This window comes from Stenotrophomonas sp. RIT-551 (assembly GCF_026241915.1).
Lineage (GTDB): Bacteria > Pseudomonadota > Gammaproteobacteria > Xanthomonadales > Xanthomonadaceae > Stenotrophomonas > Stenotrophomonas bentonitica_A.
Map to the genome: position 1 here is coordinate 171460 of NZ_JAPJIU010000007.1, position 56295 is coordinate 227754.

The 56295-nt window shown below is 66.9% G+C and carries 56 protein-coding genes (2 of these 56 cut by a window edge); 29 read left to right on the plus strand and 27 right to left on the minus strand.

Annotated elements, in window-relative coordinates; translation table 11 throughout:
• Window positions 1–244 carry the 3' portion of an acyl-CoA thioesterase gene (locus ORK51_RS10855; protein WP_019184520.1) on the plus strand. Its footprint begins 164 nt before the window's first position, so 244 of the gene's 408 nt are visible here — the last part of the coding sequence; the start codon falls outside the window, past its left edge; its stop codon occupies window positions 242–244.
• 74 nt (window positions 245–318) lie between these two features.
• Here the strand turns inward: ORK51_RS10855 and ORK51_RS10860 are convergent, their stop codons facing one another.
• Window positions 319–768 carry a copper chaperone PCu(A)C gene (locus ORK51_RS10860; RefSeq protein WP_070426860.1) on the minus strand — a complete coding sequence of 150 codons (450 nt, stop codon included), beginning with the start codon at window positions 766–768 and terminating at the stop codon, window positions 319–321.
• Between the two features lie 34 nt (window positions 769–802).
• Between ORK51_RS10860 and ORK51_RS10865 the strand changes: the two genes are divergently transcribed.
• The 4 genes from ORK51_RS10865 (at window position 803) to ORK51_RS10880 (ending at window position 4442) form a co-directional block, all read left to right on the plus strand.
• Entirely contained in the window at window positions 803–1582 is a 780-nt protein-coding gene (locus ORK51_RS10865) for an enoyl-CoA hydratase/isomerase family protein (RefSeq protein WP_070426859.1), read from the plus strand.
• 147 nt (window positions 1583–1729) lie between these two features.
• Complete coding sequence (gene tesB / locus ORK51_RS10870) at window positions 1730–2638, plus strand: acyl-CoA thioesterase II (RefSeq protein ID WP_026069994.1); 909 nt, start codon at window positions 1730–1732, stop codon at window positions 2636–2638.
• 1 nt (window position 2639) lies between these two features.
• Window positions 2640–3149, plus strand: a complete 510-nt coding sequence (locus ORK51_RS10875) for a putative signal transducing protein (RefSeq protein ID WP_070473420.1) — start codon at window positions 2640–2642, stop codon at window positions 3147–3149.
• Between the two features lie 84 nt (window positions 3150–3233).
• Window positions 3234–4442 carry an RNA polymerase sigma factor gene (locus tag ORK51_RS10880; protein WP_070473422.1) on the plus strand — a complete coding sequence of 403 codons (1209 nt, stop codon included), beginning with the start codon at window positions 3234–3236 and terminating at the stop codon, window positions 4440–4442.
• 57 nt (window positions 4443–4499) lie between these two features.
• Here the strand turns inward: ORK51_RS10880 and ORK51_RS10885 are convergent, their stop codons facing one another.
• A complete protein-coding gene (locus ORK51_RS10885; RefSeq protein ID WP_070426856.1) occupies window positions 4500–5105 on the minus strand; it encodes an EF-hand domain-containing protein in 606 nt (201 codons plus the stop codon).
• Window positions 5106–5259: 154 nt separating this feature from the next.
• On the opposite strand from ORK51_RS10885, the gene ORK51_RS10890 reads away from it, so the two are divergent.
• Together ORK51_RS10890 and ORK51_RS10895 are read left to right on the plus strand one after the other, a co-directional pair.
• Window positions 5260–6015, plus strand: a complete 756-nt coding sequence (locus ORK51_RS10890) for an arginyltransferase (RefSeq protein ID WP_266084914.1) — start codon at window positions 5260–5262, stop codon at window positions 6013–6015.
• Entirely contained in the window at window positions 5993–7258 is a 1266-nt protein-coding gene (locus tag ORK51_RS10895; RefSeq protein ID WP_429000654.1) for an endonuclease/exonuclease/phosphatase family protein, read from the plus strand. Before ORK51_RS10890 ends, ORK51_RS10895 begins: the two co-directional genes overlap by 23 nt.
• A gap of 149 nt (window positions 7259–7407) precedes the next feature.
• On the opposite strand, the gene purT is transcribed toward ORK51_RS10895, so the two are convergent.
• Window positions 7408–8595: a formate-dependent phosphoribosylglycinamide formyltransferase gene (purT, locus tag ORK51_RS10900; protein WP_046272202.1), complete on the minus strand. Its 1188-nt coding sequence runs from the start codon at window positions 8593–8595 to the stop codon at window positions 7408–7410.
• A gap of 131 nt (window positions 8596–8726) precedes the next feature.
• On the opposite strand from purT, the gene ORK51_RS10905 reads away from it, so the two are divergent.
• The 5 genes from ORK51_RS10905 (at window position 8727) to ORK51_RS10925 (ending at window position 11412) form a co-directional block, all read left to right on the plus strand.
• Window positions 8727–9596 carry an SPFH domain-containing protein gene (locus ORK51_RS10905; protein WP_070426852.1) on the plus strand — a complete coding sequence of 290 codons (870 nt, stop codon included), beginning with the start codon at window positions 8727–8729 and terminating at the stop codon, window positions 9594–9596.
• Window positions 9597–9684: 88 nt separating this feature from the next.
• Window positions 9685–9864 (plus strand): type II toxin-antitoxin system antitoxin, encoded by a 180-nt coding sequence (locus tag ORK51_RS10910; RefSeq protein ID WP_266084918.1) that lies wholly within the window; start codon window positions 9685–9687, stop codon window positions 9862–9864.
• Window positions 9861–10049, plus strand: a complete 189-nt coding sequence (locus ORK51_RS10915) for a DUF4177 domain-containing protein (RefSeq protein WP_070426851.1) — start codon at window positions 9861–9863, stop codon at window positions 10047–10049. Before ORK51_RS10910 ends, ORK51_RS10915 begins: the two co-directional genes overlap by 4 nt.
• A 1-nt stretch (window position 10050) precedes the next feature.
• The gene (locus tag ORK51_RS10920) at window positions 10051–10593 is read left to right on the plus strand and encodes a PH domain-containing protein (protein WP_266084919.1); all 543 of its coding nucleotides are present in this window, start codon (window positions 10051–10053) and stop codon (window positions 10591–10593) included.
• A 9-nt stretch (window positions 10594–10602) separates the two neighbouring features.
• Window positions 10603–11412, plus strand: coding sequence for a M15 family metallopeptidase (locus tag ORK51_RS10925; protein ID WP_070426849.1), 810 nt, complete (start codon window positions 10603–10605; stop codon window positions 11410–11412).
• A gap of 31 nt (window positions 11413–11443) precedes the next feature.
• Here the strand turns inward: ORK51_RS10925 and ORK51_RS10930 are convergent, their stop codons facing one another.
• The 5 genes from ORK51_RS10930 to ORK51_RS10950 all read right to left on the minus strand — a co-directional run bounded on the left by ORK51_RS10930 (window position 11444) and on the right by ORK51_RS10950 (window position 15825).
• Entirely contained in the window at window positions 11444–12118 is a 675-nt protein-coding gene (locus ORK51_RS10930; protein ID WP_266084920.1) for a DNA-3-methyladenine glycosylase family protein, read from the minus strand.
• Between the two features lies 1 nt (window position 12119).
• Window positions 12120–12491, minus strand: a complete 372-nt coding sequence (locus ORK51_RS10935) for a DUF423 domain-containing protein (RefSeq protein ID WP_019184537.1) — start codon at window positions 12489–12491, stop codon at window positions 12120–12122.
• A gap of 103 nt (window positions 12492–12594) precedes the next feature.
• Window positions 12595–13674, minus strand: a complete 1080-nt coding sequence (locus ORK51_RS10940) for a polyketide cyclase (RefSeq protein ID WP_019184538.1) — start codon at window positions 13672–13674, stop codon at window positions 12595–12597.
• Window positions 13675–13987: 313 nt separating this feature from the next.
• A complete protein-coding gene (locus ORK51_RS10945; protein WP_019184539.1) occupies window positions 13988–14629 on the minus strand; it encodes a response regulator in 642 nt (213 codons plus the stop codon).
• Window positions 14629–15825 carry a sensor histidine kinase gene (locus ORK51_RS10950; RefSeq protein ID WP_019184540.1) on the minus strand — a complete coding sequence of 399 codons (1197 nt, stop codon included), beginning with the start codon at window positions 15823–15825 and terminating at the stop codon, window positions 14629–14631. The genes ORK51_RS10945 and ORK51_RS10950 overlap by 1 nt, the downstream gene beginning before the upstream one ends.
• Before the next feature lie 138 nt (window positions 15826–15963).
• On the opposite strand from ORK51_RS10950, the gene ORK51_RS10955 reads away from it, so the two are divergent.
• The 5 genes from ORK51_RS10955 to ORK51_RS10975 are packed head-to-tail and all read left to right on the plus strand — an operon-like array spanning window position 15964 to window position 18990.
• The gene (locus tag ORK51_RS10955; RefSeq protein ID WP_019184541.1) at window positions 15964–16560 is read left to right on the plus strand and encodes a GNAT family N-acetyltransferase; all 597 of its coding nucleotides are present in this window, start codon (window positions 15964–15966) and stop codon (window positions 16558–16560) included.
• Between the two features lie 15 nt (window positions 16561–16575).
• The gene (gene minC / locus ORK51_RS10960; RefSeq protein WP_266084923.1) at window positions 16576–17349 is read left to right on the plus strand and encodes a septum site-determining protein MinC; all 774 of its coding nucleotides are present in this window, start codon (window positions 16576–16578) and stop codon (window positions 17347–17349) included.
• 35 nt (window positions 17350–17384) lie between these two features.
• Window positions 17385–18194 (plus strand): septum site-determining protein MinD, encoded by an 810-nt coding sequence (gene minD / locus ORK51_RS10965; protein ID WP_019184543.1) that lies wholly within the window; start codon window positions 17385–17387, stop codon window positions 18192–18194.
• A 2-nt stretch (window positions 18195–18196) separates the two neighbouring features.
• Complete coding sequence (gene minE, locus ORK51_RS10970) at window positions 18197–18457, plus strand: cell division topological specificity factor MinE (RefSeq protein ID WP_017355894.1); 261 nt, start codon at window positions 18197–18199, stop codon at window positions 18455–18457.
• A 47-nt stretch (window positions 18458–18504) separates the two neighbouring features.
• Window positions 18505–18990, plus strand: coding sequence for a hypothetical protein (locus tag ORK51_RS10975; RefSeq protein ID WP_266084924.1), 486 nt, complete (start codon window positions 18505–18507; stop codon window positions 18988–18990).
• A gap of 205 nt (window positions 18991–19195) precedes the next feature.
• Here ORK51_RS10975 and ORK51_RS10980 read toward each other — a convergent pair whose 3' ends face one another.
• The 3 genes from ORK51_RS10980 to ORK51_RS10990 all read right to left on the minus strand — a co-directional run bounded on the left by ORK51_RS10980 (window position 19196) and on the right by ORK51_RS10990 (window position 24903).
• On the minus strand, window positions 19196–20434 hold the full coding sequence (locus tag ORK51_RS10980; RefSeq protein WP_172838052.1) for a DUF819 family protein: 1239 nt from the start codon (window positions 20432–20434) through the stop codon (window positions 19196–19198).
• Between the two features lie 280 nt (window positions 20435–20714).
• Complete coding sequence (locus tag ORK51_RS10985; protein WP_019184546.1) at window positions 20715–22778, minus strand: S9 family peptidase; 2064 nt, start codon at window positions 22776–22778, stop codon at window positions 20715–20717.
• A gap of 154 nt (window positions 22779–22932) precedes the next feature.
• Entirely contained in the window at window positions 22933–24903 is a 1971-nt protein-coding gene (locus ORK51_RS10990; RefSeq protein ID WP_019184547.1) for an OPT family oligopeptide transporter, read from the minus strand.
• A 223-nt stretch (window positions 24904–25126) separates the two neighbouring features.
• Here ORK51_RS10990 and ORK51_RS10995 point away from each other — a divergent pair, with 223 nt between their 5' ends.
• Window positions 25127–26278 carry an acetyltransferase domain-containing protein gene (locus tag ORK51_RS10995; RefSeq protein ID WP_266084925.1) on the plus strand — a complete coding sequence of 384 codons (1152 nt, stop codon included), beginning with the start codon at window positions 25127–25129 and terminating at the stop codon, window positions 26276–26278.
• Between the two features lie 105 nt (window positions 26279–26383).
• A complete protein-coding gene (locus tag ORK51_RS11000; RefSeq protein WP_266084926.1) occupies window positions 26384–28159 on the plus strand; it encodes a peptide MFS transporter in 1776 nt (591 codons plus the stop codon).
• Between the two features lie 37 nt (window positions 28160–28196).
• Here the strand turns inward: ORK51_RS11000 and ORK51_RS11005 are convergent, their stop codons facing one another.
• From ORK51_RS11005 to ORK51_RS11015, 3 genes are all read right to left on the minus strand, one after another.
• Window positions 28197–29639, minus strand: coding sequence for a hypothetical protein (locus tag ORK51_RS11005; RefSeq protein WP_266084927.1), 1443 nt, complete (start codon window positions 29637–29639; stop codon window positions 28197–28199).
• Between the two features lie 154 nt (window positions 29640–29793).
• Entirely contained in the window at window positions 29794–31761 is a 1968-nt protein-coding gene (locus ORK51_RS11010; protein ID WP_266084928.1) for an alpha/beta hydrolase family protein, read from the minus strand.
• Window positions 31762–31910: 149 nt separating this feature from the next.
• Complete coding sequence (locus ORK51_RS11015) at window positions 31911–32546, minus strand: LysE/ArgO family amino acid transporter (RefSeq protein WP_019184554.1); 636 nt, start codon at window positions 32544–32546, stop codon at window positions 31911–31913.
• A 134-nt stretch (window positions 32547–32680) separates the two neighbouring features.
• Here ORK51_RS11015 and ORK51_RS11020 point away from each other — a divergent pair, with 134 nt between their 5' ends.
• The 4 genes from ORK51_RS11020 (at window position 32681) to ORK51_RS11035 (ending at window position 38663) form a co-directional block, all read left to right on the plus strand.
• Complete coding sequence (locus tag ORK51_RS11020; protein WP_046272993.1) at window positions 32681–33586, plus strand: LysR family transcriptional regulator ArgP; 906 nt, start codon at window positions 32681–32683, stop codon at window positions 33584–33586.
• Between the two features lie 118 nt (window positions 33587–33704).
• Window positions 33705–34289: a hypothetical protein gene (locus ORK51_RS11025; RefSeq protein WP_070427553.1), complete on the plus strand. Its 585-nt coding sequence runs from the start codon at window positions 33705–33707 to the stop codon at window positions 34287–34289.
• A gap of 152 nt (window positions 34290–34441) precedes the next feature.
• Window positions 34442–36133 carry a malate dehydrogenase (quinone) gene (mqo, locus tag ORK51_RS11030; RefSeq protein ID WP_266084929.1) on the plus strand — a complete coding sequence of 564 codons (1692 nt, stop codon included), beginning with the start codon at window positions 34442–34444 and terminating at the stop codon, window positions 36131–36133.
• A 331-nt stretch (window positions 36134–36464) separates the two neighbouring features.
• Entirely contained in the window at window positions 36465–38663 is a 2199-nt protein-coding gene (locus tag ORK51_RS11035; protein ID WP_266084930.1) for a TonB-dependent siderophore receptor, read from the plus strand.
• A gap of 189 nt (window positions 38664–38852) precedes the next feature.
• Here ORK51_RS11035 and ORK51_RS11040 read toward each other — a convergent pair whose 3' ends face one another.
• The 8 genes from ORK51_RS11040 to ORK51_RS11075 form a co-directional block, all read right to left on the minus strand.
• Entirely contained in the window at window positions 38853–40079 is a 1227-nt protein-coding gene (locus ORK51_RS11040) for an MFS transporter (RefSeq protein WP_266084947.1), read from the minus strand.
• Window positions 40080–40294: 215 nt separating this feature from the next.
• Window positions 40295–40972, minus strand: a complete 678-nt coding sequence (locus ORK51_RS11045) for a class I SAM-dependent methyltransferase (protein ID WP_070426838.1) — start codon at window positions 40970–40972, stop codon at window positions 40295–40297.
• Window positions 40973–41093: 121 nt separating this feature from the next.
• Window positions 41094–41930 carry a DNA-formamidopyrimidine glycosylase family protein gene (locus ORK51_RS11050; protein ID WP_266084932.1) on the minus strand — a complete coding sequence of 279 codons (837 nt, stop codon included), beginning with the start codon at window positions 41928–41930 and terminating at the stop codon, window positions 41094–41096.
• The gene (locus tag ORK51_RS11055) at window positions 41923–42678 is read right to left on the minus strand and encodes a DUF72 domain-containing protein (protein ID WP_070426836.1); all 756 of its coding nucleotides are present in this window, start codon (window positions 42676–42678) and stop codon (window positions 41923–41925) included. Before ORK51_RS11055 ends, ORK51_RS11050 begins: the two co-directional genes overlap by 8 nt.
• Window positions 42679–42681: 3 nt before the next feature.
• On the minus strand, window positions 42682–43116 hold the full coding sequence (locus tag ORK51_RS11060; protein WP_019186208.1) for a pyridoxamine 5'-phosphate oxidase family protein: 435 nt from the start codon (window positions 43114–43116) through the stop codon (window positions 42682–42684).
• Between the two features lie 83 nt (window positions 43117–43199).
• The gene (locus ORK51_RS11065; protein WP_237393515.1) at window positions 43200–44051 is read right to left on the minus strand and encodes an alpha/beta hydrolase; all 852 of its coding nucleotides are present in this window, start codon (window positions 44049–44051) and stop codon (window positions 43200–43202) included.
• Complete coding sequence (locus ORK51_RS11070; protein ID WP_261997815.1) at window positions 44051–45175, minus strand: metallophosphoesterase; 1125 nt, start codon at window positions 45173–45175, stop codon at window positions 44051–44053. Before ORK51_RS11070 ends, ORK51_RS11065 begins: the two co-directional genes overlap by 1 nt.
• A gap of 88 nt (window positions 45176–45263) precedes the next feature.
• Window positions 45264–45725 carry a DUF1801 domain-containing protein gene (locus ORK51_RS11075; protein ID WP_261997814.1) on the minus strand — a complete coding sequence of 154 codons (462 nt, stop codon included), beginning with the start codon at window positions 45723–45725 and terminating at the stop codon, window positions 45264–45266.
• A 216-nt stretch (window positions 45726–45941) separates the two neighbouring features.
• On the opposite strand from ORK51_RS11075, the gene ORK51_RS11080 reads away from it, so the two are divergent.
• A complete protein-coding gene (locus ORK51_RS11080; protein WP_261997813.1) occupies window positions 45942–47987 on the plus strand; it encodes a TonB-dependent receptor in 2046 nt (681 codons plus the stop codon).
• Window positions 47988–48000: 13 nt separating this feature from the next.
• Here the strand turns inward: ORK51_RS11080 and ORK51_RS11085 are convergent, their stop codons facing one another.
• Together ORK51_RS11085 and ORK51_RS11090 are read right to left on the minus strand one after the other, a co-directional pair.
• On the minus strand, window positions 48001–49026 hold the full coding sequence (locus tag ORK51_RS11085; RefSeq protein WP_070426832.1) for an AI-2E family transporter: 1026 nt from the start codon (window positions 49024–49026) through the stop codon (window positions 48001–48003).
• Window positions 49014–50066 (minus strand): LacI family DNA-binding transcriptional regulator, encoded by a 1053-nt coding sequence (locus ORK51_RS11090; RefSeq protein ID WP_070426831.1) that lies wholly within the window; start codon window positions 50064–50066, stop codon window positions 49014–49016. The genes ORK51_RS11085 and ORK51_RS11090 overlap by 13 nt, the downstream gene beginning before the upstream one ends.
• Before the next feature lie 95 nt (window positions 50067–50161).
• Here ORK51_RS11090 and ORK51_RS11095 point away from each other — a divergent pair, with 95 nt between their 5' ends.
• From ORK51_RS11095 to ORK51_RS11115, 5 genes are read left to right on the plus strand one after another with little or no spacing between them, the layout of a single operon-like run.
• Window positions 50162–51214 carry a sugar phosphate isomerase/epimerase family protein gene (locus ORK51_RS11095; RefSeq protein WP_266084933.1) on the plus strand — a complete coding sequence of 351 codons (1053 nt, stop codon included), beginning with the start codon at window positions 50162–50164 and terminating at the stop codon, window positions 51212–51214.
• A 26-nt stretch (window positions 51215–51240) separates the two neighbouring features.
• Window positions 51241–52458, plus strand: coding sequence for a nucleoside permease (locus ORK51_RS11100; protein WP_266084934.1), 1218 nt, complete (start codon window positions 51241–51243; stop codon window positions 52456–52458).
• Between the two features lie 12 nt (window positions 52459–52470).
• Complete coding sequence (locus tag ORK51_RS11105) at window positions 52471–53595, plus strand: Gfo/Idh/MocA family protein (RefSeq protein ID WP_266084935.1); 1125 nt, start codon at window positions 52471–52473, stop codon at window positions 53593–53595.
• 19 nt (window positions 53596–53614) lie between these two features.
• Window positions 53615–54481 carry a sugar phosphate isomerase/epimerase family protein gene (locus ORK51_RS11110; RefSeq protein WP_266084936.1) on the plus strand — a complete coding sequence of 289 codons (867 nt, stop codon included), beginning with the start codon at window positions 53615–53617 and terminating at the stop codon, window positions 54479–54481.
• 19 nt (window positions 54482–54500) lie between these two features.
• Window positions 54501–54797 (plus strand): c-type cytochrome, encoded by a 297-nt coding sequence (locus ORK51_RS11115; RefSeq protein WP_266084937.1) that lies wholly within the window; start codon window positions 54501–54503, stop codon window positions 54795–54797.
• A gap of 30 nt (window positions 54798–54827) precedes the next feature.
• Here ORK51_RS11115 and ORK51_RS11120 read toward each other — a convergent pair whose 3' ends face one another.
• The 3 genes from ORK51_RS11120 to ORK51_RS11130 form a co-directional block, all read right to left on the minus strand.
• The gene (locus ORK51_RS11120; RefSeq protein ID WP_266084939.1) at window positions 54828–55601 is read right to left on the minus strand and encodes a 3-keto-disaccharide hydrolase; all 774 of its coding nucleotides are present in this window, start codon (window positions 55599–55601) and stop codon (window positions 54828–54830) included.
• Entirely contained in the window at window positions 55586–56161 is a 576-nt protein-coding gene (locus ORK51_RS11125; RefSeq protein ID WP_266084941.1) for a gluconate 2-dehydrogenase subunit 3 family protein, read from the minus strand. Before ORK51_RS11125 ends, ORK51_RS11120 begins: the two co-directional genes overlap by 16 nt.
• On the minus strand, window positions 56161–56295 hold part of the coding region annotated (locus ORK51_RS11130) for a GMC family oxidoreductase (protein ID WP_266084942.1) (this coding region is incomplete at its 5' end). 536 nt of the annotated region lie beyond the right edge of the window; 135 of 671 annotated nt are visible. The genes ORK51_RS11125 and ORK51_RS11130, both read right to left, overlap by 1 nt.

Consider the following 56295-nt stretch of genomic DNA (forward strand, 5'->3'; position numbering starts at 1 on the left):
CGCACCGGTAGTGGCGGCGACCAACGTCAACTACCGCCTGCCGATCGTGTGGCCCAACGACATCGTGGTGGAGCTTTTCGTCGAGCGCCTCGGCAACAGCAGCGTGACCATCGGCCACCGCATCGTGGACGAGAAGAACGACAGCACGCTGTATTCGGACGGCAACGTGGTGGTGGTCTGGATGGACACGCAGACCGGCAAGAGCGCGCCGTTGCCCGAGGCGATCCGTACCGCGTCGAGCTGACAGGTTTCGCCGCGCCGAACTGAAAGGTAGTGCCGGCCATCGGCCGGCACTACCCTTCTACGCCCCATGAAGGTTTACGGTAGCGCGCTGCGCACCTGCAACGTTCCATCCACCTTGCGCCCGTCTTCCAGGCTCAGCCGCAACGGCAGCTGCGCCCCCGCTTTCAGCGCCACCTCCGGCTGCATCAACATCAGGTGAAGGCCACCGGGTTTCAGCTCGACCGTTGCGCCCGCCGCGATGGGCAGGCGCTCCACCGCGCGCATGCGGCTGACCCCGTCCACCAGCGTGGTTTCGTGCAGCGACACATCGCCGAACGCTTTGCTGCCGGCAGCGACCACCACCACCGGGGCGCGACAGTCATTGCGGATCTGGCCGTAGCCGGCCGCCATCGGCATCGCGCCCGGAGGCAGGCGAAGCCAACCATCGCGCAGCGACACGCAGGCGGGCTCCGCCGCCATGGCCACCGCCGATGCTGCGAACGCACACACCCCCAACAATACGCACACGAATGGTTTGGTTATCATCGGCTTCGTTCCCTGTCCGCAACGAGACTGCAGCATGACGACGCTCATCGAGGTGATCAACCATGGCCCCATCCGCGAACTGCGGCTGGCGCGCCCCCCGGTCAATGCGTTGGACACCGAGCTGTGCCGGCACCTGATCCAGGCGATCAACCAGGCCATGGCCGATGACGTGCACGGCATCGTGCTCTCGGGCAGCGAGCGCATCTTCAGCGCTGGCATGGACGTGCCGCACCTGCTCAGCCACGGCGAGGACAAGCACAAGCTTCTGGACAGCTGGCAGGCCTTCTTCGGCGCAGTGCGCACGCTGGCCGAATGCCGCGTGCCGGTAGTGGCCGCCCTGACCGGGCACGCCCCGGCCGGTGGCTGCGTGCTCGCCCTGTGCTGCGACTACCGGATCATCGCGCGCAGCCCCGATGCCGCCCATCCCACCGTGATCGGCCTGAACGAGGTCCAGGTCGGGCTGGTTGCGCCGGAAGGGATCCAGCGCCTGATGCGCCGCGTCGTCGGGCATCACCGGGCCACTACCCTGCTGGTCGGCGGCGAGATGGTGCCGGCCGAGCGTGCGCTGGAGATCGGGCTGGTCGATGAGGTGGTCGATGCCGACCTGGTCGTCGCCCGCGCCGTGGTCTGGCTGCAGGCCCTGCTCAAGCTGCCGCGGCAGCCGATGCTGCTGACCCGCACCATCGCCCGCGCCGACCTGCACGAGGCCCTGCACGCCGATCTGATCCAGCTCGACCGCTTCGTCGAGGCCTGGTACGCCCCGGACGCCCAGCAGGCGCTGCAGGGGCTGGTGGCCCGGCTGGGCAAGGGATGACCCACCACGGCTGACGCACCCGCGCACACCGGTAGTGCCGGCCGCTGGCCGGCAACCAGGCAATGAATGGTCGAAGTGGCGCGTGGTTGCCGGCCATGGGCCGGCACTACCCTATAATTTGCGTTCGCCCACCCCAGGTTGCTTCCCTTGTCCGCCACGCACGAACCCGTCGTTTCCGAGCTGATCGACCTGCTCTCGCTCGAACGCCTGGAAGACAATCTGTTCCGCGGCCAGAGCCGCGATATCGGCACCAAGTACGTCTTTGGCGGCCAGGTGCTGGGCCAGGCGCTGTCGGCCGCCCAGAAGACCGTCGAGAACGGCCGCCACGTGCATTCGCTGCACGCCTACTTCCTGCGCGCGGGCAACATCGACCATCCCATCGTCTATGACGTGGACCGCACCCGCGATGGCGGCAGCTTTTCCGTGCGCCGGGTCACCGCGATCCAGCACGGCAAGGTGATCTTCTTCTGCGCGGCCTCGTTCCAGCAGGCCGAGACCGGCGCCGAGCACCAGCACAAGATGCCGGAAGTGCCGCAGCCCGAAGACATCGAGCCGAACCAGCCGCTGCCGCAGGCGGTCCTGGATCGCCTGCCGATCAAGGTGCAGCGCTGGCTCTCGCGCGGCGGCCCGTTCGAGTTCCGCCACGTGTACCCGCGCGATGAACTCAATCCGCCCAAGCGTCCGCCGTACCACCAGGTGTGGCTGCGCCTGAACGAGACCGTTGGCGATGCCCCTGAGCTGCACCAGGCACTGCTCGCCTACGCCTCGGATTTCCATCTGCTGGGCACCGCGACCTTCCCGCACGGCATCAGCTACTACCAGCCGCACGTGCAGATGGCCTCGCTGGACCACGCGATCTGGTTCCACCGCCCGTTCCGCGCCGACGATTGGCTGCTGTACTCGCTCGACAGCCCCAGCGCGCAGGATTCGCGCGGACTGGCGCGTGGCCAGTTCTTCACCCGCAACGGCATCCTGGTCGCCAGCACCGCGCAGGAAGGCCTGATCCGGGTGGTCGAGGACAGTGCCGCGGCCGCCGCCGTACCGGCCAAGGACTGACATGAGACAGATCTTCAACAGCCAGCGCGTGGAAACCGTCGAAGGCGTGGCCCAGCTGCTGCGCGACGCCGGCATCGAAGTGCGCATCACCAACGGGCGCTCGTACCACAGCAAGCGCGGCAGCCAGTTCAGCTATCTGGACAAGGAAAAGGCCACCACCCACCCGACTTTGTGGGTGGTGCATGCCGACGACCAGCCGCGCGCGCGCGAGATTCTGCGCGATGCACGCCTGCTGGAAACCACCCGCCGCGACCACCCGACCGCGCAGTTCGCGTTCCGCGACGAGGTCGCCCAGGCCGACGCCCCGCGCAACTGGGCCTGGCGCATCCGCATCGGCCTGCTGCTGGTGATCGCTGCCGTGGCGATGGTGGTGGTCATGCGCCACCGCGGCGCGCCGGTGGTGGCGCCCGCCCCGGCACCGGTGACCCAGCCGGCCTCGACGCCAACCGCACCGGCCGCCACGCCGCCGGAAGAAGAGGAAGTGCGGGTCCGGATCCAGCCCACCGAATAACAGGTCGTGCCGGCCGCTGGCACGACCCGGTCACATCCGGGCCCGGCACGCGTCATGATGGGACCATCCCCGGGGGAGGACACCATGACGCCGCATCCGCTGACCACCACGCTCGAACGCGAGCTGCCCGCCGCCGCCGGTGGCTGCCAGCAGTCCTACGGCCGCATCGTGCTGGCCTGCCAGAACACGGTCACCGCGATCGCGCTGGCGATCACCCGCGACGTGCACGCCAGTGAGGACATCGCGCAGGAGGCCTTCATCAAGGCCTGGCAGCAGCTCAACCAGTTGCACAGCCATGCCAGCTTCCTGCCATGGCTGCGCCAGATCACCCGCAACCTGGCCCGCGACTGGCTGCGCGCCAACCGCGGCCGTCCGCTCTCCGGCGAAGCCGCCGAAATCGCCATCAACATGGCTGCCGACCCCAGCCCGAGCGCTCCGGAGCACCTGCAGCGGGTGGAAGAGGAACTGGCGGCCGAAGAGATCATCTCGGCGCTGCCCGAAGACAGCCGCGAGACCCTGCTGCTGTATTACCGCGAAGGCCAGAGCTCGCAGCAGGTCGCCGATCTGCTCGGCCTCAGCGACGCCGCCGTGCGCAAGCGCCTCTCGCGCGCACGTGCCACCGTGCGCGACGAGATGATGCGCCGCTTCAGCGAGTTCGCACGCAGCAGCGCGCCGAGTGCCGCGTTCGCCACGACGGTGGTCTCGATGGTGCTGGTCGCCGCGCCCGGTACGGCCAGTGCCGCGATCCTGCTCGGTACCGGGCTGGGTACCAGCAAGCTCGGGCTGGGCGGTGCCAGCGTTTCCGGCGGTGCCGCCCTGGGTTCACTGAGTGCGGCGGCCAGCCAGAGCCACGTGCTGCCGCCGGATTTCGCCTGGGGCGCGATCGCCGGCAGCGTGGTCGGGGGCGTACTGGGCAGCTACCTGGGGGGCCGTTACCTGCTCTCGTACGCCGAGAACGAGAGTGAGCGAGCCGCCATCCGCGGGTTCGTGCACTACAGCACGTTCACTGCCATGCTGACGTGCGTCGCCGTCTTCGCCCTGAGCTTCCTGCCGCTGGCCTGGTACTGGCCCGTGGTGGCGTTGGCGATCGGGCTTGGCCTGATCAACTATCAGTGTCTCGTTCCGCTGCAGCGGATCATGGCCCCGATGATCGCGCGCGATGCGGCGCGCCATGGACGCACCGGCCCGAACTGGAAATACGAGTCGCTGTACGGCCGCAAGGCGCTGTGGGTGATGAACCTGTTCGTGGTCGGCACCATCGTCTGGGCGATGTACAGGAACGGCCGGATCTGACACAGAAAAGCGCCGGTCGATGACCGGCGCTTTCGTCCTGCAGCTCCAGCGGGATGCTTACTTCGCCGCCGGTGCCTTCGGCGCCATCGGCGGCTTGCCGTCGCGGTGCTTGCCATCGCGATGATCGCCACGCGGGCCAGCGAACGGGCCCTTGGCTGCATCGAACTCGGCCTTGCTCAGCTGGCCGTCCTTGTTGGTGTCGGCCGCGGCGAACCAGGCGTCACGATGCTGCTTCATGCGCAGCTCGCGGTCGGCCTTGTCCAGGTAGCCATCCTTGTTGACGTCCATCTCATCGAAGCGCGCGGCCAGGCGCGGATCGGCCTTGGCTTCCTCACGGCTGATGCGGCCATCCTTGTTGGTGTCCAGCTTGGCCATCCAGTCGCCATGGCCACCCGGGCCACGCCCGTGGCGCTTGCCGTGCCCGCGCGGCAGTTCCTCGCGGGAGAGCTTGCCGTCCTTGTTGGTGTCCAGGGTGTCGAACTGCGCGGCCAGGCGCGGGGCCTTCGCCGCTTCGGCGCGGTCGATGAAGCCATCGCCATTGGTATCCAGCTTGGCGCGGGCAGGCTTGTCGCCGGCGACGGGGGTATCGGCGGCGACCGCCAGGCCGGCAGCACCGGTGGACAGCAGCAGGGCCAGCAGCAGGAGGGATTTGCGGTTGCGCATGGGTAACTCCGGTTCGTAAGGGATTCTGCGTGTGGTGCATGGCACCCACACCGGTAACAACGCGTGGGCGCCAGCAGCGTTGACAGCCCGGCCGGCCACGTTCATTTGGCAGACAGTCGCGCCGGCTGCGACGGCACGGGGCTATGCTGTGGGCATGGCAATACACGGCGACCGCGACGACGAGCTGCGACTGTTCCAGACCGGCGACCACCCCTGTGGCTACTGGCCGGAACGGGCCGCACGCGATCTGGTGCTCGATCCCAACGATCCGCGGCTGGGCACGCTGTACCCGATGGCGCTGGGCTGGGGCTTCCGCCGCTCCGGCGATCTGGTCTACCGCCCGCACTGCGCCGACTGCCACGCCTGCGTGGCCGTGCGCATCCCCGTGGCCCGCTTCGCGCCGGACCGCAGCCAGCGCCGCTGCCTGGCCCGCAATGCGGACCTGGAAGTGCGCATCGTCGCGGCCCAGCAGACCGACGAGCAGTTCGCGCTGTACCACCGCTACCTCACCCACCGCCACGCGCAGGGCGGCATGGACGAGCACGGCCCGCACGAGTTCGACCAGTTCCTGATCGGGCGCTGGTCGCAGGGCCGCTTCATCGAGATCCGCGGCCCGGCCGCGGACGGCCACCGCGGCCCCCTGCTCGCTGTCGCCGTGACCGATGTGACCCCGCAGGGGCTCTCGGCGGTCTATACCTTCTTCGACCCGGACCAGGCCCATCGCGGCCTGGGCACCTTCGCGATCCTGCAGCAGATCGCCTGGGCCCAGCGCGAGCAGCTGCCGCACCTGTACCTGGGTTACTGGATCCGCGACCACCGGAAAATGGACTACAAGCGACGGTTCCGCCCGCTGGAGGCCTACGATGGGCGCCGCTGGCACGCCTTCGATGACGAACGGGACGGCCGCTGACGCAACACTGACACCGTGCCGGGTGCAAAATAGGCGGATGAAAGCCCATCCCCTGATCCTTGCCCTGGCCCTGCTCTGCGGCGCCTGCGCACAGACCCCTGCCAAGACCGCCGCCATGCCGGAGACTGCTTCCGCACCGCTGCGGATCGCCACCTACAACACCTCCCTGTACAGCGACGAGACCGGCGGCCTGATCGCCGAGCTCGAAGGCGACAGCGAACACGCGCGCAAGATCGCCGCCGTCCTGCAGCAGGTCCGCCCGGATCTGGTGCTGCTCAACGAGTTCGACTACGACGATGCCCACCGCGCCGCCGACCTGTTCCAGCAGCGCTACCTGGAAGCCGCCCAGCCCGGCGGTGGCGAGCCGCTGCACTACGCTTACCGCTACCTCGCCCCGGTCAACACCGGCGTGCAGAGCGGCCTGGACCTGGACAACAACGGCGAGATCGGCGGCGAAGGCCGCGCCCGTGGCAACGATGCCTGGGGCTACGGCCTGCACCCGGGCCAGTACGGCATGCTGGTGCTGTCGCGCTACCCGATCGACGAGGCCAAGGTCCGCAGCTTCCAGCTGCTGAAGTGGAGCACCATGCCCGGCGCGCTGCGCCCGATCGATCCGCGCACCGGTAAATCCTTCTACAACGACCACGTCTGGTCGCAGCTGCGCCTGTCCTCCAAGTCGCATTGGGACGTGCCGGTGAACACCCCGAACGGCACCGTGCACGCCCTGGTCTCGCACCCCACCCCGCCGGTCTTCGACGGCCCGGAAAAGCGCAACGCCGCCCGCAACCACGACGAACTGCGCCTGTGGCAGGACTACCTCAAGGACCGCGACACGTCCTGGCTGTGCGATGACCGTGGCCACTGTGGCGGCCTTCCGCAGGACGCGCGCTTCGTCATCCTCGGCGACCTCAACAACGACCCGATCGACGGCGACGGCCGCCACGAAGCCATCGTCGAACTGATCGAAAACCCGCGTGTCCTGCGCTACCCCACCCCGCGCAGCGTCGGCGCCGAACAGACCAGCCTGGCCTACGCCGAAAAAGGCATCGTCCGCAAGGGCGCCCCCTTCCATGCCACCGGCGACTTCGGCCCGAAATCCGGCACCATGCGCCTGGACTACGTGCTGCCCTCGGTCGGCTTCAGCTACCTCGGCAGCGGCGTGTTCTGGCCGTCCAATGACAGCCCGGAAGCAAAAATCGCCGACGGCAGCGACCACCACCTCGTGTGGGTCGACCTGAAGTAAGGCCCGCGTCGCTCTTAACAAAAAAACGGCGAGCCAAGGCTCGCCGTTTTTCGTTTGCTCCGCTGTTCGAACCGCGCAACCGACCTTCCACGAGGAGGTGATCGGGCAGACCGATCACCTCACACCGGCAGCACCCAAGGCGCCCTGCCTCACGACCGCAACTCGATCCCGATCGCCTCGGCGGCCTCACGCGCGATCTTCCGCGCCTCATCGATGTCCGCCCCCCGCGCCAGTGTCACCCCGACCCGGCGATGCCCATGCACGCTCGGCTTGCCGAACAGACGCAGTGCCGAATCCGGATGCACCAGCGCCGCGGCCACGTTGCTGAAGAACGGGACACCCTCGCCGTGTGCCAACAGCGCGCACGAGGCCGACGGACCGCTCTGGCGGATCACCGGAATCGGCAGCCCCAGGATCGCGCGCGCATGCAGCGCGAACTCACTGAGCTCCTGCGAAGCCAACGTCACCAGACCGGTGTCATGCGGACGCGGCGACACCTCGCTGAACCACACCTCGTCGCCCTTCACGAACAACTCGACCCCGAACAGACCCCAGCCGCCCAGCTCATCGGTGATCGCCTGCGAGATCTCCTCGGCCCGTGCCAGCGCACGCGGCGACATCGGCTGCGGCTGCCAGCTCTCGCGATAATCCCCGTCCTTCTGCCAATGGCCGATCGGGGCACAGAACGACGTGCCACCGGCATGGCGCACGGTCAGCAGCGTGATCTCGTACTCGAAGTCGATGAACCCTTCCACGATGCAGCGCCCGGCCCCGGCACGGCCGCCGGTCTGCGCGTACTCCCAGGCCGGGGCGATGTCCGCCTCGCTGCGCAGCGTGCTCTGGCCCTTGCCCGAGGAGGACATCACCGGCTTGACCACGCACGGCAGCCCGATCGCCGCCACGGCGGCACGGTACTCGGCGTCGGTATCCACGAAGCGGTACGGCGAGGTCGGCAGGCCCAGCGTCTCGGCCGCCAGACGGCGGATGCCCTCGCGGTCCATGGTCAGGCGCGCGGCACGCGCGGTCGGCACGACCCGCAGGCCCTGCTCCTGTTCCAGCTGGACCAGCGTCTCGGTGTGGATCGCCTCGATCTCCGGCACCACCAGGTGCGGCTTCTCCTGCGCGATCAGCGCGCGCAGCGCCATCGCGTCGAGCATGTCGATCACGTGCGAGCGGTGCGCCACCTGCATCGCCGGGGCATCGGCATAACGGTCGGCGGCGATCACCTCCACCCCCAGCCGCTGCAGTTCGATGGCGACCTCCTTGCCAAGTTCACCGGACCCCAGCAGCAGCACACGGGTGGCGGAAGGAGACAGCGGCGTACCGAGCGTGGACATGGCGGTGTTCCGGGCAACAGAGACGGGAGGGCATTCTAGCCGCTGCGGCCGCCCCATGGCCGGCTGGCCCGGCACTTGCGGACTGATATCAATTTGATATCGTCCTATCAACTACCCAAGGACGCCCTGCCATGAAAGAGAAGTCGATCCGCTCGCTGTCCGGCCTGCCCTTCCTGCTGCTGGTCCTGGCCCTGACCGGGCTGGCGGCCTGGCTGTTCGTGGCCGGCGTGGAGCGTGGCAACCGCAACCCGGCGCTGATCGTGGCAGGCCTGCTGCTGGCCACCACCGCCCTGGTCAGCCTGGTCGGGTTGTATACCGTGCAGCCCAACCAGGCGGTGGTGGTCAGCCTGTTCGGCAAGTACGTCGGCACCGTGAAGGAGAACGGCCTGCGCTGGAACAACCCGTTCTTCACCAAGGTCAAGGTGAGCCAGCGCGTGCGCAACTTCGAAAGCGGCAAGCTGAAGGTCAACGAGCTGGACGGCAGCCCGATCGAGATTGCCGCGGTGATCGTGTGGCAGGTGGTGGACGCCTCCGAGGCCGTCTACAACGTGGACGACTACGAAAGCTTCGTGCACATCCAGTCCGAATCGGCGCTGCGTGCGATGGCCACCAGCTACCCGTATGACCAGCACGAGGAGGGCCAGTTGTCGCTGCGCAGCCATGCCGCCGAGATCTCCCAGCACCTCAAGGACGAACTGGCCGAGCGCCTGGCCGATGCCGGGGTGCAGGTGATCGATGCGCGCATCAGCCACCTCGCCTACGCACCGGAAATCGCACAGGCCATGCTGCAGCGCCAGCAGGCCAACGCGGTCATTGCTGCGCGCACGCGGATCGTGGCCGGTGCGGTCGGCATGGTTGAGATGGCCCTGGCCGAACTGCAGAAGAACGGCGTGGTCCAGCTCGATGAAGAGCGCAAGGCGCACATGGTGAGCAACCTTTTGACCGTGCTGTGTTCGGACCGTGGCACCCAGCCGGTGGTCAACGCCGGTTCGCTGTATTGATGCACCAGCATGCCGGCCCATGGTCGTCAGCTGCCAACGCAACCCGGCGCCGAGGGGACGGCACGGGGTGTAGAAAAAGGACCCCCGCATGACCGAAAAGAAAGCGTACCCGCTGCGTATCAATGCCGACGTCCTGGCGGCGGCGCAGCGCTGGGCCGACGACGACCTGCGCAGCCTCAATGCGCAGATCGAATACGTGCTGCGTGATGCACTGCGCAAGGCCGGACGCCTTCCCAGACCCACCACCGACAAGGAGAGCAAGTCATGAGCAAGCGCTGGAACTACCTGACCATTGAGGTGAAGCCGAACCTGATGGGAATCGTCAACGCCGAGCAGATCCAGCAGGAACTGACCAGGCAGGGCCAACTGGGCTGGGAGCTGGTCAACGCGATCAGCCTGGTGTCGGCACCTCCGTTCACGACGACGGTGCTGCTCTTCAAGAAGGAGGCATGAGGTGAGTGCACTTCACCGCTTCGACGTCGCCCCATCGCCGGCCTGGCGGTTGCTGTGGTTGTGGGTTCCGCTGCTGCTGGTCGCTGGCGTGATGGTGGGCACCGCGCTGGATGCACCGGAGCGCTCGCACACCGAACTGTTCATCACCCTGCCGTTCCTGGCGGTGCTGGCCGCGGCGCTGACCTGGGCGTACACCCGGCGCAGCATCGTGCTGCACCAGGACACGCTGGAGGTGCAGTCGACCTTCTACCGCAAGCGCGTGCCGGTGAGCGCCATGCGCCTGGATGAGGCGCGCATCGTCGATTTCGCCGAGCATGGCCGCTACAAGCCCACGATCAAGACCAACGGCTACGGCATGCCCGGGTTCCAGTCCGGTCATTACCGGATGGCCGACCGCAGCAAGGCATTCTGCCTGATCACCGACAGCAGCCGTGTGCTGCACCTGCCGCTGCGCGATGGCAGCGCCGTGCTGGTCAGCCCGGAGCGCCCACGGGCACTGCTCGATGCGCTGCAGGTGCTGGCCGGACCGCCGCGCGCGCACTAAGCTGACCGCATGCGCCGATCTCCCGCCCTGCTGATCAACACCGCCGAGATCGAACTGTGGCCCGGCGGCCTGCTGCGTGCACGCGGCTCTGCCGACGCGCGCGCCCTGGCCCGCGCCCAGTGGGTACTGCGGCGCAAGCGCGATGGGCGCTACCTCGCCGTCGCTACCGCCCACGGCGTGCTGCCGCTGGTGCCGCGCCTGATGCGCGAGCCGGGCATAGAGGAGGCGCTGGATGCGTTGGACCGCCAGCTGCTGGAGCACCGCCGTGGCGGCGCGCCCGATGCGGTGCTGCCCCTGAGTGGACTGCAGCATCGCCTCGAAACCCTCGGGATTGATGCCGATGCCTACGAGGCCGCGACCGGACTTGCACTGGAGGCCGAACCGGCGCAGCTGCACCTGGCCGGGTTCGACCGCTACCGTCGCCCCCTCTGGCTGCGCCGTGAGGCCGCCCGGGGCTGGCAACGCCTGCGCCAGCAGGCGTCCGCCGATGGCATCGCACTGGATGCGATCTCCGGTTACCGCAGCCACGATTACCAGCTCGGCATTTTCGCGCGCAAGCGCGGCCGTGGGCTGAGCGTGGAGGACATCCTCACGGTCAACGCCGCGCCCGGGTACAGCGAACACCACAGCGGCTACGCGTTGGATATCGGCACCCCGGGCGAACCGCCGGCGGAAGAATCGTTCGAGTCGACTGCCGCGTTCGCGTGGCTGGGCGAGCATGCCGGGCGCTTCGGGTTCCAGCTGAGCTACCCGCGCGACAACCCGCACGGGATCGTCTACGAACCGTGGCACTGGTGCTGGCGCGCCGCCACACCCTGACCGGGGCGCCGAAGCCGCCGGCCGCGTAGCCTCACCCCTGCGAACGATTGGTCGTCGCCTTCGGATCCACCGTGAAATCGGCGATCCGCCACAGGTACAGGCTGGCGTAGGTCCGGAACGGCCCCCATTTCTCGCCGCGGGCGAGCAGCTCTTTCGGGCTGGGCATCCGCTCGGCCTTGTCCACGCGCTGGGCGCCCTTGCGGACCCCCAGGTCGTCCACCGGCAGGATGTCCGGGCGGCCGAGCCGGAACATCAGCATCATCTCCACCGTCCAGCGGCCGATGCCGCGGATCGGCACCAGCGCATCGATGATGGCGTCGTGGTCCATCACCGACATCCGGCGCAGGTCGGGAATCTCGCCGGCCGCCTCGCGCCGCGCAAGGTCGCGCAGCGCCAGTGTCTTGTTGCCCGATACCCCGCACACCCGCAGCCCCGCATCGTCGATGCGCGACAGCGTATCGGCATGCAGACGGGGGCTGCCGATGGCGGTCTCCACGCGCCCGACGATGGTCGAGGCCGCCTTTCCGCTGAGCTGCTGGAACAGGATCGCGCGCGCGAGCGCATCGACCGGGTCGAAGGTCTTCGCCCAGCCGGGCTGCGCCTGGATGGGGCCGAGCCGCTTCATCCAGGTGCCCAGCCGCCGGTCGCGCCGACTCAACCAGTCATGCGCTTCATCAACATCGAAGCCGCGGCGGTACCGGGGCATGTCAGCGCCTCAGCGCATTCAGGCCGTAGGCCAGCCAGCCCACCATCAGCGCGGTGCCACCGACCGGCGCCAGCTGGGTGCTGAGCTTCCACAGCGCGCCAGCCACCAGGCTGCCGGAGAACAGCAGCGTGCCGATCAGCAGGACATACAGCGCCAGGCGGCCCAGCGTGTTCTGCTGCGTGGGGCCCAGCACCGCCAGCGCCACGCCGTGCCCGAACGCGTACAGCGCCGCCGTGGTCACGTGCGACTGCGCCAGCGGGTCGGCGATGCCGTGCGAAGCATAGGCCGACAGCCCGACCGCGGTGGCCGCCAGCAGGCCGCCCAGGCCGGCCAGCAGGGAGGGTTTGCGCGTGCGTCGTTCCAGGTTGAGCATGCTTGCGTCCTTCAGACAGTGCCCCGTGGCCGGAGCCAAAAAAAAACGCGCCGCAGGAAGCGGCGCGTTTCAGGTCGTGCGTTACATCACGGCAACCGTCGGTTTACTTGACGGCCCAGTAGATGTCGTACGTGCCTTCCGGAGTGAACGACTTGTCCACGCCGTCCTTCCAGGACTCGTACGGACGATCGATCACTTCGTTGCCGCCGGTCACCGACCACGCACGCAGGGCGTTGCGGGCGATGTCCAGGCCAGCCATGTGGCCGGTGTAGGCCGCGTGGGCCGAACGGTGCGGAGCGACATGCACGTACTTGACCGGGGCACCACCGTCGATCTTCACCGTCAGGGCTTCGGCAGTCGCGCCTTCAGCACCCTTCTTCTTGACCGGCTGGGCCACGTCGAAGGCGTACTTCTCGGCGCCGAAATCGGTGGTGATGATGCGGAACGGACCGGCGGCTTCGAGGTTGTTGGCCTCCATGACGCGCTTGATCCACTCCTGGTTGTCCTTGATGGACTTGGTGATGGTTTCCTGGCCGCGGTCCACATTGCCGGCGGTGACGACCAGCAGGTCCTCGGCCGGGACGTCCACGATGGCCAGATCGGTCAGCGGGGCTTCGGCGGTGCGGTAGTCCACGTTCGGCACAGTGGCCAGCATGTTGGCCATGCGCGACAGACCCAGCTTCAGGTCGTCACCGGCGTGACGGCTGACGTACAGGCCAGCGTAACGACCGAACAGGTTGAAACCGTACTTGACGTTGTAGTCCTGCGTGATCTTGACGTTGCGGCCACCCTTGCCGGTCGGCTCGAGGGTGAAGTTGGTCACCTTGTCGTGGCCCTTGCTCTCGTCCTCGATGGCGATGGCAACGTGCTTGTTCTGCTCGGACTCGGTGATCACCCAGCTACCCTGGCCCAAGGAACCTTCCTTGGAGGTGTAGTCCAGGCGTGCGCCGACGCCGGCAGCGGGGCCGGAGTGCTTCAGTTCAACGGCGGGATCGCGCAGCAAGAGCGGGTTCCAGTCCTTGAAGCGGCGCAGGCTGTTGACCGTGTCGAACACGATCGTCATCTTGCGGTTGGTCTCGATGCTTTCGGAAATATGGCGCTCGCCCGGCAGACATACGCCAATGATGACGAACAGGCCAGCCACGATCCCCAAGGCGATCAGGAACTCGATAATACGGGTCATTCAGGAGTCTCCGGGGCCGATCCCACGGCCGGGTTGATTGAAGCGAAGCGCCAATCCTAGCAGGCTTCGCCGGTGTTGTTGATCAGGGTTGGCACACCGGTTTCCATGTCGGCAGCGGTTTTGCATAGACAAGGAGCGGAAAGATAACGCATCGCGCGTGTCAGCACGTAGCGGATGGACAATATTTCTTTGCCGGATTCGGCCGTCAGGCCCGAAAACACCCCCGCATCGCTTGCGCCGCAAGGGTTTCACGAAATTCGGCAAATACATCGGGACCGGCGGCTGCACGATGGCCTCCGCCGGTCCGCCCGGCTCAGACCAGCTGCAGTTCGAAGGCCTTGAGCACGGCCCGGGTGCGGTCGCGCACGCCCAGCTTGGAGAGGATGTTGGACACGTGGTTCTTGATGGTGCCCTCGGCCACACCCAATGAATTGGCGATCTCCTTGTTGGAGAAGCCGCTGGCCATCAGCCGCAGGATCTCGGTCTCGCGGTCGGTCAGCGGGTCGGGCCGGTCCAGGCTCACGAACTCGTTGCGCATGTGCTCCAGCCCGGACAGCAGCCGCTGGGTGACCGCCGGCTGGACCAGCGATCCGCCATCGGCCACGGTCCGGATCGCCCCCACCAGCTGGTCCAGGGTCACATCCTTGAGCAGATAGCCCTTGGCGCCGGCCTTGAGCCCGGCCAGCACCAGCTGGTCGTCATCGAAGGTGGTCAGGATGATGGTCGGCGGCAGCTGGTTCAGCCGCGACAGCATCTGCAGCGCCTCCAGGCCGGACATCACCGGCATGCGCATGTCCATCAGGACCACGTCCGGGCGGACCTGCGGGACCACCTCGACTGCCTGGCGGCCATCGGCGGCCTCGGCGACCACCTCGATGCCGTCATCGAGCGCCAGCAGCGAGCGGATCCCCTGCCGCACCAGGGTTTGGTCGTCGACCAGGCAGACGCGAATCATCAACGCACTCCTTCAATGACAGCGCTCAGCATCAATACTGGCACGCCGGGTACCGAGGCACGAAGGCGGAAGCCCTGGCCCCGGCGGGTTTCGATCTGCAGCTCACCACCGCATTGTTGCAGGCGCTCGCGCATCCCGCGCAACCCGTTGCCGACCACGATGCCGTCGGCCCCCACCCCGTCATCATGCGCTTCCAGCACCACGATGCCCGGTGGCTCGCGCCGGACCTTGATCCACAGGTTGCGCGCGCCGGCGTGGCGCACCGCATTGGTGATGATTTCCTGGGTGCAGCGCAGCAGTACGTGGGCCCGCTCGGGGTCTTCCACGCTCAGCGGCTCGTCGATATCCAGGTGGATGTCCAGCGAGGGGACCTGCTCGGTCAGCGGGCGCAGGGCCGCGGCCAGGTCGATCGCGCCGCTGTCGCGCAGCTGGCTCACCGCCTCGCGCACGTCGGTCAGCAGCAGCTTGGCCAGGGTGTGGGCCTGGTGCACATGCTCCTGGGCCTGGCCCTCGGTGATGTGGCCGGCCACCTCCAGGTTGAGGCTGAGGGCGGTGAGGTGGTGGCCCAGCAGGTCGTGCAGCTCGCGGGAGATGCGGGTGCGTTCATTGACCCGGGCGCTTTCGGCCAGCAGCACGCGGGTCGCGCGCAGCTCGGTATTGAGCCGGCGCTGTTCCTCGCGGGCATCGGTCTGCTGCCGGGCCACCAGGCTGGTCACGAAGATGAACATGGAGAAGCCGCCATACAGCAGCGACTGCATCACCGCCTCGAACAGCGAGAAATTCAGGATCAGGTAGTAGACCGGCAGGACCGCCAGCTGGCTCAACAACAGCCAGATCACCCCGCCGCGCACCGGCAGCATCCAGGGAATGACCCCGGCAGCGACCATCATCAGGATGCTGCCCAGGCCCGAACCGCTCAGGTAGCTCACGCCCAGCGCCGAGGCAGTGAGCAGCACCAGCATGACCCGGTCGTACCAGCGCGAGTGGCCGCCGTTGCGCAGCCCGCGGGTCAGCCAGAAGTAGCCGGCACCGAAGGCCAGGTACGCGGCGAACAGCCACAGCGCCCACGCATCGACGCCACCGCCGCGGCGCAGCAGCGCTTCGTACTGCGAGTAAACCAGAGGAAGTCCGACCATGACCCAGGTGAACAGGCCGGCCAGTCGCAGTACTCGGGTGTGGCTGAGGTATCCCAACATGGACGCATAGTAGGCTGAACCTGTTCCCCTGCACTCCCACAGAAGTCATGCCTGTCGGCTCGCGGGGGGAAGCCACCCATGCAATAATCGGACCGAGGGCCCCTCGATGGGCCAACCGCGTTACCCCACGGAGTCACAATGTCGATTGTCATCCGCGACGTGCGCGAGCACGAGCTCGATTCCGTCCTGGCCCTGAACAACAATGCCGGCCTGGCCATCCTGCCGTTGGATGCCGCTCGCCTGCGTCTGTTCTATGAAAGCGCTGAGTATTTCCGCGTCGCCGAGCGCGACGGCAACCTGGCCGGTTTCCTGATCGGCTTCGGCAGCGACAGCCAGCACGACAGCAGCAACTTCGCCTGGTTCAAGCAGCAGCTGGATACCAAATTCTTCTACATCGACCGCATCGTGGTCGCCAGCCGCCGTCGCGGCGGCGGTGTCGGCCGTGCGTTCTATGCCGACGCCCAGAGCTACGCCGAGCTGCGCTATCCGCAGCTCACCTGCGAAGTCTTCCTGGACCACGGCGCCGATGCCGCCCTGCTCTTCCACGGCAGCTTCGGCTTCCGCGAAGTCGGGCAGAACAACATGGCCCACGTGGATGTGCGCGCCAGCATGCTGCTCAAGGACCTGTGCAGTTACCAGTGGGTGCACGACACCTACGGTGACCAGCTGCCGGATGTGCCCTGGGTGGGCCATCGCCGCGAGCCGCTGCGCGCGCAGCAGCAGACGGGGACCTGATCGGTGGCAGCGAACATGGATTTTGAACAGGCCGGTGAACTGAAGATCGGCCAGGTCGGCATCGCCAATCTGCGCATCCGCACCCTCGATGTCGAACGCCTTACCCGGGAAATGCAGGAACGCGTGGCGCGTGCGCCGAAGCTGTTCGGGCGTGCCGCAGTGATCCTTGATTTCGGCGGACTCAGCAAAATACCCGACGTGGCCACCGCCAAGGCACTGCTGGATGGCCTGCGCAGGGCCGGCGTGCTGCCGGTCGCGCTGGCCTATGGCACCACCGAAACCGACCTGCTCTCCCAGCAGCTCGGCCTGCCGCTGCTGGCCAAGTTCCGCGCCCAGTACGAGCGTGCCGAAGCCGAGCCGGCTCCCGCGCCGGTGGCTGAGCCGCCGCGCCGTTCGCGTGCCGCTGCCGCCGTACCCGCGGCGCCTGCCCCGAATGCCGTGGCCACCGGTGGCGCACCCAAGCCGGGCCGCATGCAGACCGTCAATGTCCGCTCGGGCCAGCAGCTGTACGCGGAGAACTGCGACCTGACCGTCATGGCCACCGTCGGCGCCGGCGCCGAAGTGATCGCCGACGGCAGCATCCACATCTACGGTACGCTGCGGGGCCGTGCCCTGGCAGGTGCCCAGGGCAACACCACGGCGCGTATTTTCTGCCGTGAATTCCACGCTGAACTGGTCGCCATCGCCGGCCATTACAAGGTACTGGACGATGTTCCGGACTCCCTGCGCGGCAAGGCCGTGCAGGTGTGGCTGGAACAGGACCAGATCAAGATCGCTGCGCTGGACTGACGCAGCCCCCAAACAGAAGAATCAGGAGAAATCCTTTGGCTGAAATCATCGTAGTCACCTCCGGCAAGGGCGGCGTCGGCAAGACCACCAGCAGCGCCAGCCTGGCCTGCGGGCTGGCACGTCGTGGCAAGAAGGTGGCCGTGATCGACTTCGACGTCGGCCTGCGCAACCTCGACCTGATCATGGGCTGCGAGCGCCGCGTGGTGTACGACTTCGTCAATGTCGTGCACGGCGAAGCGACCCTCAAGCAGGCCCTGATCAAGGACAAGCGCTTCGACAACCTGTACGTGCTGGCTGCCTCGCAGACCCGCGACAAGGACGCGCTGACCCAGGAAGGCGTGCGCAAGGTGCTCGACGACCTGGTCGCCGACGGCTTCGAATACATCATCTGCGACTCCCCGGCCGGCATCGAGAAGGGCGCGTTCCTGGCGATGTACTACGCCGACCGTGCGGTCGTGGTGGTGAACCCGGAAGTGTCTTCGGTGCGCGACTCGGACCGCATCATCGGCCTGCTCGACTCGAAGACCCACAAGGCCGAATCCGGCAAGAACGTGCCGGCCTTCCTGCTGCTCACGCGCTACAGCCCGGTGCGGGTGGAAAGCGGGGAGATGCTCAGCATCACCGACGTCGAAGAAGTGCTGGGCCTGAAGGCCATTGGCGTGGTGCCCGAGTCGGGCGACGTGCTCAATGCGTCCAACAAGGGTGAACCGGTCATTCTGGACCCCGAATCGGCGGCGGGCCAGGCATACGAAGATGCGGTTGGCCGCATCCTTGGCGAAGAGCGTCCGATGCGCTTCACCACCGTGGAGAAGAAAGGCTTCTTCAGCAAGCTGTTCGGAGGGTAAGCATGGGACTGTTCGATTTCCTGAACCGAAAGAAGACCACTGCCGAAACGGCCAAGAACCGCCTGCAGATCATCATCGCGCAGGAACGCAGCCACCGCGGCGGCCCGGACTACCTGCCCCTGCTGCAGCGCGAGCTGCTGGAAGTGATCAAGAAGTACGTCAACATCGACGCTGATGCGGTCAAGGTCGACCTGGTCAAGGACGGCGAGCACGATGTGCTCGATATCTCCGTCGCCTTGCCGGAAGGCCCGCAGCAGCCCTGATCGACATCGCCCCTTCCGGACCGGAAGGGGCGGTTGAGCGGTAACCCATGAACGACGCTGCCCCCACCGCCGAACCGCAGGTCACCCGCCTCGGCGATATCCGTTTCGACGACGCCCACGCCCTGCTCGCCGCCCACGATCTGCGCCTGCATCGTGTGGCCGATGGCGCGCCGATTCCGGGCAGCTATTGGGGCGAACCCGAAGCCGGCATCATCGGCAGCGACGTCTATGTCCGCGATGACACGCCCGTGCACTCGATGCTGCACGAAGCCTGCCACCTGATCGTGCTGCCGCCGGAGCGGCGTGCGCTGGTGCACACCGATGCCACCGATTCGGTACCCGAAGAAGACGCCACCTGCTACCTGCAGATCGTGCTGGCCGGGCAACTGCCGGGGGTAGGCAGCGCGCGCCTGATGGCCGACATGGATGCGTGGGGGTATACGTATCGGTTGGGGTCTACGAAGGCGTGGTTCGAGCAGGATGCGGAAGATGCAAAAGCCTGGCTGGTCGAACGCGGCCTTCTTACCGCGTAAATCCGCATGTGCGGTAACTCCCGGGCGCGTGGCGACGCGCCAATCGCATCGGCGCCGGGGTCTTCACTCGGCGCGGTTCGAGCGGGACGGTGAAGATGCACTTGCCTGGTTGATCTAGCGCAGGTTGCTTCTGCCGTAGAGCCGACCGTTGGTCGGCTGTCGTGCGCTGTGACGCGACGTTACAGCAGCCGACCAACGGTCGGCTCTACCCTGCCATCGCGCGCAGGGTGATGCCCACGATATAGGCCAGGTACGTGCCCGTCGCGTAGCCCATCGTGCCCAGCAGCACGCCGACCGGTGCCAGCGAGGGGTGGAACGCCGCCGCGACCACGGGCGCCGAGGCCGGCCCGCCGATGTTGGATTGCGAGCCGATCGCAAAGTAGAAGAACGGCACCTTCAGCGCGCGGGCCAGCGCCCACAGCAGCACGATGTGCACCGCGATCCAGATCAGGCCAAGCAGGAACAGCCAAGGGCGGTCCAGCAACGCCAGCAGATCCATCTGCATGCCGATGCAGGCGATCAGGAAGTACAGCAGCAGCGAACCCAGCTTGGAGGCACCGGCGCCTTCCAGGTTGCGCGCACGGGTGAAGCTCAGCGCCAGGCCGCAGGTGGTGGAGATCACCACCACCCATACGAAGGGCGCGTCCAGGCTGAACTGCGAGGCCCAGGCGACATGGCCCTTGAACCACGCCGAGACCGGACCGGCGATCGCATGCGACAGCCCCACCACGCCGAAGGCAACGGCGACGATCAGCATCAGGTCGGTCAGGCTGGCCACGCGCTCGTGCTGCGCCTGGAAGGCCTGGATGCGCAGCTTGAGCGCATCGATGCCCGAGGTATCGGCCCCACTGCGCGCATCGATCTTCGCCGAACGCCCGGCCATGAAGATCAGCACCGCCATCCACACGTAGCCGACACCGACATCGACCACCGCGAACTGCCCGAAGGTGGTCGCGTTGACATCGAACACTTCGCGCATCGCCAGCATGTTGGCACCACCGCCGATCCAGCTTCCTGCCAGCGCGGCCATGCCGGCCCAGGTGTCGCCGGCCACGGTTGCCGGATGCAGCCACTTCATCAGCTGGAACGCGACCACCGCGCCGACCATGATGCTCAGCGAGGCGCCCAGGTACATCACGATCAGTTTCGGTCCCAGCCGCAGGATGCCCTTGATATCCACGGCCAGGGTGAGCAGTACCAGCGCAGCGGGCAGCAGGATGTCGCGGGCGACCGGGTTGTAGAGATGGGTGTTCTGGCCATCGATCAGGCCGACGGTGTTGTACACCCCGGGAATCAGGTAGCACAGCAACAGGGCTGGCACGTAGGTGTAGAAACGCTTCCACGGCCCCTGCTCGCGCGAGGCAGTCCAGAACACGGCGCCGAGGGTGGCGGCGATCAGGCCGAAGACGACGATGTCGTTCTGGATCAGAGCGGGTGCTTTCACGGGTGTGGAGTGCCTGGACGATGGGCGTGCGATTCGGCACGTTTCGGGAAACAATCACGGGTAGAGCCGACCGTTGGTCGGCTGCCGTAAAAGAGCAGCCGACCAACGGTCGGCTCTACCGGTTACGCCACCGACGATGGTCGGTTACAACGCCGGCAATAGCCGGTCACACCGCCGACAATGGTCGGTTACAACACCACCGATCGCCGGTGACACCACGGCCAACGAGACCCGGTGCCATGAACAAACGCCGCCCCTGGGGGCGGCGCTTCAAACCGGGTTACTCGCCGATGTGCTGCTTCAGCCAGCCGTTGACGGTGTCATGCCACTGCACGCTGTTCTGCGGCTTGAGCACCCAGTGGTTCTCGTCCGGGAAATACAGGAACTTGGACTCGATGCCCTGGCGCTGCGCGGCGGTGAACGCCGCCAGGCCCTGCTCCACCGGAATGCGGTAGTCGAGCTGGCCGTGCACGATCAGGATCGGCTTCTTCCAGTCCGAGACGTGGTTGACCGGGTTGAACTTCTCGTAGTTGGCGGCCTTCTCATACGGCGTGCCGCCCTGCTCCCACTCGGTGAACCACAGTTCTTCGGTGGCGTAGCCCATCATGCGCTGATCGAACACGCCGTCATGGTTGACCAGGCACTTCCACGGCTCGTTCCAGTTGCCGGCGATCCAGTTGACCATGAAGCCGCCGTAGCTCGCGCCCAGCGCGCATGCCTTGTCGCCGTTGAGGAACGGGTACTGCTTCTGTGCCGCGGCCCAGCCCTTCTGCAGATCTTCCAGCGGGCGGTCGCCCCAGTGCTGGCTGATCGCGTCGGTGAAGGCCTGGCCGTAACCGGTGGAGCCGTGGAAGTCGATCATGACCACTGCGTAGCCCTGGCCGGCGTAGGTCTGCGGGTTCCAGCGATAGCTCCACCCATTGCCGAAGCTGCCCTGCGGGCCGCCGTGGATCAGGAACGCGACCGGGTAGCGCTTGCCTTCCTGGTAGTTGTACGGCTTGACCACGTATCCGTGCACGGTCTCGTTGTTCCAGCCCTTGAACTGGAACTGCTCGTAATCGCCGAAGGCGACATCGGGCAGCATCTCGCCGGCGCTGGGGGTGATCTCGCGCGGGTTGGCGCCATCGAAGGCGGCCACGACGATCTGGTCGCCGCTCTTCAGGCTGTTCTTCGTATACGCCAGGGTAGTGCCGGCGATCACCGGCGAGCCGATGCTGCCGCCGTCCACCACCACTTCGGCCTTGCCGGTGGCGATGTCCACGGCGAACAGGCGGTGCTCGCCCATGTCGTCGGCGCTGGTGTAGATCAGGCTGCCGTCACCGGACAGCACGATCTCGCCGGCCGAACGATCCCACTTGGGGGCGATCTCGCGGGTCTTGCCGGTCGCCACGTCCATCGCCATCAGGCCGAAGCGGTCCGCTTCGAAGCCCGGGCGCTTCATGGCACGGTAGTACAGGGTCTTGCCGTCGGCACTGAACACCGGGCCGGCATCCCAGGCCGGGTTGGACGCGGTCAGGTTGACCGGCGCCTGCTTGCCCTCGGCATCCAGGCGGTACAGGTCGAAGTTGGTCGACCACGGCTCCTGCTTGCCGGCCACGCGGATCGCGGCGACCACGCTCTTGCCATCCGGCGACCAGGTGAAGTCGTCATTGCCACCGAACGGCTTGGACGGTGCATCGCCGGCCAGCGTTGCGCTGATCGCCGAGGCGCCCTTCACCGCCGCGGCCTTGGCGGCCGGCAGCGGCGCCACGAACAGCGTGTTGCGGCGGCCGTCGGCCCAGGTGTCCCAATGGCGCACGAACAGGTTGTCGAACACCTCGCCGGTGTTCTTGCGCGCCTTGTGCGCGTCCAGCTTCTTGCTGGTGCAGGCCAGGTCCGAACCGCAGTCCTGGAACACGCCGCTGCTGAAGGCCACGCGGTCGCCCTGCGGGGAGACGTGGAAGCTGTCCACATCGACCGGGAAATCGGTCAGCTGGCGCGGCGTGCCGCCGGTGGCCGGCTGCGCGTAGAGCTGCTGGCTGCCGTTCCTGGCGCTCAGGAAATACACGGTCTGGCCATCGGCCGACAGCGCGGCGGAATTGACGTTCCAGCCGGCCGGGGTCAGCGGCTTGGGCGGGGCCAGGTCGCGCGTGCGCAGGTTGCGGATGTACAGGCCGGTGCTGGCCTTGCTGTCGGTGCCGACCACGCGCTTGGCGAAGATGACGTTGCCGCCATCGGCGGTGAGCAGCGGGCTGGAGACCCGATCCAGCGCGATCATGTCGCGCACATCCAGGCCACGCGTGGCCGCCAGCGAGGGCATCGCGGTCAGCAGGCACAACGGCAGCAGGGCGTAACGAAGTTTCATCGGGGTCTCCGCGGAACGGCAAAACGCCGATGTTAGGGCCGCAAGGGCCGCACATGCAAAGGCCATCGGTCATGCCGGCGCATTGGCTGAACGCAGAAACGACGCACCCCGCCGCAGCGGGGTGTGTCATGACCCGGATCGGAGTCGTTGTTGCTTAGACCGAACCCACCGCGCGCTTGCCGGTGCGGTAGATCAGCCAACCGACCAGGAACAGCACGGCCAGGCCGATCCACTGCGCGCCCGGCAGGTGGAACGGCAGCGCCAGCACATCGGCGCGGCTGCTGACCACGATCGGGATCGCGATGGCGATGCCCATCAGGGCTTCACCGGTGATCAGGCCGGCGGCGAACAGCACGCCCGGCTTGTGCACGCGGTCACGGCCTTCTTCATCATCGCCACGGATCTTGTGGAAGCGCTCCACCAGGTAGGCGATCAGGCCACCCAGGAAGATCGGGACCATCAGTTCCAGCGGCAGGTAGATGCCGATCGCCGCGGCCAGCACCGGCACGCGGAAGCGGGCATTGCGCGACTTCAGCCAGCTGTCGAAGGCGATGATCGCCGCACCGACCACCGCACCGATACCGATGAAGGTCCACGGCAGCTCGCCGCCAAACAGGCCCTTGGCCACCGAGGCCATGAGGTTGGCCTGAGGCGCCGCCAGCGCGTTGGGATGCAGCTCGGACTTCACGCCGATGCCGTAGGCGGTGGCCAGCAGGTTCAGCACCGGAGCCATGATCAGCGCGCACGAGAACGCGCCGATACCCAGCATCAGCTGCTGCTTCCACGGGGTGGCGCCGACGATGTAGCCGGCCTTGAGATCCTGAAGGTTGTCACCGCCGACCGCGGCCGCGCAGCACACCACCGCGCCGATCATGATCGCGGCCACCGCGCCCAGCGGCGCACCGCCGATGCCGACCGGGGTCAGGCCATCCTTGCCGAGCAGCAGCACCAGTACCGCCGAGGCGAACAGGATGGTGGAGATGGTGATGCCCGAGACCGGGTTGTTGGACGAGCCGATCAGGCCGGCCAGGTAGGCCGAGACCGAGACGAACAGGAAGCCGGCCACGATCATGATCAGGGTCATCGGGATCGACACGTGCCACTGGCCCACGATGGCCTGGTACAGCGCCAGCAGCGGCAGGGTGAACACCACCAGGGCCACCAGCATCCACTTCATCGGCAGGTCGCGTTCGGTGTGCGCCAGCGCCGGGCCACCGCTCTTGCGGGCCGCGGCAAAGCCACTCTTGACGCCGTTGAGCAGCGACTTGCGCAGCGAGATCAGGGTCCAGACGCCGCCGATCAGCATCGCGCCCACGCCCAGGTAACGCATCTTCGCGCCCCAGATGGCGAAGGCCGCTTCCGTCGAACTGGCCGTGGCGATCGAGGCCGCCAGCGCCGGATCGGTGTTCATGAAGAACGCCTGGTACAGCGGAATGGCGATATGCCAGGTCAGGATCGAGCCGGACACCACCACGATGCCGACATTCAGGCCGACGATGTAGCCCACGCCCAGCAGCGCCGGGGACAGGTTGGTGCCGATGAAGGCGGTGATCTTCGAGGTACCGACGTAGGCCGAGGTGGCCCAGGCATCCGGGATCAGGCGCAGGCCGCTTTCGGCGGCCAGCTTCACGAAGGCGCCGATCACCGCCGACACGGCCAGGATCTTCAGGCCCGGGCCCGGGTTTTCACCGGCCTTGAGCACTTCGGCGGCGGCCTTGCCTTCCGGGAACGGAAGCGGATCTTCCACGATCATCGAACGCCGCAGCGGCACCGAGAACAGCACGCCCAGCAGGCCACCCAGACCGGCGATGCCCAGCACCCACCAGTACTTGAAGTCCGGCCAGTACCCCATGATCACCAGCGCGGGGATGGTAAAGATCACACCGGCGGCGATCGACGAACCGGCCGAAGCACCGGTCTGGACGATGTTGTTTTCCAGGATCGTGCCACCGCCGAGCAGGCGCAGCACCCCCATGGAAATGACCGCGGCGGGAATGGCGGTGGCGATGGTCAGGCCTGCGAACAGACCCAGGTAGGCGTTGGCGGCCGACAGAATCACCGCCAGCACGATGGCAAGCACCACCGCACGGAAAGTGAGCTGGCGTGGCGCAGCGTCGTTGTTCATGGAAGCCCCTGCTGGCAAAAAATCCCTGCCACGCTAGCGTTCATGTACGGGCAAGTCCAGTAGTGCCGGCCGCTGGCCGGCAACGCTTCACCGCCCGATCGAGGCGCCGGTTGACCTGCGCGTGCCACCGGAGTGGCCACACGCCGGACTCGGCAACGTCCCAGGCCGGGCCCGTCCACTTTAGTTATGTTATATCCTATCGCACCAAGTAACCGGCGCCGCTGTGACGCATTCCCCCGCCTCCCGCCTGACCTCCATCGACCAGCTGCGCGGCACCGTGATCGTGCTGATGCTGCTCGACCACGTGCGCGAAACCTTCTACCTGCATGCCCAGGTGGCCGACCCGATGGTGGTGGACCAGGTGGAGCCGGCCCTGTTCGTCAGCCGGCTGTTGGCGCATCTGTGTGCCCCGGTGTTCGTGCTGCTGACCGGCCTGTCGGCCTGGCTGTACGCCAGCGGCAAACGGGATGGGCGCCGGGCCGCCTCGGCCTTCCTGCTCAAGCGCGGCCTGTTCCTGGTGGTGCTGGAACTGCTGGTGGTCAATTTCGCCTGGACGCTGCAGTTCCCACCGAGCGTCGTCTACCTGCAGGTGATCTGGGCAATCGGGATCAGCATGATCGCGCTGGCCGGGCTGCTCTGGCTCCCGCGCGGCGCGCTGGCGGTGCTGGCGCTGGCCGTGATCGCCGGGCACAACCTGCTCGATGGCATCCGCGTGCAGGGTGACGGGGCGCTGGCCGTGTTGTGGAAAGTGCTGCACCAGCGCGACTGGATCACGGTGACCGACGGGCTGCGCCTGCGTACCTCGTATCCGGTGCTGCCGTGGATCGGCGTGATTGCACTGGGCTGGGTGATCGGCCCGTGGTTCGCACGCGGCGGCGATGCCCTCCTGCGCCAGCGCCGCCTGTGGATGGCCGGTGCCGGTGCGCTGCTCGCCTTCGTGCTGCTGCGGGCGATCAACGTTTACGGCGACAGCCCGTGGCAGTCCTTGGCCACGTTGGGCAATACGCTGATGAGCTTTTTCAACGTGACCAAGTACCCGCCCTCGCTGCTGTTCCTGCTGCTGACCCTGGGCATCGGCCTGCTGTTGCTGCGCCTGTACGAACAGCCGCGCGTGGCCCGGGCGCTGGCGCCATTGGCCGACATCGGCGCGGCGCCGATGTTCTTCTACCTGCTGCACCTGTATGTGCTGAAGCTGCTGTACGTGCTGGCCGAAGCCCGCTGGGGCCAGACCCATGGCGGGTACTTCGCGGTCGATCACGTGGCGAGCCTGTGGGTGATCACCGCGGTGCTGGCAGTGGCGCTGTATTGGCCGACACGGGCATTCGCGCGGTTCAAGGCGCGGCGGCGGGATCTGGCCTGGCTTCGCTATCTGTAAGCGCGCATGGCCGGCAGCACGACGGCGGAGCGGCCAGACACGGCACGGCTGACCCTTCGCCCCGGGCCTATACTCGCCCCCTTGTCCGCCCTGCCCCAGCCCTCGATGACCGCAGCCGTCCTGCCCGCCGCCTCGACCTCCACCGCGACCGACGACTTCCTTGGCCATCCCAAGGGCGTCTACATCTGCTTCTTCACCGAGATGTGGGAGCGGTTCTCGTTCTACGGGATGAAGGCGCTGCTGCTGCTCTACCTCACCAAATACCACCTGTTCGGCGACAAGGCCGGCCTGGATCTGCTCGGTGCCTATGGCGGCCTGGTCTACTGCATCCCGGTCTTCGGCGGCCTGCTCGCCGACCGCTGGCTGGGCATGCGCAAGGCGGTGGTGTTCGGCGGCGTGCTGCTGGTGCTCGGCCACCTGGGCATGGCTTTCGAAGGTCACGCAGCGGTCCGCGTCGATGGCGCGGTGGTCCGCGATGATGCCGCGCTGGGCATCACCTACCTCTCGCTGGCCCTGATCATCATGGGCGTGGGCTTCCTCAAGCCGAACATCTCCACCATCGTCGGCAAGCTGTACCCGGAAAACGATCCGCGCCGCGACTCGGGCTTTTCGTTGTTCTACGCCGGCATCAACCTCGGCGCGCTGTTCGCCTCGCTGGTGTGCGGCTTCCTCGGCGAAGCCTATGGCTGGAAGTACGGCTTCGGTGCGGCCGGCATCGGCATGGTGATCGGACTGGCCATGTTCCTGTGGGGCCAGAAGTATCTGCAGGGCCACGCCGAACCGTCCGATCTGCCCGCGCTGCGCCAACGCGTGCTCGGCATCCGCCGCGAATGGCTGATCTATGCCGTGGCCGTGCTGGGCGTGATTCCGGTCGCGGCGCTGATGTGGGCCGCCGCCAATGGTGCGTTCGCGCTCGGTGGTGAACTCAGCCTGGCGCTGATGCTGATGATCGTGGTGCTCGGTGGCGTGCTGGTCTGGTTCGCCTGGTTCACCGGCACCCGCTGCACGCCGGTGCAGCGCCAGCAGATGATCGCGCTGATGGCGCTGATCTTCATGGCGCTGGTGTTCTTCACCCTGTACGAGCAGACCTATGGCTCCTGGGTGACCTTCACCGACCGCCTGCTCACCAAGGACCTGGTGCCGTCGCTGGTGATCCAGGGTGGCACCCCGCTGCCGTGGTCGATCGCCTCGCTGCTGCTGGCGCCGCTGGGCTTCGTGGTGGCCGCGCGTCTGTCGGAGCGGAACCCGGGTTCGTCCGCGCCGCGCAACCTGTTCATCGCCATTGTGGCGGCGATGCTGGTGATGCTGATCCGCGATTGCCTGGTGATTCCGCAGACCGCCGGCTCGCTGACTTACCTGGGCGGCCTGTTCCTGGTGGTGCTCGCGCCGCTGTTCGCCATGCTGTGGGCGTGGCTGGACCGTCGCCGCATGGACCCGTCCAAGCCGGTCAAATCCTCGATCGGGCTGATCTTCGCCGCACTGTCGTTCGTGCCGCTGGCACTGGCGGCGCAGCAGGTGGGCGCGACCGGGCAGATGGCCAGCGTGTGGTGGCTGGTACTGGCCTACCTGATCCTGGAGATCGGCGAAATGTGCCTGTCGCCGGTGGGTCTGTCGGCAGTGACCCAGCTGGCCGCCCCGCGGGTGGTCAGCCTGATGATGGGCACCTGGTTCCTGGCCACCGCGTTTTCGGAAACGCTGGCCGCGCTGTTCGGCAAGCTCGCCGCGATCGAGGTGCCGGACGGCGAAACCATGAACATCGCCATCGCCGCCGCCAGCTACGAGCATCTGTTCTGGCTGCTGATGTGGATCGGCCTGGCGTGCGCGGCAGTCGCACTGATCTGTTCGCCGCTGCTGAAGCGAATGATGCACGGGGTGAAGTAGGGAAACCCCGGGCAATCAGCGCCCCGCCAGTGTCACGTCATTCTACCCGTCTGGCCGCGCGCAGTTCCTGCAGGAAGCGGCGCACAAGCACGCGTCCAGACTCGTCCAGATTGCGCCCGTCAAGATGCTCGAAACGCATATCCGGATGGAGCGCATCTGCGTTCAGGGCCAGGCCGCCGAGCTCTTTCACCAACGGTGCGGGCAGGATGCCCTCCAGCAGCAGCTTGGGCACAGCACCTGACTCGGCGTGCCATGCGTCGCCATTCGGTCCGGACACCTCCTGAAAATCCACTGCGGTTGCGGCCGCATGTGCAGGTGACGTGGCGATCGTTTCCGTCGCGCGCTGAAGGAACTGGCGATAGCGTGCCGCCAAGGCGGTCGCATCACGATCATGGGCGTCCAGAGGTGCAAGGGTCCACTCCAGCGCGGGCAACGTGCATGTCAAGGCTGCCTGCGCCAGGCGAACGGTGTGCGCTTCATACCTGTCCTCCCCCTGCTGCACCTCCTGCACCCGGCATTCGGCCGTGGCCGCGCGGCGGGCAACTGCGCGCGCGAGCCCGGTGACGTCCTCGCGCACGGCATCCCACAACACTTCCGGAAAGCGCAGCAGGAGGTGCGCGGCGATCGCATCCTGCAGGTCTGCCGACGTTTCCCCGGCAACCTGCATGCGCTGCATCAGTTCCTGCACCGCCGTGCGCACCGATTCGGCCTGCGACACCGGCGCCGGCATCCACGCAGTGGGCGGCACCTGTGTTTCCGCCAGCAGTTGTTCGCTCACAATGGCACCGCTGCTCGTCCAGTTACGGCCGTGTGCATCGCTGGACAAATGGAGGCTGCCGTTCATCGACCGGGGCCGGGCCTCGTCGCGGCGCTCGCCAGCCAACATCGACTGCTCCAGTGCATCTACCGACGGTGCGGCCTGTCCCTGCACGACAGCCGTCATCAGCTGTGCCAGCGCACGGCTTTTGTGCATATGTGGTGCGATGCAAACGTACTGGACGCGATAGCCCACCCTATCGGTGGGTGCGGCGGCGGGAGGTGCGCCATCAACAGGCTCGCGCCGGACGTCCTGTGCCAGGCAACGAGCGCCGTCGCCGGCAAATCCCCATGCTTGCGATGCCGCCAGTAGACGACCTGCCCCTGTGCCCTCAAGCCGGTTGCCGTACGCCACTGCAACAACATTTTCGGTCACCAGCTTGCCCATTGTCAGCAACTGGACGGTGTCATGAAGTACCGCAGCGTCGGGCTCGCTCAATGGCGCCGCGGGCTCGCCACCGCGCATCAATTTGTGCAACCGGATCGACCACTCGTCCACCTCGCCGCTGAGCGCTGCGATCTTGAGCGCCTGCTCCACCGTCAGTTGCAGACCGTCATCGATGTCGGCCGCACGGGAGGGACTGCAGAACAGCACAAGCAGCAAAGGCGCTGAAAGGCAGGGGAAAGACCGCAGGCGGGACGTCGAGGAAAGGTTGCGCCACATGCTGGGAAACACAGAAGGGGAGAGCTCGCCAGCATCCCCCGGGGTCGCGCCGGGGACCATGCAACAACTTGCATTCTGTCGCGCCCAGCAATCCCTTCACAAACAACGACGGCACCTCACGGTGCCGTCGTTGTTCTTTCGCCGAATGAAGCGATCAAGGCTGCGCGGACGCCGAGGCCGTCTCTCCGCCCAGGCTGTTGGACAGGAACGCCAGCAGCTTGGTGTAGTACTCGCGGCGGTGCGGATCGGTGTAGAAACCGTGGCCTTCGGTCGGGTAGTACAACGCCTCCACGGGCACGCCGGCCTTTCTCAGCGCCGCTTCCATCCGCCTGGTGTGCTGGATCGGGGCGCGCTCGTCTTCGCCACCGGCGGCGAGGAACACCGGCACCTTGATGCGGTCGGCCAGGTTCACCGGCGATACCGCCGCCAATTGGGCGCGCTCGCCGATCCATTCCTTGAGGTAGGTCTCGCCCGAGCCGCGGCGCTGGATATCGCCACTGGTGAACATGATCGGCAGGTCGTAGACACCTACATACCCGGCGGCGCACCGGTACAGCCCTGGCTCCTTCGCCGCCCCCATCATCGCCGCATAACCGCCATAGCTGGCGCCATAGATGCAGATCCGCGAGGCGTCGGCAATGCCCTCCCGGATCGCCCAGCGGGTTGCATCGGTCAGATCGTCCTGCATGGTGCCGCCCCACTGGCGGGCACCCGCGGACCGATGGGCGCGCCCGTAATTGCCCGAGCCGCGGAAGTTGACCTGCAGGACAGCGTACCCGGCATCGGCAAGCATCTGGCTTTCCGCGTCGTACCCGCCGGTATCGAACGGACCGTAAGGCCCGCCGTGCGGCATCACCACCATCGGGAGCGACTTGGCAGCGGCCTTGGCGGGCACGGTCAGGTAGCCGTGCAGCGGCAGCCCGTCACGTGCCTTCAGGGCCACCGGGCGTACCTCTGCGGTGGCGGCCGGGTCGATCCAGTTGCTGCGGCTGATGACGTGGTCCGCTTTCTTGGCCACGTTGTCGAAGATGTAGAAATCGCCCGGGTTGCGCCCGGACCACGCCTCCACCATCAGCTGCCGGCCGTCGCGGGTACTGGACGTGACGAAGACCGCATCGCCCCCGAACGCCGCTTCCAGGCTGCGATACAACCGCGCATCGGGGCCCTGTTCGTCGAAGAAGCGGGTGCGCGGCGTGTCGCCGAGGTACAGCGCGCCGACCGGGATCGAGGTGCCGGGCCGGTAGATGTATTTGTGCACGTCCACCACGGGATCACGCAACACGAGCCTGCGCTCTTCGGTCACCGGATCCCAGGACACGATGGCGTCGGGGCCCTGCGGCATCTCGGTGTTGAAATACGCCAGCCGACCATCTTCGGAGAACCCGATCGCCGTTTCGATCCGCCCGTTCAAGGCTTCATCGTTGACGAGCTTCCAGGTCGTGCCCGATCCTTCGCGGTAGTACAGCTTGTTGACGTTGTCGGTTCCCGCGCCATGAGCGAAACGCACCTGGCCCTGGTTGTCGGTGACGAAATCGGCGCGGCGTACGGGCGAGCGCGCCACCGTCTGACGACGGCCGGTGGTGACATCCATCCGGTCGGCACGGGTGAACGGGTCATCGTTGAATGGCCAGATCGTGACCAGCACGTTGCGCTCGTCCGCGGGCAGATCATCGGCGAGGAACGCGGCCACGGCCTCCACTTTTTTCTGCTGGATGCGGGTACCCGGGCCGTTGTCCTGCGCGCGGTAGCCGACCAGCAGCTCGCCGCGCCCGCCGTTGGCGTTCATGGCATACAGCTCGCCAGTCATGCGCGGCTGGTCCAGCGAGCCCTGCTTCTCGGCCAGGCCGATCAGCACACGTTCTGCGCTGACCCAGTCGAAATGATTGGCGTGATTGTTCCTGGGCGGCACGAACGAGCCCACCACCTCGCCCCCGTTCCTGCGCAGAATCGCCAGGGCGGTGCGATCTTCCATCGGCACGGTGGCCGCGTAATAGTCGCCGTTCGGCGAAATCTTGATATCGGTGAAGGCATCCCGGCGCAGGTAGCGCTCCAGATCCACCGCGCCGGCCTGGCCCGTGATGGCCAGCAATACCAGCAATCCCAACCTTTGTACGTGCTTCATCCTTTCCCCCTGCTGCATCGGACCTCATGTCCGGGATCGCGATTCTAGGCGGAAGATCGAGCCGCCAACCAGAGGGATATTCCTGTTGGTGCAAAAAAAAATGGCACCGCGAACGGTGCCATTTCCAGGACCTGCATCGAGGAGAGAGTTCAATGCATGCCGCGGAACGCGAGGCTGAGCGCCAGGATCGACAGGATCACCGCGATGGTGCCGTCGAGGATGCGCCAGGTCTTGGGCTTGGTGAACAGTGGCGCCAGCAGGCGTGCCCCCAGGCCCTGGGCGGTCAGCCACAGGCAGCTGGCGGTGAACACGCCGGCGGCGAAGGCCATGCGCGCATTGCCGAAGTTCTCGGCGATACCGCCGATCACCATCATGTCCAGCCAGAAATGCGGATTGATCAGCGAGAAACCGACCGCCGAGATCAGCACCGCGCGGCGCGAGGTGCTGTCGCCCTCGTCCACGTGCATGCCGCCACCGCCGGCCAGCGCGCGCCGCGCCGACTGCCAGGCGTACCAGGCCAGGAAGGCGACGCCGCCCCACAGCACCACGGTGGTGAGCCACGGCAGCGCCTGGGTCAGCGTGCGCAGGCCGGCCACGCTGGCGAAGATGAAGATGCCATCGATGGCGGCACACGTCGCCACCACCGGAATGATGTGCTTGCGCAGGATGCCCTGGCGCAGGATGAACGCGCTCTGCGCGCCGACCACCGCAAACAGGCCGATGCCGGTTGCGGCACCACTGAGCCACGCGCTCAGCCCGGCGCCGCCGGAAATGATCGAAAACATGGGATACCACCTGTGTCGTGCTGGGGGGCGGTGCCTCGCCAAGGCGTACAGCACCGGATGGCGCATATTGTCGCGCCGCAACATTAAAAAGTAGAGCTAAACTTACTTAACCATCTTTAGCGGAACTTAAGATCATGCGCATCGACCATGCCCAGCTCCGTGCCCTGGCGGCGGTGATCCGCGAAGGCAGCTTCGAACGGGCCGCGCAGTCGCTCAATGTCACCGCCTCGGCCGTCTCCCAGCGGGTCAAGGCGCTGGAGGACCGGGTCGGCCGCCTGCTGGTCAAACGCTCCTCCCCGGCGGTCGCCACCACCGAGGGCCAGGTGCTGGTGCAGCTGGCCGAACAGACCGCCTTGCTCGAGCACGATGCGCTGCACCGCATGGGCATCGCCGATGAGGACCTGCCGCACGCCAGCATCCCCGTGGCGGTGAACCATGACAGCCTGGAGACCTGGTTCCCCGAGGCCGCCCTGCAGTTCGCGCGGCAGACCGGCACCACCCTGGACCTGCGCTCGGAAGACCAGGACCACACCGTGGCCCTGCTGCGCCAGGGGGCCGTGCTGGGCGCGGTGACCACTCTGGACGAGCCGGTGCAGGGCTGCCAGATCCACGCGCTGGGCAGCATCCGCTACGCTGCCACCTGCACCCCGGCCTTCCATGAGCAGTACTTCGCCAAGGGGGTCAATGCGCAGTCGCTGGCCCAGGCGCCGGTGCTGGTGTTCAACCGCAAGGACGACATGCAGGCCCGCTTCGCCCGGCGCCTGGCGGGCAACGACCTGCCGCTGACCGCACCGACCTGGTGGATTCCCTCCACCCGCGCGTTCGTGCAGGCGAACCTGGGCGGGCTGGGCTGGACCATGAACCCGCTGCCGCTGGTCAAACGCCACCTGGATGCCGGGCGCCTGGTGCACATGAAGCAGCGCGCGTGGGAAGACGTGCCGCTGTACTGGCAGCACTGGAAGGGCGATGTGCAGACCATGGCGCTGCTGACCCGGGCGGTGCTGGCGGCCTCGGCGACGCTGGTGCGCAAGAAGCGATAACCCCGGACCGGTAGCGCCGACCGCTGGTCGGCTGTCGTACCGGGGCCGCACGCCGCCCTACACGACCCGATGACCCGCCCCGATGCAGCATCGCCGCATCCCAGCCGCGGGCACGTCGATGGACACCGATCCGGTCTACCTGCACATCCGCGTGGTGCTCAGCATCATCCTCGGCCTGAGCATCACCACCCTGCTGCGCGGGCTGGCGGGCATCATCGAGCACCCAAGACGACGCGGCTGCTCGCTGATCCACCTGTGCTGGGTGGTCTGGGCGCTGATTTCGGTGGTGACCTTCTGGTGGTGGGAGTTCCGGCTGGGCGAGGTCCGGCAATGGACCTTCGAGCTGTATCTGTTCGTGATCGCCTACTGCGCGTCGTGGTATCTGCTCTGCGTGCTGCTGTTCCCGGACGACGTGCGCGAGTTCGGCAGCTATGAGAACTACCTGCTGCAGCGGCGCGGCGGCTTCTTCGGGATGTTGGCGCTGGTCACGCTGCTGGATCTGGTGGATACCGCCATCAAGGGCCACAGCCGCTGGCAGATGCTGGGGGACGCTTACTGGGTGCATACCGTGGTGATGCTGGGGATCGCCGGGCTGGGCTTCGCCCTGCGCCAGCGGCGTGCGCATCTGGTATTGGCTCTGATAGCACTAGCCTATCAAGCCAGCTATTTCCTCCTGGAGTACTTCACTCTCGCCAGTGACTGAGCCGGTCCGGCACAGCCACCGGATGCTGCGTTGCACCAAATCCGTACCAGAACGGGCTAAAATTGCGATCAAGGTACCGCTGTGACGCCCGTCTTCACGGGCGTTCCCGGCAGCGGCGGCATCCTTCCCATGTCTCCCTACCTGAGATCCCCATGAAAAAACTAGCGAAGGTCGTCCTCGGCCTGCTCGTGCTGTTGCTGTTGGCAGCGGCCCTGTTCCTGTACTGGCCGCTGCATCAGCGCTCGGTCCCGGCCGCCGGCAACGACAAGCCGGTCGACGTCGTCCTGGTCGGCGGCGGCATCATGAGCATCACGCTCGCCACGTTCCTGCAGGAGCTGCAACCGGACTGGAACATCCAGGTCTATGAGCGCCTGGACGGGGTTGCCCTGGAAAGTTCGGACGGTTGGAACAACGCCGGCACCGGCCACTCCGCGTTCGCCGAACTGAACTACACCCCGGAACTGCCCGACGGCAGCATCGAGACCAAACGCGCGGTCGGCATCGCCGAGCAGTTCGAGATCTCACGCCAGTTCTGGTCCCACCAGGTGCGCGAAGGGCGCCTGAGCCAGCCCAGCGATTTCATCAACCCGACCCCGCACATGAGCTTCGTCTGGGGCGATGAGAACATCGCCTACCTGCACAAGCGCCAGCAGGCACTGGTCAAGAACCCGCTGTTCTATGGCATGCAGTATTCCGAGGACGCCGCGCAGATCAAGCAGTGGGCCCCGCTGCTGATGGAAGGCCGCGACCCGAAGCAGAAGGTCGCCGCGACCTGGATGCCGCTGGGTACCGACGTCAACTTCGGCGTGATCACCCGTCAGCTGACCGCTGGCCTGCAGCGCAGCCCGAACTTCAGCCTGCACCTCAACCATGAAGTGCGTGCCCTGCGCCAGAACGACGACAAGAGCTGGAACGTGACCGTCAAGGACCTGAAGTCCGACAACGAATCCACCGTCAAGTCGCGCTTCGTGTTCATCGGTGCCGGCGGCGCCGCGCTCAAGCTGCTGCAGCTGTCGGGCATCCCGGAATCGAAGAACTACGCTGGCTTCCCGGTCGGTGGCCAGTTCCTGGCCTTCCAGTCGCCGCAGGTGGCCGGCCGCCATTCGGTCAAGGCCTACGGCATGGCCGAAACCGGCTCGCCGCCGATGTCGGTCCCGCATCTGGACGCACGCAAGCTGGATGGCAAGCCGGTCGTGCTGTTCGGGCCGTTCGCGCTGTACAGCACCAAGTTCCTCAAGCACGGCTCGTGGTTCGACCTGTATTCCTCGGTGAACCACAACAACGTGGCCGGGATGATGGGCGTGGGCCTGGAGAACCTGGACCTGGTGAAGTACCTGATGGGTCAGGCACGCCTGAACGATGACGACCGCCAGGCCGAGCTGGTCAAGTACTACCCCAACGCCAAGCGCGAGGACTGGACGCTGGTCACCGCCGGCCAGCGCGTGCAGATCATCAAGAAGGACCCGGAAAAGGGCTCGATCCTGCAGTTCGGCACCGAGATCGTGACCGACCAGGACCACACCCTGGCCGCCCTGCTGGGCGCTTCGCCGGGTGCATCGACGTCGCCGCCGATCATGCTGGACCTGCTCAAGAAGGCCTTCCCCGAGCAGATGGCCGCCGGCTGGGAAGCGCGCCTGAAGGAGATCGTGCCCTCGTATGGGCGCAAGCTCAACGACAGCCCGGCGTTGACCAACGAGATCCGCCGCCTGACCAGCGATACGCTGAAGCTGCCGTACCTGGAGGTGCCGGGCGAGACCAGCCCGGCCGTGATGCTGACCCCGCCGCCGGCCACCCAGCCGGCCGAGGCCAAGCGCAACGCCAACGAAGAACTGCAGGCGCTGTAAGCCTGCCCCGGCGGGCCTGCGGGCCTGGCCACGGTTTTCCCTCCGGCCACCCTTGCGGTGGCCGGTTGCGTTTCAGGTCCGGTGACGTTGCGGCCCAGCCGTTTACGCGGACGCGCCCGATTGTTCAAGAATTGTAAAGCGACTGAGAACGATTTACATTTGCGCATCGCAGGGTTGTCGCTACGGGTACTGGACGGTCTGAACGGACTGCCGTCCCCCCGCAGCTGCCCGGCAACCTGCTTTCCCAGGATGGACCTACCGTGCCTGGCGCCTGCGCGCCGGCGTTGCCTACCTGTTGCCTTTCTTCCCTACTTCCCGTCCAGAGACCCCCATGTCGCTCCGCGCCCACCCGTTCCGCTCCCGCCGTGCCCCGCTGGCCCTGGCCCTGCTTTCCGCCCTTTCGCTGACCGCCCCGCAGGCCTTCGCCGATGCGCTGGCAGACGCCAGCAGCACTGCCGATGCGAAGACCCTGGACAAGGTCAGCGTGGTCGGTGCGCGCGCGATGCCATCCAGCACCACCCGCCTGCCGATCAGCCTGCAGGAAACCCCGCAGTCGGCGACCTCGATCGGGCTCCAGCGCCTGCAGGACGAATCGCTGTTCAGCATCAACGACGTGATGCGCAACGTCACCGGCGTGAGCGTCTCCTTCTACGACACCCAGCGTCCGCTCTATTACGCCCGCGGCTTTCCCATCACTGATTTCCAGGTCGATGGCATCCCCACCTACAGCGGTTCGACCAACCAGGAGTACGACACCGCCTTCTACGACCGCGTCGAAGTGATCCGCGGTGCCAACGGCCTGCTGAGCGGCGCCGGCGTGCCATCGGCGACGGTCAACCTGCTGCGCAAGCGCCCGGGCAAGGAATTCGATGCCTCCTTCGCAGTGAGCGCCGGCAGCTGGGACTACCAGCGCATGGAGGCCGACGTGACCGCGCCGCTGACCGCCGATGGCCGTTTCCGCAGCCGAGTGGTCGCCGCCTACACCGACCGCGATCTGTATTACGACCGCTACCACGAGAACAAGATGGCCGGCATGGCCGTGCTGGAAGGTGACCTGACCGACAGCACCACCGTGACCGTGGGCTACCAGACCCAGGACAACAACCCGGTCGGCTCGACCTGGGGCACCGTGCCGTTCTTCAACAACCAGGGCGACTTCGCGCACCTGCCGCGCTCGACCAACGTCGCCCCGAAGTGGAGCTACTGGCAGCGCGAGACGAGCACGGCGTTCGCCAACCTGGAGCAGCGTTTCGGCGAGAACTGGCTGCTGAAGATCAACACCGCCTACACCCGGGGCAACGTGCAGAACGTGCGCGTCTACGGCAGCGGCTACCCCGATCCGGCCACCGGCGCGGGCATCTTCCTGCGCACTGCCGCCGGTGATTCGGAAGACACCCGGCGCAACGTCGATGCCTACCTGAGCGGCACGTTCTCGCTGTTCGGCCGCGAACACGACCTGACCGTGGGCGGCCAGTGGGCGGACCTGGAAGGCACCACCAACACCATCGCCCTGCGCTACCCGACCGACTGGGCGCGGTGCGGCACCGAGCGCTGCTACTACATCCCGGACATCCGCACCTGGGATGGCGACATCTCCGAAGTGACCTATTCGCGTACCGGTGCACGCCGGGTCGCCAAGACCACGCAGAGCGGTTTCTACGTGGCCACCCGCCTGCGCCTGGCCGACCCGCTGGCACTGATCGCCGGCGCGCGGCTGAGCCGCTGGGAGACGCTGACCCGCGCCTACGGCACGACCGGGGCCTACACCGGCACCAGCGGCGCCTACAAGGTGACGGACGAAGTCACGCCCTATGTGGGGCTGGTCTACGACATCACCCCGCAGGTCGCGGCGTATGCCAGCTACACCGAGATCTTCAACCCGCAGAACTTCAAGGACCGCAACGAAAACCTGCTGGCGCCGGTGGAGGGCTCGAACCTGGAAGCGGGCATCAAGTCGCAGTGGTTCGACGGTCGCCTGACCGCCAATGCGGCTGTGTTCGAGGCCAAGCAGGACAACTACGCGGTGCTGGACACGAGCGTGCCGGAGCGCTCGCTCAGCGATGGCAGCTCGGCCTACATCGGCATCAACGGGACCAAGGCACGCGGCTGGGAACTGGACGTGAACGGCGAAATCCTGCCGGGCTGGACGGTCAATGCCGGCTTCACCCACGTCAAGGTGACCCGTGCCGCCACTGATCTGCTGTACGCCAACCCGGCCGAGGACCTGCTGCAGCTCAACACCCAGGTGCGGCTGCGCGGCGCGCTCGAACGCCTGAGCGTGGGTGCGGGCGTGCAGTGGCAGAGCAAGGTGCAGGGCTACAACGTGCCTTATCCGCTCGGCGGCACGGTGACGGTGAACCAGCCGGCGTACGCGCTGGTGCAGTTCAACGCCAACTACCGCCTCAGCGACAGCTGGACCGCGACCCTGAGCGTGCGCAACGCGCTGGACAAGACCTACTGGGCCAACCTGGATTACAACAACTACGGCGAGCCGCGTTTCGTCGCGTTGAGCCTGCGCTGGAAATACTGAGGCCTGACGACATCGCTGTGTTGAACGAACGGGTCGCCTTCGGGCGGCCCGTTTTTTTTGTGGCGACGCACCGTACACAGGTAGTGCCGGCCGCTGGCCGGCTCCTCCAAGACCCGACATTGCGTGGAGCCGGCCAGCGGCCGGCACTACCTTCTCGGCACCCTGCGTGGAGCCGGCCAGCGGCCGGCGCTACCGGGGCCGCGTCTCGCGCAGCGTCCACATCACCGGCAGCACCAGCACGGCGACCCCGGCGATCATCGCGCCAGGGGCCGATGACCAGCCGGTGTGGCGCACCAGCACTTCGGCCAGCAACGGCGTGGCGCCACCAAAGAAGGCCGTCGCCATGGTGACGCCCAATGCCAGCCCGCTGAGCCGCCCCTCACCGGGAAACTGCTCGGCCGTCGCCGGTGCCGCCACCGCACTCACGCCACCGGCCAGGCACGCCAACACCACCGCGGCCAGCCCGATCGCCAGCGGGCTGCCACCGGCCATCACCGAGAACATCGTCAACGGCAGCAACGCCGACAGGGCGGCCAACGCGATCAACACCGGCCGGCGACCGACCCGGTCCGACAACGCGCCGGCCAGCGGCGTCACCACGATCACCGCCACCGCCGCGATCGTGGAGAGCCACAGCGCTTCGGATTCACCTACCTGCCCCACCGAACCGAGGAACGCGGGCACATAGGTAATGCCGACGTAATAGGTGATCGAACCCAGTGCGGAGATCGCGAAGGTGCGGGCGATCGCGGCCTTGTGGTGCCGCCAGGTGTCGCGGATCGGCGACTCCGGCACGGTGCCTTCGGCCTGCTGCCGCTCGAACTCGGGCGACTCATGCATGGTCGAGCGCGCCAGCAGGATCGCGCCGGCCAGCGCCGCGCCGACAAAGAAGGGAATGCGCCAGCCCCAGCCATCCAGCTGGGCCGTGCTCAGCAGCGCCACCGTCAGCGCCGACAGCGCCACGGCCAACAGGGCCCCCACCTCGCTCGCGGCCGACGCCAGCGAGGTGACCAGGCCGCGCCGCCGCAGGGGCGCGGTTTCCAGCAGGTACGCCACCACGCCGGTGTATTCGCCGCCGACCGAAAAAGCCATCAGGCAGCGCAACAGCAACAACAGCACACCGGCGGTGGCGCCGATGCTCTCGAAGGTGGGCAGCAGCGCGGTAGCAAGCATGGCCAGCGTCATCAGCAGCATCGAGGCCAGCAGCATGTAGCGTCGGCCGAAGCGATCGCCGAGATGGCCGAACACCAGCGCGCCCAGGGGACGCATCAGATACGACACCGCGAACCCGGCCAGCGTGGCCAGCAGCGCGTTCTCGCCGCCGCCGAAGAACACCCGCGACAACACCGTGGCCAGATAAAGATAGAGCGTGAAGTCGTACCACTCCACCACGGTGGACAGCCCAGCGATGATCATCGAGCGGGTCTGAGGTCGCGCATCCGGCGCGGCGCTGGCCGTACTCAAGCGTGCGTCCTGCTGACAGGCAGGCCATCGCGGCTGGACAGGGGACGACATCGCATCGGAGCTCTCCCGGCCGCCTGGGCCGCATCTGGACGGCGACAGCCTACGCCAGCGGATCTGCACGCCGTGTCACGGAGGAACGCCGTCGCCGCAACGCGCCCGGCCCGCGCTCAGGCGAGGGCCGCCGGGCGGACGGCGCCGCGCCGATAACTCAGCAGCCGCCCATGGCCTGGCGCATCGCCCTCATCCTCGAACAGGCCCAGTTCCTCGGTCACATCGAAGCCCTGCAGGGCCATGCCGCGCGAAAACGCGCCGACGTTGCCGCGCCCGGGATCGGTGATCAGCAGTTCGGCATCGGGCTTGGCATGCCGCAGCATCATCGCGGCGATCTGGTGGGCGTGGCCGCGTTCGTAAAGGATGTCACTGCCGATGATCAGGTCGAAGCGGCCCAGCGAGCCATCCGGAACTTCCCAGGGCAGGTCGCGGTAGGTCACCGCCGGCAGGTTGTTGAGCCCTGCGTTGTAGGCCAGGAAGGATTCGGCCAACGGATGGTGATCCGTCGCGACGACATCCGCGCCCCGATGTGCCAGCACCAGGCTGGACAGGCCCAGCCCGCAGCCCAGTTCCAGGATGCGCTTACCGGCCACGTCGAAGTGGCTCATGGTATCGGCCAGCGCGCGGCCGGCCGGCCAGATCTGGCCGAACAGGCTCCACAGCGAGGAGTGGATGCCGGCACGCGCGGCGCGGCCGGTAGGATCGGAGAACTGCTGCAGATCGCTGAGCGCACGGATACGGAAGTCGTGACCGCCGACCGGAATGGTGAGGATGCGGGTGGTATAGCCCGGCATGAGCGCTCCGTGGGACACGGGAGTCTTCATCCCGGGGCGGCATGAAGGACTCGGAGGAAGGAGCGAGGGCGATCGGACGTCGATCGCGCAGGACGCGCGTACGTGCGTGTGACAACCCATCCTACGCCATGTGGGTGGCGCTGGCTGAACGCCTTGGGGCCTTTCCAGGGGTGGCCTTTGCGACCTTGCGGACTGCCTTGCCTGCGGCCTTGCGTACGGCCGGCGCCGTACCGTAGCGCAGCTGGCATACAGGGCAGAAGAACGTCCGCCTCCGGGTCGTCCCCGGGTAGGTCTTGCTGAGTGGGCCACCGCAGTGGGGGCAGGTGCGCTTGGTATGCACCAACCAGTGCTGGCGCAGGACGAACTGCCGCTTCCAGTCCAGGAAATCGAAGCTGTACTGCCGCGCCTGTTTGATGACCTCGCCCAGCTTGCGCGATGGCATCGCGCCGACCGTGGATTCAGGATGCACGCGCGTGCGGAACAGCACCTCGTTCTTGATGATGTTGCCCACGCCGGCAAAGATGTCCTGGTCCAGCAGCGCGTCGCAGATCAAGGTGTCCAGGTGTTCCTTCAGTTTCCTGCGCGCCAGCCTGGGATCCCACGAGGGGTCCATCACGTCGCCGCGCCAGTCGTAGGTGTCCTCCAGCGCGCCTTCGATGTACTTCACCGACGAGGCATAGATGTTGAGCTCGCCGTTGTCGAACTGCAGCGATACCCGCGGCGGGGAAGGCTTGCGCTCATCGATGCGGTAGCTGCCGAACATCAGCATGTGCACGCGCAGGCTGAAGCCTCGGAACTCGATCAGGAAATGCTTGCCCCAGCTGCGCAGGGCGACCACGCGACGGCCTTCCATGCGGGTCAGGTCGAGTGAGCTGTTGCCGGTCGCCAGGCGCACGGTCTTGCCACGGAACTTCGCCGCCGCCTCGCGCAGGATGACGATGGAAGGACCTTCAGGCATGGGCGGCCCCCGGGTGGGATGCGCCGCCAAGGATGTCCTGCAGCCGTGCCGCGTTGGCGATGGCGAACCCATGGGCGGTATTGTCGAAGATCACCCAGCGCGTGCTGCCGGCGTGCGCCGCGACATCACGCGCCAGGGACTGGAGCGCCGCCTCGTCGTACTCGCTGTAATACATCCGCGGCGCGCCATGCCAACGCCAGTAGCGCCACGCGGCGTCACCCCCGGGGCGGGCCGCCCCGGCAACCCGCGCAGGATCGGCCGCGACGCGCGCTACCGAGTGCCGCCCCAGCAACGCCTCGGCCTGTGGCGTGAACCAGCTGGCATGCCGCGGTTCGCAGACCACTGGCGTATCCGTGCGACGGCGCAGCAGGCCAAAGAAACCCGCCGCCACCCGTGCATCGAATGCATGGCTGGGCGGCAGCTGCAGCAGCAATCCGCCCAGCCTGCGGCCCAGGCCGGCGGTCTCTTCAAGGAACCGATCCAGCGCCGGGCCGCAACCGCGCAGCGCGGCGTCATGCGACACCGCCTTGGGCAGCTTCACCGAAAAGCGAAAGCCAGCCGGCACGCTCGCCGCCCAGCGTTCATAGGTACGCTGCTGGTGTGGCCGGTAGAACGAGGAGTTGATCTCCACCGCCGAAAACCGCGTCGCATAGCGCGCCAGCATGCTCTCGCCCTCACCGGTCAACGCCGCGTATCTGCCGGGAATGGACCAGCCTGCGCATCCGATCCTGACGGGGGCGGCCGGCATCGCTTACAGCCGGATCTCACCGTCGTCTTCGCCGGACCAGTAGTGGATACGGGTCGCCTTGACCTGGATCAGCACGATGCCCGGGGTATCCACGCCCTGTTCGAACCAGCGTTCCAGGTCCGGAACCCAATGTGCCTGCAGGGTCGCGCGGTCGCGGCTCAGGGTGGCATGGCCTTCCACGGCCACGAACAGCGGGGGCTTGCCCAGCAGTGACTTGCTGCCGGTGAAGGACAGCGCGACCTTCGGGTCGCGTTCGATCTCGCCCACCATGTCGGCACTGTCGAAGGCGAAGAAATAACTGTCGCCGTCGTAGTCCACGTCACCGTTGTTGCTCATCGGCCGGCCGGCGATCTCGCCGCTGGCGGTATGGGTCTGCAGCATGGCGAAATCGATGCCGGCCATCTTCTTGGCCAGTTCGGGCAGGGTCAGCGTGGTCATGGGCTCTCCGGGTGGGCGTGGCGTGTGCGTCCAGCCTCCGCGCTGCGCGGTGACCGAGGCGTGCACGCCCACTGGCGAAAATTTCACACGGCCAGGGCGGTGCTCCGGCTGGGGAACAGGGCCAGCAGCGCGCGGGTGAGCATCGCCGGGTAGACCGTCAGGTGATCCTCATCGGCAACCACGCGTGTCTCGAGCCAGAGGCCTGGATAACCACGGCCGCGCAGACACTCGGCAAACGCTCGTGTATGCGCGACCATGTCGTTGCGCGCAGCAAACGGTGCGTCCGACGCCGGGGTTTCGTGTGCGCCGATAGACAGCAGCACGCGCGCGTTCAGATCGGCATGGGCGTCGGCGTACTCCGCCTCGATCCGGTTGATCACGTGCTGGTCGAACCAGAGCGATGGGCTGGAAAGGATGTAACGCTGGAACATCGCCGGGCGGGTCAGCAGCACGTACGCACCGAACAGCCCACCGTAGGAATGGCCGGCAAACGCACGCTGCGCCGGGTCGGTGCGGTAGCGCGCCTCGACCTGTGGCAGCACATGGTCGGCCAGGAAATCGCGGTAGTGCGCAGCGCCGCCGTAGGTGATGCCATCGGTGTAATCGTCGCCCGGGCTGCGGCTGGGTTGGGTCGGGGTGTAGTCACGCGAGCGGCTCTGCTGCGAGCTCAGCCCCTGCTGCGGCGGCAGCCCGACCAGGATGAAGGGCGACAGGTGCGCACCGCCCTGCCCCACCATGTTGCGCACGCTGCGCGCGAGCGGGAAGCTGTACAGCGCGTCGGTGACATACAGCACCGGGTAGCGCAGGTGCGTGTCCCGCGCATACCCGGCCGGCAGGGACACCCAGATCGGGTAGTCCCGGCCCACCGGGTCGCGGACGGTCCAGGCTTCGGTGTCCGGCAACACCACCCCGGGCATCGCACATCCGGACGCCATCAGCGCGCCCGCAGCGTGATCAGGGTGATCTCCGAGGGCACGCCGATCCGCGCGGCGAAGCCCGGCCACAGCCCGGCACCGTTGCTGACGTATAGCGTCATCGCGTCCACCTGGTAGCGCCCGGAGACATAGCCACCGTTGGCGCGCTTGACCAGCTGGTCCATACCCAGAATATGCCCGCCATGCGTGTGCCCGGACAGCTGCAGGGCCACGCCGTGCGCGGCGTTGGCGCGGGCTTCGACCGGACGGTGGTCAAGCAGGATCACCGGCGCCTGCGGGTCCGCCCCGGCCAGGGCAGCGCCGAGGTCCGGCATGGGCAGGCCATAGCGTGCCGCCACTGGATCGGTCACGCCGGCGATGGTCAACGTCGCCCCGTCGCGCTGCACCCGGGTATGGGTGTTCTCCAGCACCTGCATGCCCTGCCCGCGGAAGGCCTGCATCCACTCGGCGTACTGCGCGTAGTACTCGTGGTTGCCGGTGATCGCGATGACGCCATCCGGCGCGTGCAGCCTGGCCAGGGGCGCGAAGTCGTTGGCACGGGCGCTGACGCTGCCGTCGATCAGATCGCCGGTGATCACCACCAGATCCGGATGGAGCGCATTGCTTTCGGCGACCACCTTCTCCACCCAGGCACCGGTGAGCAGGCGGCTGGCGTGGATATCGGTGAGCTGCAGCACGCGATAACCGTCGAACGCGGCCGGCAGGCCGTCGATGGCGACCTCGATCTGACGCGGCTTGGGCACGGCCATGCCCTGCCAGATGCCGTAGGCAGACAGCAGCAGCGCCAGTGCGCCGGCCGCCGGACGCAGCCATGTCGCACGCAGCGTCGGCAGCACGCGCCGCGCACGCACCAGCCACGCGATCAGCAGCAGCGCGTCCAGCAGCAGCACGAATACCGCGCTCAGCAGCAGCGTGGTGAAGCCGGTGGCGAGCACGGCGATCATCGCCTTGGGAATTTCCGGCGACGCCATGGTCCCGGCAAACTGCGCCACGATCCGGTGGTGCAGCGCCAAGGCCACCACCAACAGGCCAAGCGCGATACGGACCGGGCGCGGCAGCCGCAACGGCCAGATCAGGCGCCACACCAGATACAACGCAAGCAAACAGCCGATCACACTCAGCACAGGCACATCCTGGAATATCGATGGGGGAGTCAGCCCCCCATCGTTCCCGATTCGGCCCGCCGGTTCCAGTGCAGGAGGTCGTGACGATTCAGGCTGAGCGCCGGGGGGCCTTCCGGCGTGGCGCCGGGGCAGCGGTTCTGGCCGCCCGGTTCAGCGCCATCGCCGCGCGGATCAACGCCTTGAACGCGGTGGCGTTGATCGTATCGCCTTCGTGCAGATCAATGGCGCGGCGGGTGTTGCCTTCCAGACTCGCATTGAACAGCCCGTTGGGATCGGGAAGCGACGCGCCCTTGGCGAAGGTCAACTTCACGGCCGCCTTGTAGGTCTCCCCGGTGCACAGGATGCCGTGGTGCTCCCACACTGGAACACCCCGCCACTTCCATGTCTCCACCACGTCCGGATCGACCTGGTGGATCAAGGCGCGGATCCGGGACAGCGCCTCGCCGCGCCAATCCTCCAACGACTGGATGCGGGCATCGATCTGTTGCGACGCGGACGGCTCGCTGGCCGTTGCGGCGCGCGGCGTTGAACGGGCATTGGGCTGGATCATGGGGACACCGATCACCATGGGCGGCCCGGCCGGCGCCCTTCGTGCGCGTTATAGACCCGATCGGAAGGGGCTTCAAGCCACAGGCGCGCGAGCGGCCTACGGGATGGAACGATGCTCGATTGAAATGTTATATTATTTCTTTTGCAGGTCAGAACAGCAGACGTCCGGTGTCTGCTGGTCCACGCCCTGTCCTACCTGCTCCTGAGGCACGAAGAGATGAGAACCAAGGCAATGGTGTCCGCCGTACTGGCGGCCCTGTGCGCCGGCGAAGCGCGCGCCCAATCCGCCGATGCTGCGATCACCCTCGGCAGCGTGCACGTGCGGGAAGGCGCGAACCGTCCCCTGGCCGCCCACCGGGTGCTGACCTCGGTGGATGTGATGGGCGGCGACCAGGTCCATGAGAAGAACGTGTCCAACAGCTGGGAGCTGCTCGGCCAGATGCCGGGCATGCAGCTGACCGAAACCCGCCAGGGCGCAGAGTCCGGCAAGGCGACCTTCCGTGCATTCAATGGCGAGGGCTACCTCAACGGGATCAAGATCCTGATCGATGGCATTCCCAGCAACGTCAACAGTGGCAACCAGCGCTTCATCGACATGGTGTTCCCGCTGGACATCGACTACATCGAAGTCGTGCGCGGTACCAACGACCCGCGCTATGGCCTGCACAACATCGGGGGCAACATCAACCTCGGCACCCGCCAGGGCGGCAGCTATACCGATGCGCGGCTCACCTATGGCAGCTACAACACCCGCGAAGCGCAGGTGGCGATCGGTCGCGACGCCAACGGTGTCGCCCAGAACTATTTTCTGGCGTCGCAGGCATCCGACGGCTACCGCGATCATGACCGATCGAAGAAATACTCGCTGGGCGGCAAGTGGTTCTACAGCGGCGACGATGACCTGTTCAATCTCGGTCTGATCGCGCGCGTGTACCACCACGAAGCCGACGAGCCCGGCTTCATGACCGCCGCAGAGTTGGCAGCCGATCGTCGCGGATCCGCGCTCAAGAATGCCAACGACGTCGACGACCGCGACATGCGCCATCTCAGCACCCATCTGGATCTGCAGCTCAGCGATGCCGTGCATGTCAGCAACAAGCTGTACTACAACCGTTACGAGGACGACCGGCAGGTGACCTTCACCGCGTACGTGCCCGGCAACGCGCCGCGCCAGCGTCGCCAGTGGGACGAGAAACAGACCGGCCTGCTCAGCACGCTGACCTGGGCCGCCACGCCTGCGCTGACGGTCGAGGGTGGATTCAACGCCGAGCATCAGGACAATACGTACCGCCGGCTGCGCTACAGCCACGCCATCCCGACCGACTTCTCCACCCCGGCGCGGATCCAGAACGACGACCGCTACACCCTGGACAACCTCGGTGCCTATGCGCAGGCCGTGTATCAGCCCACCTCCGCGCTGAAGATCGTGCCGGCCTACCGTGTGGACCGCTTCTCCGGCAGCACCCACCTGCCCGGTGGCATCACCGCGCCGCTGCAACGCTACGGCACCATCGGGCAGCCCAAGCTGAGCGTGGTCTACGCAATCACTCCGGTACTCAACATCTATGCCAACTGGGGCAGGACCTTCCAGGTGCTGACCGGTTCCACCGCACCGGCTTACCTTACCGCCGGCCAGGAGACCTTCCGGCCCTCGATCAACACCGGCAAGGAGCTGGGCATCAAGTTCACCCCGGCCGTCGGCACCGACGCGCGCATCGCGGTGTGGCGCCAGGACGCGACGGATGAAGTAGCGAACATGCCGGCCACCGGCACCTCGGTCGGCCTGGGCCAGACCCGTCGCGAAGGGGTCGACCTGCAGTTCACCTCGCGCCTGGGCGACCACTGGACGCTGTGGGGCTCGCATGCGATCCAGCAGGCCAAAGTGGTGCGCGCGTTCACCACCGATGGCACCGCCCTGGCCGGCAACGAGGTGATCGCCACGCCGCGCTACATCAGCAACATCGGCGTGGACTACCGCGGCAACGAGCGCTGGACCTTCGGCCTGCAGGGCCGGATGCAGGGCGACTACTACATTGAAGAGCGCAACACGCAGGGCAGGTTCGGCGCCTTCGCGGTGCTCGATGCCAGCGCGTCGTATCGGCTTTCCGAGCGGCTGAGCGTGGACGTGCAGGTGAAGAACCTGACCGGCCGCGACTACGCGTATGCGTGGTATGACAACTTCTTCTGGGGCGGCGACGACCAGCCGATGTTCTCACCGGCCCCCGGGCGCTCGGCGTATGTGTCGTTGAACCTGAAGCTCTAGCGCGGCCCGGCCCTCAGATCCAGCGCTGGTCCAGCAGTTCGCGCTTGATGTAGGCATAGAACACCGGCGCGGCGACCAGCCCTGGCAGACCGAACGCCGCTTCCATCACCAGCATCGCCAGCAGCAGTTCCCAGGCGCGTGCCTGGATCTCGCCACCGACGATGCGTGCGTTGAGGAAGTACTCCAGCTTGTGGATGACCACCAGGTACAGCAGCGCGACCACGGCCACGTAGAACGAGACCGACAGCGCGACGATGGTGATGACCGTGTTGGAGATGATGTTGCCCACCACCGGCAGCAGGCCGGCCAGGAAGGTGATCAGCACCAGTGTCTTGGACAGCGGCACATGCACCCCGAACAGCGGCAGCACCCCGAGCAGGAAGATGGCGGTGAACAGGGTGTTGAGCAGGGAGATCTTCACCTGCGCGAACACCACCTGCCGAAAGGCCGTGGCCAGGCGACTGGTGCGGCCGATCAGCTCGCGCGCCAGCGGCCCCAGCTTCGGCAGCGGCAGCTCGTCGTACAGCGCGATCATCGCACCCAGCACCATGCCGATCAGGATCCGCACGCTGATCTGCACGGCCGAGGTGCCGGCGATGCCGAGCTGCTGGCGGTGGGTGGCGGCCCAGTCGTTCATGGCCGTGCGCAAGGCCTGCAGATCTTCCGGGATGTACGGCTGCAACAGGTCCGGCACCTGGTGGCGGGAGGTGTTGAGGATGTCCATCAGGCGCATCAGCAGCGCATCGGGGCCCCCGGTTTCATTGCGGAAGAACGAGGCGATGCCGATCGCGGCCAGGGTCAGCGCGCCGATGATCAGCGCCGACAGCACGATCACCGAATAGGCGCGCGCACGTCCGGGCGGCAGCCTGCCCTCGACGGTGGAGGCCAGCAGGTGGGTCAGGTGGAACACCAGCAGGCCTGAGAGCAGGGTCACCACCAGGCCCAGCTTCAAGGTCAGCCACATGCCCAGCAGCATCAGCAGCCAGGCCGCGATGCGGGCGGTGGGTGGCTTGGGCAGCGTGGGAATCACAATGGACATGCGGGGGCATCCTGACGGGTGGCCCATGGTAGTGGATGTGGTGTGGGTGGCGCCGTCGACCCTCGCACCATCAAACTGAAATCCAGCGTCTGCTGAAGCGGCACATCGACACGTTCGATGATCGCAAGCAGCAGGTTGACTGCACGGGCACCGATCTCCCGCATCGGTTGCCGGATGGTCGTCAGCGGCGGCGTGAGGTAACGCGACGATGCCAGATCGTCGAAGCCGACGACGGACAGATCACCCGGTACCCGGATGCCCAGATCCCGGCAGGCCGCCAATATGCCCAGCGCCATCTGGTCGCTGAAACAGAACACCGCCGTCGGCACGGGCGCGCGCGCCAACAGCGACATCCCGGCCGCATGTCCGGATTCGACGGTGAAGTCGCCCGGCACCACGCTCAACTGACGCAGGCGGCCACGCGCCTTGCCGGCGGCCCGGACCCCCTCCAGCCGTTGCTGATGCAGGGGATTGTCCGGCGGCCCGCCCACCACGGCGATCCGCTCGTGCCCCAGCCCGTACAGGTGCTCCATAACCGCGCGCGCGGCAGCCGCGTTGTCGATGTGGACGCTGGGAATGCCCAGCGCGGGGTCGAATTCGCATCCGTTGACCACCGGCGCGGCGGCGCCCCGCTGCTGGACGATGTCGCGCGCCGTCGGCGGCAGGCGGTGCCCCAGCACGATCAGGCCGTCGGCCTCGTTGCGCCGGAGCATCTGCGCGTAGCGCTCTTCGCGCTCGGGCAGGTTCTGGGTATCGCCCAGCAGGACAGCGTAGCCAACCGCCTGCGCCGCGTCCTCCGCGCCCTGCAGGATCTGCGCAAAGAACGGGTTGGCGATATCCGGCACGGTGACGAGGATCTTGCCGCTGCGCTGGGTCTTGAGTGTCCGGGCCACCGTGTTGGGCACGTAGCCCAGCGCTGCAGCGGCCTGCTCGATGCGCGCGCGTGTAGCCGGCAGCACTTTGTCCGGCCGGGACAGCGCCCGCGACACCGTGCCGGCCGAGACGCCGACGTGCTTTGCAATGTCGTAGATGGTGGCCATGGCGCTACCTCTTCCTTCCGCTGTGCAGTGCACAACAGGACTTTCGAATGCCCCTGCTAGGATAATGCAATCGATTGCATCGAGGGCGAATCCTCTTGAAAACGCTCAAGGGTCCAGCGCTGTTCCTGGCGCAGTTCATCGGCGACACACCTCCCTTCGATCGGCTGGACACCCTGGCCGGATGGGCCGCGGGGCTGGCCTATTCTGGCGTACAAGTGCCGACCAGCGCGCCCGGGCTGTTCGATCTGGCCGAAGCTGCGCGCAGCCAGGCGTACTGCGACGATGTCATCGGCATGCTGGATGGGCATGGCCTGCAGATCACCGAGCTGTCCACCCACCTGCAGGGGCAGCTGGTCGCCGTCCATCCCGCCTATGACAGCCTGTTCGACGGATTCGCGCCGCCGGACAAGCGTGGCGATCCGGCCGCCCGCCAAGCCTGGGCCGTAGAGCAGCTGCTGCTGGCCGCCAAGGCCAGCCAGCGACTGGGGCTGACCGCGCATGCCACGTTCTCCGGCGCACTGGCCTGGCCTTACTTCTATCCCTGGCCGCAGCGCCCACCCGGTCTGGTGGAGGAAGCCTTCGCCGAACTCGGCCGCCGCTGGCGCCCCATCCTGGATGCATTCGACGCCTGCGGCGTGGACCTGTGCTTCGAAATCCACCCGGGCGAGGATCTGCATGACGGCGCGACCTTCGAGCGCTTCCTCGACGTGGTGGACCACCATCCCCGCGCGAAAATCCTGTACGACCCCAGCCACCTGCTGCTGCAGCAGATGGACTACCTCGGCTTCATCGACCGTTACCACGATCGCATCGGCATCTTCCACGTCAAGGACGCGGAATATCACCCCAGTGCCAGCAGTGGCGTGTATGGCGGCTACCAGGACTGGATCGATCGCCCGGGCCGGTTCCGCTCGCTCGGCGATGGGCAGATCGACTTCAAGGCGATCTTCTCGAAATTCGCCCAGTACGACTTCCCCGGCTGGGCAGTACTGGAATGGGAGTGCTGCCTGAAGCACCCGGAAGACGGTGCACGGGAAGGGGCCGCCTTCATCCGCGACCACATCATCCACGTGACCGGGCGTGCCTTCGACGACTTCGCCGACAGCGGCACCGATCCGGAATCACTGCGCCGCATGCTGGGGATCTGAGCCATCACTGCCTGGGAGGGCAAGCCATGACGCACACCATGTCGCGCTTGGGCGCGATGATGTTTCTGCAGTTCTTCATCTGGGGAGCGTGGTTCGTCACCCTGGGAACCTACCTGGTGCAGGGCCCGCTGCAGGCCAGCGCCAGCCAGGTGGCGACGGCCTTCCTCAGCCAGTCCATCGGTGCCATCGTCGCGCCCTTCCTGGTTGGCCTGATCGCGGACCGCTACTTCGCGGCGCAGCGCATCCTCGCGGTGCTGCACCTGGCCGGCGCGGTGCTGATGTGGCTGGCGTCCACCGCAACCAGCTTCAGCATGTTCTCCGCCTGCGTCATGGGCTACATGCTGCTGTTCATGCCGACGCTGGCATTGGCCAACAGCGTGGCGATGCGGCACATGCAATCGCCTGAGAAACAGTTCCCACTGGTGCGGGTGGCTGGCAGCGTCGGCTGGATCGTGGCGGGTGTACTGATCGGCTGGCTGGGCTGGGAGCAGGCACACCGGCTGGAGCTGACGTTCCAGATGGCAGCGATGGCCTCGTTGGCGCTGGGCCTGTATGCGTTCACCCTGCCGCACACCCCGCCGCTGGCACAGCAGCGCGATGCCGGGCTGGGACAGGTCCTGGGGCTGGATTCGCTGCGGCTGCTGAAGTCGCGCTCCTACCTGGTGTTCTTCCTGGCCTCCATCGCCATCTGCATCCCGCTGGCGTTCTACTACAACTTCACCAACCCGTATCTCAATGACCTGGGCGTGCGCGGCGCGGCGGGCCTGCAGTCGCTGGGACAGGTCTCCGAAGTCCTGCTGATGCTGGCCATGCCGTTCCTGTTCGTGCGGCTGGGGGTGAAGACGATGCTGGCGGTGGGCATGGCGGCGTGGGTCGTGCGCTATGCGATGTTCGCCTTCGGCGATGCAGGCAGCGGCTTCTCCCTGCTGGTGATCGGCATCGTGCTGCACGGCATCTGCTACGACTTCTTCTTCGTCACCGGCCAGATCTACACCGATGCGCATGCCGGCCCGGCCGCGCGCAGCAGCGCGCAGGGATTCATCACCCTGGCCACGTATGGCGTGGGCATGCTGATCGGTACGTTCCTGTCCGGCGCGGTGGTGGAGCACTTCACCACCGCAACCGGTCCGGACTGGCAGCAGATCTGGCTGTTCCCGGCAGGCGTCGCGCTGGTCGTGCTGATCGCCTTCCTGTTGCTGTTCCGCGACCGGCCAGTGGTTGCGGCCGCACCTTCCACGCCCTGAGGACCGCACCTGATGCCAACGCTTGGAATCGCCATCATCGGCACCGGCATGATCGGCGCGGTGCATCGTCGCGCGGCGCTGATGGCCGGTGCCGAGATCCGCGGCGTGGCCGCCTCGTCACCGCAACGCGCACGCGACATGGCGCAGGCATGGAATGTCCCGCGTGCCTATCGGGACATCGAGGAGGTGGTCGCCGATCCACAGGTACAGGTCGTGCACGTGTGCACGCCCAACCATCTGCACCGTCCCATGGCACAGGCCGCGCTGGAAGCGGGCAAGCACGTGGTCTGCGAGAAGCCGCTGGCCACGACGCTGGAAGACGCCCGGGCGCTGGCGGCGTTGGCTGCCGCCAACGCGCTGGTCGCCACGGTGCCCTTCGTCTACCGCTACCACCCGGTGGTCCGCGAGGCGCGCGCACGCATCGCCCACGGCGAACTGGGGCCGTTGCACCTCATCCACGGCAGCTACCTGCAGGACTGGCTGCTCGACCCGGCCAGCAACAACTGGCGCGTGGACCCGGCACTGGGCGGCGCCTCGCGCGTGTTCGCCGACATCGGCTCGCACTGGTGCGACCTGGTGGAATGGGTCAGCGGCGAGCGCTTCGCCGAGGTCAGCGCGGCATTCGACACGGTGATCGCCGAACGCAGCACCGACACCGGGCAGAGCTTCACCACCGCGGCAGCCGGTGGCGCGATGCAGGCGGTCACCAGCGAGGACGTGGCGGCGGCGATGTTCCGCACCAGCGCCGGTACGCTGGCATCGTTGACGGTCAGTCAGGTATCGGCCGGACGCCACAACCGGCTCTGGTTCGAGATCGATGGTGCCAGGGCCAGCGTGGCCTTCAATCAGGAAGACGCCGAGCGGCTGTGGATCGGCCAGCCCGACCAGCGCGAGGAAGTCTTCGTGCGTGGGCCAGGCGCCGGTAGTCCCGAACAGCGCCGGCTGTCGGTGTTGCCGGCCGGGCACGCACAGGGCTACGGCCACTGCTTCGAAGCATTTGTCGCCGACACCTACCGCGCCATCGAAGGCGAGCGACCGGATGGCCTGCCCACCTTTGAAGACGGTGTGCGCTCGGCGCTGATCGTCGACCGCGTCATCACCTCGGCCAGGACGCGCGCCTGGACCACCATCGGTTGAATCCCGGGAGTATCCCTTGATGAACACGTCCGTTCGCAGAACCGCCACCCTCGCCGTGCTGCTGCTCGCTGCCCTGCCCGTCTTCGCAAACGAAGCCGCCAGCCCGCACAAGCCCATCGCCGTGCAGATGTACACACTGCGCAACGCCGGCCCGCTCGACCAGCAGTTGAAGATCGTCCATGACGCTGGCGTGGATGCGGTGGAAACGGTGGGCACGCAGGGCGTCAGCGCCAGCGAACTCAAGCAGTTGCTGGACCGGTATTCGATCAGGGCGATTTCCTCCCACGTGCCACTGGCCGAACTGCGCAAGGACCTGGACGGCGTGGTGGCCTTCAACCGGTCGATCGGCAACACAACCCTGGTGGTGCCTTATCTGGACGCGAAGGATCGGCCGACCGATGCCGCAGGCTGGACAGCGCTGGGCAAGGAACTGGGCGCGATCGCCAAGCAGGTACGGGCCAAGGGCATGCGCCTGGCCTACCACAACCATGACTTCGAACTGGTCGACTTCAATGGCCGGACCGGCCTGGAACTGCTGTTCGCAGCGGCCGGGCCGGACCTGCAGACCGAGCTGGACCTGGCCTGGGTCGCGCGTGCAGGCCTGGACCCGGCGGTGATGCTCGGCAAGTTCCGCGGCCGCCTCTTTGCGGTACACGCCAAGGACAATGCAGCCAAGGGCCAGGCCGAAGACGAGGGCGGCTTCGCTGCCGTCGGCCAAGGTGTGCTGGACTGGCGCGCGATCCTGCCAGCCGCCGCAGCGGCCGGCGTGCACTGGTACATCCTCGAGCACGACCAGCCCCACGATCCGGCCAAGGTCATCCAGACCGGCGCGGACTACCTGCGTGAACACCTGCCCGCCAACGCGTCCGCCCGTGCGCAGCACTGATGCCTGAAGGAGGCCCCGCATGAAGACGATCCTGGCAATGGCCGTGGCCCTGGGCAGCATGAGCGTTGCGACAGCCGCATGGTGCAAGGATGACCCGGCCGCCGGTGCGAAGCTCTACACCGTCAACTGCACGGCCTGCCACGGTGCCGATCGTGCGGGCATGCCGGGCGCGTTCCCGGCGCTCACCGATATCGGCAAGCGCATGGCACCCGCGCAGATCAAGGAAAAGATCAGCAAGGGCGGCGGGCTGATGCCGCCCTTCCCCCAGCTGTCGCAGCAGGAAATAGATGACATCGCCAGCTACCTGGCGAAGTAAGCGGCCGGCGATCACGCCGGCCGTGTGCCGCTACAGCTCGCGCACCCAGATATTGCGGTAGCTGACCTTTGAGTCGTGCTCCTGCAGGTAGATCGGCGCGCACCCGTGAGGTGCGTACGAAGGCGCACCGATGTACTCGGTCCTGCCCGCCAGCACGGCCTCGTCCTGCACCAGCACGCCGTTGTGCAGGACGGTGATGCGCGCAGGCGACACAAGCCCACCGCCCGGTGAGAAGCGCGGTGCCTTCCAGAGGATGTCGTAGGCCTGCCACTCGCCCGGCGCGCGCGAGGCGTTCACCAATGGCATGGCCTGCTTGTAGATGGAGCCGGCCTGGCCGTTTGCATAGGTTGGGTTGTTGTAGCTGTCCAGCACCTGCAGCTCATAGCGTTCCTGCAGGAAGATGCCACTGTTGCCCCGGTTCTGTCCGTCGAACCCCTTGGTCTCGACAGGTGTACGCCACTCGACATGCAGCTGGATATCGCAGAAGCGCTGCTTGGTGCGGATGCCCTTGCTGCCGGGCACGATGGTCATGGCCCCATCGGCAACGGTCCAGGGCACGCGCCCGCCCTGCTCCGCCTCCCAGGCGGAGGCATCCTTGCCGTCGAAGAGCACGATGGCGTCGGACGGCGCCTTGCCCGGCGGCGTAGGGACGGTTGCAGGCACGGGCGTCCACACCTCGGTCTTTACCGGGTCGCGCGTGGGATCGGTGTTGGCCTGCGCGAACGCCGGTGCAGCGACGAACACGCCGGCGGCGATCAATAGCGGCGTGATCTTCATGGCGTGATCCATCAGCTGGTCCCCCATGCGGGCGTGCCGGGCACATAGGCAAGATCGCCGTCATAGCGACCCGGCACTGCGACGTACTTCAGTACTTCGGTCGCGCCGACCTTGGAGGTGAAGAAACTGAAGATGGTGAGCTGCTTGAACATCGTGAAGTAGTGCGGCATCGGTTCTCCTGCCTCGGCGGTGCCGGTTTCGGTCACCTCCACTGCGTGTTTCCTGGCCTCTGCATCCAGCGCGCGCAGCAGTTCGGTGCGCGCCTGCGGCGCAAGTGAAACGAAGCGGCCGCCGGCGCGTTTGTCGATATCGGCCAGGCCGGCACGGAACGTCGCCTGCTGCCGGGCGGTGTAGCAGTCGCTGACGAACGTCGCCATGAACGCGCCGGCGCCCGCGTCCTTCGCCCCCGGCGTTTTCGTCCGTGGCAGGATGGTCTCGGCAATCTCGTCCAGCGTGCCAACATCCGCATCGGAGAAGCGCGTCTTCGCCCCTGCGGCAGGCGCCTGTGCCTGACCGAGCGCAGGCAGACCGACCATCGCCGCACCGGTGGCGGCGACGATCATTTTCAGCAGTTCGCGGCGGTCCATCACAGGTTCCCCGCTTTCAGTTCGCGCACGGCATGGTCGGCAGCCCGCGCGGTCAGTGCCATGTAGGTCAGTGATGGATTCACGCACGCGCTGGAGGTCATGCAGGCACCGTCGGTCACATAGACGTTGGGCGC

Coding starts and splice junctions, on each gene's coding strand:
- ORK51_RS10860 (WP_070426860.1), bottom strand. CDS start 768: ATGATAACCAAACCATTCGTGTGCGTATTGTTGGGGGTGTGTGCGTTC.
- ORK51_RS10865 (WP_070426859.1), top strand. CDS start 803: ATGACGACGCTCATCGAGGTGATCAACCATGGCCCCATCCGCGAACTG.
- ORK51_RS10875 (WP_070473420.1), top strand. CDS start 2,640: ATGAGACAGATCTTCAACAGCCAGCGCGTGGAAACCGTCGAAGGCGTG.
- ORK51_RS10880 (WP_070473422.1), top strand. CDS start 3,234: ATGACGCCGCATCCGCTGACCACCACGCTCGAACGCGAGCTGCCCGCC.
- ORK51_RS10885 (WP_070426856.1), bottom strand. CDS start 5,105: ATGCGCAACCGCAAATCCCTCCTGCTGCTGGCCCTGCTGCTGTCCACC.
- ORK51_RS10890 (WP_266084914.1), top strand. CDS start 5,260: ATGGCAATACACGGCGACCGCGACGACGAGCTGCGACTGTTCCAGACC.
- ORK51_RS10895 (WP_429000654.1), top strand. CDS start 5,993: ATGACGAACGGGACGGCCGCTGACGCAACACTGACACCGTGCCGGGTG.
- purT (WP_046272202.1), bottom strand. CDS start 8,595: ATGTCCACGCTCGGTACGCCGCTGTCTCCTTCCGCCACCCGTGTGCTG.
- ORK51_RS10905 (WP_070426852.1), top strand. CDS start 8,727: ATGAAAGAGAAGTCGATCCGCTCGCTGTCCGGCCTGCCCTTCCTGCTG.
- ORK51_RS10910 (WP_266084918.1), top strand. CDS start 9,685: ATGACCGAAAAGAAAGCGTACCCGCTGCGTATCAATGCCGACGTCCTG.
- ORK51_RS10915 (WP_070426851.1), top strand. CDS start 9,861: ATGAGCAAGCGCTGGAACTACCTGACCATTGAGGTGAAGCCGAACCTG.
- ORK51_RS10925 (WP_070426849.1), top strand. CDS start 10,603: ATGCGCCGATCTCCCGCCCTGCTGATCAACACCGCCGAGATCGAACTG.
- ORK51_RS10930 (WP_266084920.1), bottom strand. CDS start 12,118: ATGCCCCGGTACCGCCGCGGCTTCGATGTTGATGAAGCGCATGACTGG.
- ORK51_RS10935 (WP_019184537.1), bottom strand. CDS start 12,491: ATGCTCAACCTGGAACGACGCACGCGCAAACCCTCCCTGCTGGCCGGC.
- ORK51_RS10940 (WP_019184538.1), bottom strand. CDS start 13,674: ATGACCCGTATTATCGAGTTCCTGATCGCCTTGGGGATCGTGGCTGGC.
- ORK51_RS10945 (WP_019184539.1), bottom strand. CDS start 14,629: ATGATTCGCGTCTGCCTGGTCGACGACCAAACCCTGGTGCGGCAGGGG.
- ORK51_RS10950 (WP_019184540.1), bottom strand. CDS start 15,825: ATGTTGGGATACCTCAGCCACACCCGAGTACTGCGACTGGCCGGCCTG.
- ORK51_RS10955 (WP_019184541.1), top strand. CDS start 15,964: ATGTCGATTGTCATCCGCGACGTGCGCGAGCACGAGCTCGATTCCGTC.
- minC (WP_266084923.1), top strand. CDS start 16,576: ATGGATTTTGAACAGGCCGGTGAACTGAAGATCGGCCAGGTCGGCATC.
- minE (WP_017355894.1), top strand. CDS start 18,197: ATGGGACTGTTCGATTTCCTGAACCGAAAGAAGACCACTGCCGAAACG.
- ORK51_RS10975 (WP_266084924.1), top strand. CDS start 18,505: ATGAACGACGCTGCCCCCACCGCCGAACCGCAGGTCACCCGCCTCGGC.
- ORK51_RS10985 (WP_019184546.1), bottom strand. CDS start 22,778: ATGAAACTTCGTTACGCCCTGCTGCCGTTGTGCCTGCTGACCGCGATG.
- ORK51_RS10990 (WP_019184547.1), bottom strand. CDS start 24,903: ATGAACAACGACGCTGCGCCACGCCAGCTCACTTTCCGTGCGGTGGTG.
- ORK51_RS11000 (WP_266084926.1), top strand. CDS start 26,384: ATGACCGCAGCCGTCCTGCCCGCCGCCTCGACCTCCACCGCGACCGAC.
- ORK51_RS11005 (WP_266084927.1), bottom strand. CDS start 29,639: ATGTGGCGCAACCTTTCCTCGACGTCCCGCCTGCGGTCTTTCCCCTGC.
- ORK51_RS11010 (WP_266084928.1), bottom strand. CDS start 31,761: ATGAAGCACGTACAAAGGTTGGGATTGCTGGTATTGCTGGCCATCACG.
- ORK51_RS11015 (WP_019184554.1), bottom strand. CDS start 32,546: ATGTTTTCGATCATTTCCGGCGGCGCCGGGCTGAGCGCGTGGCTCAGT.
- ORK51_RS11020 (WP_046272993.1), top strand. CDS start 32,681: ATGCGCATCGACCATGCCCAGCTCCGTGCCCTGGCGGCGGTGATCCGC.
- ORK51_RS11025 (WP_070427553.1), top strand. CDS start 33,705: ATGGACACCGATCCGGTCTACCTGCACATCCGCGTGGTGCTCAGCATC.
- mqo (WP_266084929.1), top strand. CDS start 34,442: ATGAAAAAACTAGCGAAGGTCGTCCTCGGCCTGCTCGTGCTGTTGCTG.
- ORK51_RS11035 (WP_266084930.1), top strand. CDS start 36,465: ATGTCGCTCCGCGCCCACCCGTTCCGCTCCCGCCGTGCCCCGCTGGCC.
- ORK51_RS11040 (WP_266084947.1), bottom strand. CDS start 40,079: ATGATCATCGCTGGGCTGTCCACCGTGGTGGAGTGGTACGACTTCACG.
- ORK51_RS11045 (WP_070426838.1), bottom strand. CDS start 40,972: ATGCCGGGCTATACCACCCGCATCCTCACCATTCCGGTCGGCGGTCAC.
- ORK51_RS11050 (WP_266084932.1), bottom strand. CDS start 41,930: ATGCCTGAAGGTCCTTCCATCGTCATCCTGCGCGAGGCGGCGGCGAAG.
- ORK51_RS11055 (WP_070426836.1), bottom strand. CDS start 42,678: ATGCCGGCCGCCCCCGTCAGGATCGGATGCGCAGGCTGGTCCATTCCC.
- ORK51_RS11060 (WP_019186208.1), bottom strand. CDS start 43,116: ATGACCACGCTGACCCTGCCCGAACTGGCCAAGAAGATGGCCGGCATC.
- ORK51_RS11065 (WP_237393515.1), bottom strand. CDS start 44,051: ATGGCGTCCGGATGTGCGATGCCCGGGGTGGTGTTGCCGGACACCGAA.
- ORK51_RS11075 (WP_261997814.1), bottom strand. CDS start 45,725: ATGATCCAGCCCAATGCCCGTTCAACGCCGCGCGCCGCAACGGCCAGC.
- ORK51_RS11080 (WP_261997813.1), top strand. CDS start 45,942: ATGAGAACCAAGGCAATGGTGTCCGCCGTACTGGCGGCCCTGTGCGCC.
- ORK51_RS11085 (WP_070426832.1), bottom strand. CDS start 49,026: ATGTCCATTGTGATTCCCACGCTGCCCAAGCCACCCACCGCCCGCATC.
- ORK51_RS11090 (WP_070426831.1), bottom strand. CDS start 50,066: ATGGCCACCATCTACGACATTGCAAAGCACGTCGGCGTCTCGGCCGGC.
- ORK51_RS11100 (WP_266084934.1), top strand. CDS start 51,241: ATGACGCACACCATGTCGCGCTTGGGCGCGATGATGTTTCTGCAGTTC.
- ORK51_RS11105 (WP_266084935.1), top strand. CDS start 52,471: ATGCCAACGCTTGGAATCGCCATCATCGGCACCGGCATGATCGGCGCG.
- ORK51_RS11110 (WP_266084936.1), top strand. CDS start 53,615: ATGAACACGTCCGTTCGCAGAACCGCCACCCTCGCCGTGCTGCTGCTC.
- ORK51_RS11115 (WP_266084937.1), top strand. CDS start 54,501: ATGAAGACGATCCTGGCAATGGCCGTGGCCCTGGGCAGCATGAGCGTT.
- ORK51_RS11120 (WP_266084939.1), bottom strand. CDS start 55,601: ATGGGGGACCAGCTGATGGATCACGCCATGAAGATCACGCCGCTATTG.
- ORK51_RS11125 (WP_266084941.1), bottom strand. CDS start 56,161: ATGGACCGCCGCGAACTGCTGAAAATGATCGTCGCCGCCACCGGTGCG.